The sequence below is a fragment of the Pseudomonas sp. UBA7530 genome, from assembly GCF_002479365.1.
Lineage (GTDB): Bacteria > Pseudomonadota > Gammaproteobacteria > Pseudomonadales > Pseudomonadaceae > Aquipseudomonas.
Genome location: NZ_DLMS01000003.1, coordinates 96113 through 150929, shown reverse-complemented (window position 1 = coordinate 150929; position 54817 = coordinate 96113). Strand labels below are relative to the sequence as shown.

Sequence of the window (54817 nt, the reverse complement as noted above, 5' to 3'; positions counted from 1 at the left end):
GCCTGGGGCATGCTCTATGGCGCGCTGATGCTGGTGGGCATCTGCCTGGTCAGCGGCACGCCGTTCGCCTTCGAATGGAACGCGCGCTATGTCGGCTCGCTGCTGTATCTGGCGATTCCCGGCTCGGTGATTGGCTTTACTGCTTACCTGACTCTGGTCGGGCGCATGGGCCCGGAGCGCGCAGCCTACTGCACGGTGCTATTCCCGGTGGTGGCGCTGAACATCTCGGTGTTCGCTGAGGGCTACCAATGGACGGCCCCGGCACTGCTCGGCCTGGGGCTGGTGATGCTGGGTAACGTGCTGGTGTTTCGCAAGCCCAAGCCAGTGCTTACCGAGGCTAGGGCCTAAGCGCGGTAGACCCGGAAGAGTGCGCCGCGCGCACCGTCGATCAGCTCCCGCGAATCAGCTTGCGCAGCATAAAGCGATTGGGGTGGCTGGCCTCGGCAACGTCGCGTGGCACCGGCAGCGGCTCGTCCTCCAGCCAGGCGGCGATCAGCTCGCCCGACAGCGGCGCGGTGATCAAACCGCGCGAGCCATGGCCGCTGTTGATGTACAGGCCATCCAGCCAGGGGCAGGGCGTTTCCGGCACTTGGCGGGCGTCCTTGGTCAGCACGGCGTAGGCCTCATTGAAGGCCTGCTGCTCGGCCAGCGGGCCTACCAGCGGCAGGTAGTCCGGACTGGTGCAGCGAAACGCCGCGCGGCCATGCAGCATTGCTGGGTCGAGCGATTGCGTATCGAGCCGCTCGGCCAGATCGAGAGAAATCTCCCGCAGCAGCTCGAGGTTGCCGGCGTGCTCGGCCACGCTGGGCTCCAGATCATCGCTATGGAAGTCGAAGCTGGCGCCCAGGGTGTGTTCGCCGCCGCGCGGTGGTGCAACGTAACCTTCGGCGCAGACCACCGTGCGTAGCGTACTGCTGGCCGTGCTGGCCGGGAGACGGCTGATCTGCCCGCGAATACGCTTCAGCGGCAGGTTCGCCTCCGGCAGCAGGCGGCCAATCTCGGCGGCGCAGGCCAAGACCAGCACGGGCGCCTCGGCCAGTACGCCGTTCTGCCCCTCGACGCACCAGCGATCATCCTGCCGACTCAGGCTCAGTGCCTCCTGATAGGGACGCAGCTCGATCAACGGATGTTGCACCAGTTGCCGGCACAGCGCGGGCGGGTGCACCCAGCCGGCATCCGGGTAGAACAGGCCGCCGGCTGGCAGGCCGATGCCGGCACGATCTTCGGCTTCGGTCTGGGGCAACGCGTGCAGCAGGTCATTCGGGAAGGCCGCGGCCAGTTTGGCTTGACGCTCGGCTTCCTTGGCGTCGAAGGCCAGTTGCAGCACACCGCAGGCATCCCAGTCGACGCCGCGCTGCAGGCGTTCGAGCAGGCGGCGGGTATGGCCGAAACCGGCGACGATCAGTCGCGACAGCGCGGTGCCATGGGCTGACAGTTTCAGGTAGAGCACGCCCTGGGGGTTGCCTGAAGCCTCGCGGGCGACATCGTCATGGCGCTCCAGCAGGGTGACGCGCCAGCCGCGTGCGGCCAGGCTGGCGGCAGTGGCGCAACCGGCCAGGCCGGCGCCGATTACCACGGCCTGGCGTTCGCCCGTCGTCAATCTCGGTCTGGCGAACCAGGGCACCGTGCGCTGCATCTGCTGCGCCTGGAACGGGCCGGCCAGCATTTCGCGCTTGTGGCCGAAGCCCTTGATCCGCAGTACGGCAAAACCTGCAGCGATCAGCCCGCGTCGGACGAAACCGGCACTGGTGAAGGTGGCCAACGTGGCGCCGGGCGCCGACAGCCGCGCCAGTTCGGCGAACAGCGCATCCGTCCACATCTCCGGGTTCTTCGCCGGGGCGAAACCGTCGAGGAACCAGGCATCGACCTTGGCGTCCAGCTGCGGCAGGCATTCCAGCACGTCGCCGATCATCAGCGTCAGCACCACGCGGCCGCCATCGAGCAGCAGGCGCTGGAAGCCGGGATGGATGGCGCGGTACTGCGCCAGCAGCTGCTCGGCGTAGTGTGCCAGCTCCGGCCACAGGGCCAGGGCGCGCTGCAGGTCCGTCTGGGTCAGGGGGAATTTCTCCACGCTGACGAAGTGCAGCCGCGCATCGCACGGAGCATGCTCGGCGAAGGCTTGCCAGGCGCAGAGAAAATTGAGTCCGGTACCGAAGCCGGTTTCGCCGATCACCAGGCGCCCGCCGGCCGGCAGGGCCTGGCAGCGTTCGACGATCTGGTTGTGAGCGAGGAAGACGTGACGGGTTTCCTCCAGGCCGTTGGCGCGGGAGAAGTACACGTCGCCATAGCTGCGCGACAGTGGCTGGCCGTGTTCGTCCCAGTCGAGCTGGGCGTTGTGGACGTCGGACATGATTGCATCCCGATAAAACAGGCGGCGATTCTAACCGCTGTGCACGCGGTTTACCCGGCGCAGGTCAATCCGTGGCGAGCTGCCGCCAGGCAAAGTCGCGGCCGATCCATTACGCTTTAACGATCATTCCAGGGAGGTTTTCTGCATGTTCGAATCCGCCGAAATCGGCCGCAGTATCGACAAGGCCACGTTCGACGCCGAAGAGCCGGCGCTGCGCGAGGCGTTGCTGGAGGCGCAGTACGAGCTCAAGCAACAGGCGCGCTTCCCGGTGATCGTACTGATCAACGGGGTCGAGGGTGCCGGCAAGGGCGAGACGGTGAAGCTGCTCAACGAGTGGATGGACCCGCGGCTGATCCAGGTCAGCACCTTCGATCTTCAGACCGACGAGGAACTGGCGCGGCCGCCGGCCTGGCGCTACTGGCGACAGCTGCCGCCGAAAGGGCGCATGGGCGTGTTCTTCGGCAATTGGTACAGCCAGATGCTGCAGGGGCGGGTACACGGCAAGTTCAAGGACGCCGTGCTGGATCAGGCCATCGATGGCGCCGAGCGCCTGGAACGCATGCTTTGCGACGAGGGCGCGCTGATCTTCAAGTTCTGGTTCCACCTGTCCAAGCAGCAGATGAAGGCGCGCCTCGAAGCGCTCAAGGACGACCCGCTGCACAGCTGGCGCATCAGCCCGCTGGACTGGCAGCAATCGAAGACCTATGACAAGTTCGTGCGCCACGGCGAGCGCGTGCTGCGCCGTACCAGCCGCGACTACGCGCCCTGGTACGTGGTCGAGGGCGTCGATCACTACTACCGCAGCCTGACCGTTGGGCGCATTCTGCTCGAAGGCCTGCAAGCGGCCCTGGCCAATCCGCAGCGCTCGAAGCTGCAGCCGCATGCGGCGCCGCTGGCCTCCAGCCTGGACAACCGCGGCCTGCTGACCAGCCTGGACATGACCCAGGCCCTGAGCAAGGAGGAGTACAAGGAGCAGTTGGCCACCGAGCAGGCGCGACTATCCGGCCTGATGCGCGACAAGCGCATGCGCAAGCACGCGCTGATCGCCGTGTTCGAAGGCAACGATGCCGCCGGCAAGGGCGGCGCCATCCGCCGCGTGACCGGCGCGCTCGACCCGCGCCAGTACCGCATCGTGCCGGTGGCGGCGCCGACCGAAGAAGAGCGTGCCCAGCCCTACCTCTGGCGCTTCTGGCGGCACATTCCGGCGCGCGGGCATTTCACCATCTTCGACCGCAGCTGGTACGGCCGCGTGCTGGTGGAGCGGATCGAGAGCTTCTGCAGCCAGGCCGACTGGCTGCGCGCCTATGGCGAGATCAACGATTTCGAGGAGCAGTTGACCAACGCCGGGGTGATTCTGGTGAAGTTCTGGCTGGCCATCGACCAGCAGACGCAGCTGGAGCGCTTCAAGGAGCGCGAGCAGATCCCGTTCAAGCGCTTCAAGATCACCGAAGAAGACTGGCGCAACCGCGACAAGTGGGACGACTACGCCGATGCAGTGGGCGACATGGTTGACCGCACCAGCACCGAGATCGCGCCCTGGACGATGATCGAAGCCAATGACAAGCGCTTCGCCCGGGTCAAGGTGTTGCGCACCATCAATGAGGCCATCGAGGCGGCGTTCGCCAGGGATTGAGGCGTTAATCGCGGCTTCAGCCGCGACCCCGATCTGTAGGAGCGGGATCGGGATAGCGCACCGGATCGCTCCGTATACGCCAGATCAATGATGGTCGCGCCCAGCTATGGACTGGATTTATCTTCACGCCATTCGCCATCCAATAACAACGAGGTGCGTCATGCGTGAAGTGGTGATCGTCGATAGCGTGCGGACTGGCCTGGCCAAGTCCTTCCGCGGCAAGTTCAATATGACCCGGCCGGACGACATGGCCGCTCACTGCGTCGATGCGCTGCTGGCGCGCAACGGCATCGACCCGAAGCTGGTCGATGACTGCATCGTCGGCGCCGGCTCCAACGAGGGCGCGCAGGGCATGAACATCGGCCGCAACGTCGCCGTGCTCTCGCGCCTGGGCAATCCGGTGGCGGGCATGACGCTGAACCGCTTCTGCTCCTCGGGCCTGCAGGCCATCGCCATCGCTGCCAACCAGGTGGCATCCGGCTGCAGCGACATCATCGTCGCCGGCGGCGTCGAGTCCATCACCATGACCCTGAAAAGCATGAACATGGACAACCTGTTCAACCCGCTGCTGCAGCAGGACAACCCCGGCATCTACTATCCCATGGGCAAGACCGCCGAGATCGTCGCCAACCGCTACGGCATCAGCCGCGAGGCCCAGGACGCCTACGCCCTACAGAGCCAGCAGCGCACCGCTCGCGCTCAGGCCGAGGGCCTGTTCGCCGACGAAATCGTACCGATGTCGGTGAAGTATCAGGTCGAAGACAAGGCCACCGGCGAGAAGAAGATCGTCGACGGCGTGGTCGAGGCGGATGACTGCAACCGCCCGGACACCACCCTGGAATCCCTGGCCAAGCTGCAGCCGGCGTTCGACCCGGCTGGCAGCGTGACGGCCGGCAACGCCTCGCAGCTGTCCGACGGCGCCTCCATGACCCTGGTGATGAGCCTGGATAAGGCGCTGGAGCTGGGCCTCAAGCCCAAGGCCTATTTCCGCGGCTTCACCGTGGCCGGTTGCGAGCCTGACGAAATGGGCATCGGCCCGGTGTTCTCGGTGCCCAAGCTGCTCAAGGCCAAGGGCCTGTCGGTTGACGATATCGACCTGTGGGAGCTCAACGAAGCCTTTGCCTCGCAGTGCCTGTACTGCCGCGACAAGCTCGAGATCGACAACGAGAAATACAACGTCAACGGCGGCTCCATCTCTATCGGCCATCCCTTCGGCATGACCGGCTCGCGTCAGGTCGGCCACCTGGTGCGCGAGCTGCAACGCCGCGAGCTGCGCTACGGCATCGTCACCATGTGCGTCGGTGGCGGCATGGGCGCCACGGGGCTGTTCGAGGCCTATCGCGGCTAAACCTGGGCTACGCCGCGCGTACCACCGGCAACACGCATCGCACGAACGCACCGCGGTGCGCATGGCTCACCCTACGGGATCGCTGGCCCCACGACGGCCAGCGATGCGCTGTTTATACTCGCGCTCTGACCTTCGACTGGAGCGCCTGCCCATGCCCTTTGCCGAAAACCTGATCGCCTTCACCCTGGCGGCCACACTGCTGACCCTGACCCCGGGGATCGACACTGCGCTGGTGTTGCGTACCGCAGCGGTCGAGGGCCGGCAGCAGGCGTTTCGCGCGGCGCTGGGCATCAATGCCGGCTGCCTGATCTGGGGCGCGGCGGTAGCCTTCGGCCTGGGCGCGCTGCTGGCAGTTTCCGAGTTCGGTTACAACCTGCTCAAGTACTGCGGCGCGGCCTATCTGGCCTGGCTCGGGCTGAACATGCTGCTGCGCCCGCGTACCTCGCTGGCGCCGCAACAGGCCAGCGGCAAACCTGGCGCCAACTGGTTCGTGCGTGGCCTGCTGGGCAATGTGCTCAACCCCAAGGTGGGGATCTTCTACGTTTCATTCCTGCCGCAGTTCATTCCGCAGGGGCAGCCCCTGATCGCCTGGACCTTCGGTTTGGTGGGCATTCACGTGGTGCTCAGCCTGGCCTGGGCGATGTTGCTGATCGGTGCTACCCAGCCACTCGGTCACTGGCTGCGGCGCGAAGCTGTGATCAAGTGGATGGATCGCAGCACCGGTCTGATCTTCATGCTGTTTGCCGCGCGCCTGGCATTGAGCCGGCGCTGAGTGTGCTTCGGCGTTATCGGCTTCTCGCGTTCAGGCGGTGACGATGGATCGGTTTCAGGAAATGAAGGTGCTGCTGGCGGTCACCGAAGCCGAGAGCTTCGCCGGCGGCGCCAAGCTGTTGGGTATTTCACCGCCCAGCGTGACCCGCGCCGTTGCTGCGCTGGAGGCGCGCCTGGGCACGCTGTTGCTGGCGCGCAGCACGCGTAGCCTGCGTCTGACCGAGGCCGGCCAGCGCTATGTCGAGGATTGCCGGCGCATCCTGCTGGAGCTGGAGGAGGCCGAGGAACTGGCCGCCGGTGGCAGCGTGCGGCCGCGTGGACGGCTCACCGTGACGGCGCCTGTGATGTTCGGCGAACTGTTCCTGATCCCGCGTATCGCCCAGTACCTCGACACCTACCCGGATGTGGAAATCAATGCGCTGCTGGTCGATCGCGTGGTGAACATGATGGAGGAGGGCATCGACGTTGCCGTGCGCATCGGCTCGCTGCCCGAGGGCGATCACCCGGCATTGCAGGTCGGGCAGATCCGCCCGGTGGTGTGTGCATCGCCCGCCTTTCTCGACCGGGTAGGTCGGCCGCAGCATCCGGATGAGTTGCGCGATGCGCCCATCGTCATGTCCAGTGCCAGCGGTCTGCTGACGCACTGGAACTTCGTTGGCGCCGATGGCGGGTTCGGTTTCACGCCTGCGCCACGTTTCACCGTCAGCTCCAACCAGGCGGCAATCGGCGCCGCGCGCCTGGGCTGGGGCTATACACGCGTGCTGTCCTACCAGGTCGCCGATGCGGTAGCACGCGGTGAGATCGAACTGGTGCTGGAAACCTTCGAACCGCCGGCCTTGCCGGTGCACATCATTCATCAGGGCGGCCGGCAGGTGTCGGCCAAGGTGCGGACCTTCGTCGACCATTGCGCCGCGAGTTTTCGTGCCGACCCGGCTCTGCGCGCGGCCGGTGCTCCACCGGCAGCATGAATCATCATCGCGAGATGCAGGTGTTCCTCGCCGTGGCGCAGGCGGGCAGCCTGGCGGCAGCCGCCAGGGGGCTGCAGCTGTCGCAGGCGACGGTGATGCGCACCGTGACGGCGCTGGAAAACCGCCTGGACGCCAGCCTGCTGCTGCGAGGGCCTCGCGGCGTGAGCCTGAGTCCGGCCGGCGTGCGTTTCGCCGACAGCTGTCAGCGCATCCTGCAGCGGCTGGACGAGGCCGAGCAGTCGGTGACGGGCCTGCATGCCAGCCCGGCCGGGCAACTGACCCTGGCCCTGCCGCTATTGATGACGCACCAGGTGCTGATGCCCATCGCCGTCGAGTACCTGGCGGCCTTTCCCGAGGTGAGCCTGGCTACCCTGGCGCGCGAGGAGCTGCCGAGGCTGCTGGAGGAGGGCATCGACCTGGCGCTGGTGGTCGGGCACTTGCCCAGTTCGTCCGGTTTCGCCGTACCGCTGGGACAGGTGCGCCCGCTGATCTGCGCGGCACCGGCCTATCTGCAGCGCTGGGGCCGGCCGGCCAGCCCGGACGATCTCGCGGCGCACCGCATCATCGCCACCTCCTCGACCGGCCACGTGGGTGAGTGGCGCTTTGCGCAGGAAACGGTGAAGGTCGCGCCACGGCTGACCTGCAGCACGCCGCAGGCCGCCATTCGTGCGGCGCTCGCCGGCTTCGGGCTGACTCGCTGCCTGAGTTACGAAGCCCATCATGAGTTACAGGCGGGGCAACTGCTGGCTGTGCTCGAGGATTTTGCCGCGCCGCCCTTGCCGGTGCAGCTGTATTACCGCGAGGGGCGCCGTGCTGCCGCGCGGGTGCGCAGTTTACTCGACTTCGCTGTGCCGCGTCTGCGCGCTCATCCGGCATTTGCGATGAGGTAATTGCAGAAAATGAAATAGTGGATTGCCGTTTTTGGTGATTCTTCTGTGAGGTGGATGGGGTGAGCATGGCTCCATCGTCGCGAAAGCAAGTGGTCTCGCGATGACCAACCCTCACTTTCAAGGAGTCATCGCCATGTCCCGTCCCGCCATCAAACTGTACAACTTTCCTCGCTCCGGCCATGCCCACCGCGCCGAGCTGATGCTGTCGCTGCTGCAGCTGCCCACCGAGCTGATCTTCGTCGATCTGGCCAAGGGCGAGCACAAGACCCTGGAGTTCCTCGCCCTCAACCCCTTCGGCCAGGTGCCGGTGATCGATGACGGCGGCACCGTCATCGCCGACTCCAACGCCATCCTCCTCTACCTGGCCAAGCGCTACGGCAATGATGATTGGCTGCCGCAGGAGCCGGCCGCTGCTGCCCGTGTGCAGCGCTGGCTGTCCGTCGCCGCCGGTCCGGTGGCCTTCGGCCCCGCCGCAGCGCGCCTGGTCACCGTGTTCGGCTACTCGTTCAACGCCGGAGAAGTGATCAACCGCGCTCATGCGCTGTTCACCGTGATGGAAGGCGAGCTGAGCGAAACCCCATTCCTGACCGGCGACAAGCCGAGCATTGCCGACGTCGCCAACTACTCCTATATCGCCCATGCGCCGGAGGGCAATGTGTCGCTGGAGCCCTACCCGAACATTCGCGCCTGGCTGGCACGCATCGAGGCACTGCCGGGTTTCGTGCCGATGCCGCGTACAGCCGCCGGCCTGCAAGCCTGAGTCGCTGACCGCCGCCGGGATCGCCCGGCGGCCGCTTTCGTGGAGGGCAGAACATGCAACAGCTTCCCAGCCATCGGCAGTCGCCCTGGCACGCCGGTGAAAGACAACTGCAGGAAAAGGTCGGCGTTGCCGAGCGCATGGAGGTGCTCGGGCAGAAGGTGATCCGCGACCATATGCCGGATCAGCATCGCGAGTTCTTCCACCAGTTGCCGTTCATGATTGCTGGTGCTTTGGATGGGGCAGGCCAGCCCTGGGCCACCCTGATCGAAGGCGAGGAGGGCTTCGTCACTTCGCCCGACTCGCGTCAGCTGTCGTTCGATCTGGCCGCCATGGCGCTCGATCCGCTCGACCCGGCCAGCAGTGGCCTGCATGCGGGCGAGGCCATCGGCCTGCTGGGCATCGAGTTGCATACGCGGCGGCGCAATCGCGTCAACGGGCATATTCGCCTGGCTTCGGCACAACGCCTGGAGATCGCCGTGGAGCATTCCTACGGCAATTGCCCGCAGTACATTCAACTGCGCCAGTACCGCCGCGTGCCCGAGCGGGGCGGCGAGCGCGTGGATTCAACGGAGCTGGATGCACGCACCCGCGCGCTGATCGAAGGCGCCGACACCTTCTTCGTCGCCAGTTACGTCGAGCACGACGATGGTCGTCGTTCGGTGGATGTCTCCCACCGGGGCGGCCGAGCGGGTTTCGTACGAGTGGAGGGCAATCGCCTGACCATTCCCGATTACGCCGGCAACCTGTTCTTCAATACCCTGGGCAACCTCAGCGTCAATCCGCGCGCCGGCCTGTTGTTCGTCGACTTCACCACGGGCGATGTGCTGCAGTTGGGTGGCCGCGCCGAGATCATCCTCGACAGCCCGTTGATCAAAGCCTTCGAGGGCGCCGAGCGGCTGTGGACGTTCGACGTCGAGCAGGTGGTGCTACGCCCGGCGGCGACCTCGTTGCGCTGGGTCTTCGAGGAATATGCACCGACCAGCCTGATGACCGGCACCTGGGCGGAAACCGCCGCGCGCCTGCGCGAGCGTGAGCAGCGCAATCAGTGGCAGCGCTGGCGTGTGCAGAGTGTGCAGCAGGAAAGCAGCGATATCCGCTCCTTCGTGCTGGCGCCGGAGCAGGGCGCCGCACCCGGTTTCGCCGCCGGTCAGCACCTGCCGATTCGCATCACCACCGCCAGCGGTGAGACCCTGCTGCGCACCTACAGCCTCTCCAGCGCGCCGTCGGACGGTCAGCTGCGCATCAGCGTCAAGGCGCAGGGTGTGGTGTCGCGGCATCTGCACGAACAGGTTCAGGTGGGTGATGTGCTGGACGTGCGCCCGCCATTGGGGAGCTTCATCCTGAACAGCGAAAGCCGCCGGCCGCTGGTGCTGATCGGCGCCGGTGTCGGTATCACGCCGCTATTGTCGATGCTGCGTGAACAGGTGGCGCTGGGGCAGGGCAGGCGCATTCATTTCTTTCAGGGTGCGCGCACGCTGCGTGATCTGCCCTTCCAGGCCGAGCTGCACGAGCTGGTGCAGCGCGCGGGCGGCCTGTTGCAGGTGCACCGCGCCCTCAGCACGCCGGAAGCGGACGCTGTAGTGGGCCGCGACTACGAGCAGCAGGGGCGTATCGACCTGGCGCAGATCAAGGCTGCGCTGATGTTCGATGACTACGACTTCTACCTGTGCGGCCCCGCCGCCTTTACCCAGGCGATTTACGATGGCCTGCGCGATCTCAATGTCGCCGATGAGCGCATCCATGCCGAGGCGTTCGGCCCCTCGACGCTCACGCGCCGTACCGATGGCCAGGTGACGGCCCTCGAGCAGCCGCCCGCCGCGAGCGAACCGGTGCCGGTGCATTTCAGCGCATCGAGTAAGGAGGCGCGCTGGTCACCGGACAGCGGCAGTCTGCTGGAACTGGCGGAAAGTCGCGGCCTCACGCCCGAGTTCAGTTGCCGGGGTGGTTCCTGCGGCACCTGCAAGACGCGCCTAGTCAGCGGTCAGGTGCACTATCCGAACCCTCCGGCCGAATTGCCGCAGGACGGCGGCGTGTTGATCTGCTGCGCGGTGCCGGCACAGGGCGAGGATGGTGTCCAAACTCTGGTGCTTGATCTGTAAGAGGGCTGGGAAATGAGCATTCGTCCCTACACCCGTTACGCCTGGCCTGATGCCGAATCGAGTGATTCGCGCATCGCCCTCGGGGCGCATGACTACGTGGAAATCGAGCCGGGCTATCTGACGTCGAAGCTGTTGCACGGATGTGAGGCGCCGATGGGCAGTTCAGGCGGCGCCGGGCTCTGGCGGAGGCTTAGCGTTATTGCGGGGGAGGTTGGCGCGCTGGCGATATCGGTGTTCGGGCGCAGTGAGCAATGCGGTGAAGCTGTTGCCGTTTCGCGCGAAACGGCAACAGCCTCTGCTTACCCTTGCGCTTGCGCGTCTTCCAGCGCTTTGCGGTAGGCGTTGGCTTCGTCCTGCGACGGGAAGATGCCTACCAGCTCTCCATTCTGAAGCACATCCCAGACCACCGTCCCCATGGCGCGGGCCTCACGGGAAAGATGTTCGCTGTCACGTTCATGCACGATCACGTTCATGCTGTCTCCTCGATATGCGGATGCGGCGTTATGTCGCACTTCGTTTATACGCCTCGTTAGCAAGCTAATTAAACCGCTGGTTCGGCAAAGGACTGTTCCTTTTATGCAACGAACAACGTGATTTTTGTTGTGTCGTTTCCTGTTCGGGACGTTTTGAATTATCTTGAAATATTTGGCGGTGATTAGGCACCGAAAACACCGTTTCCGGTCCCCCCGGATTACTGACGCCCATACTGCTGGCGATATTGCGCAGGTGTCAGCCCGGTCAGTGCCTTGAACATGCGCCGCAGATTGGCCGGGCTGCTGAAACCCAGATCAGCGCTCAGGGTACCGAGAGGCGTCGAGGTCATGGCCAGGCGTTCACTGAGCTGATAGAGCTTGATGCGCCTGGCGTAGCTCGCCACGGCCTCGCCGGTTTCCGCCCGCACCTTGCGCGCCAGGGTGCGCTCGGACATCGCCAGCCTGTCGGCCAGGCTCTCCACGGTCAGCTGTTCGGCAGGCGTCTGCTCGATCAAGGTATGCAGGCGCCGCAACAGCCCCGCCGGTTGCTGCATCAGGCTGGCGCCCTGAAATGCACTGTGGGGCACAGCCGGGCGGGGTAGCACCATCAACTGGCTGAGGTCCTTGAACACGTCCTCGCTGACATGACGCTCGATGACTCCCTGAGCGATGGGCAGGTAACCGTTCACCCCGGAGGCGGTGGCCACGCGCTGGGCGAACACGCAACTGCTCTCGCTTTGCCAGCGAACCCGGGTGAAGCGCTCACGCATCACGTCCGCCAGCCACCAGGTTACCGTCGCTGCCTGACCGTTGAGGCGACCGCTGGCCGCGAGCAGGCCGACACCCGTGCAATAACTCCAAAGCTGAATGCGCTTGCCTGCGGCCGAAAGCGCCTTGATCAGCGTGGCATTGCGCGTCAGCAGCGTATCGACCTGCTCTGCCGACTCAGCCCAGAAACCGGGGATCAGCAAGGCATCTAGCGTGCGTGGGTCGAGGTTGGCGTGCGCTTGCAGCACGAGGCCATGGGCGCATTGCACCGGTCCGGCCTGCTCGGCGATATAACGAACCTCGAACAGTGCTGTTGCGTTCCGGCGATTGGCGGCATGCAGCAAATCGGCAAAAGCCAGCAGCCCGGCAGGCATACACTCGGGAAACAGCAGCAAACCAATGCGCATTGGATGGCCTGAAATGAATCTAAGATGTCCAATACTGCCATTATTGTTCATGGGGCGGATAGGCAGCATGGAGCTCTCAGAACTCGAGGGCTTTTCATGAAAATCCAGCAACTGCGCAACGCCACCATCATCGTCGAATTCGGTCAGCATCGAGTGCTGGTCGACCCTATGCTGGCCCGGCGGGACGCGTTGCCGCCGCTGCGTCTGTTCGGCGCCCGCCAGCGCAACCCGCTGGTGGAGCTGCCAAGCGGCGCCTGGACCGAGCTTGAGTCGGTCACCCATTGTCTGATCACGCATTGCCAGAAAGGGCATTTCGACCATCTGGATCGTGCCGGTACCCGCTGGCTACGCGAGCGACAGATTCCGGTGATCTGCACCCCGCATGATGCCGACCATCTGCGCCAGCGTGGCCTGAATGTCCAGCCATTGTTGCCGGAGCATGATCTTCCCGGTCCCTTTCTTGGCGGACGCATACGCACTGTCCGCTGCACTCACGGTCGGGGAGTAGTGGGGCGCCTGATGGAGCACGGTGTCGGTTTTCTGATCGAGATGCCGGGTGAGCCGAGCCTGTACCTGGCCGGCGATACCCTGCTTACCGACGAGGTGCGCGCCTGTGTGCGCGAGCACCGGCCAGCCGTGTCTGTGGTGCCGGCAGGTGGCGCGCGTTTCGACCTGGGCGGCGACATCATCATGGGCATCGACGAGGTGATCGAGTTCACCCGGTTGAGCGGCGCGGCTGTGGTGGCCAATCATCTGGAAGCCATCAGTCACTGTCCGGTCAGCCGCGTGGCGCTGGCCGAAGCCGCTGCCCGCGCACAGGTCGAGCTGCTGATTCCGCAGGATGGTGAGGTGCTGGCTTTCTGAGTATCAGCGGCGTCGCTGCATCCAGCGCCGATATCGGCGAGCGCTGAATATGTCCTGCACTTGCTGGGTCAACAGTGCCCATGAGGGGGCTACGCCGGGCTGGGTGCCTTGGCCCTGGCTCAACTTGCGCAACTGATATTTGACCAGTGCCATGTTGGCCAGAGAGGCCAGCACCTTGTTGTTCCAGGTGATCGGCGGCAGCTGGGGAGCGCTGCCGAGGCCGAGCTGCCAGTCACGCGGCAGGTTCGGGTCGATGGCCAGGGCCGTGCCGATGCCGACCATCTCGATGCCGCTGGCCAGCACTTCCTGCGCCACCGCTGCGCGGCGGATGCCACCGGTGACCATGATCGGCATGCTCGCCACGGCGCGAATCTCGCGGGCGAACTCCAGGAAGTAGGCTTCGCGCGCCAGGGTACGGCCGTCGCGGGCCTGACCCTGCATGGCCGGCGCTTCGTAGCTGCCACCGGACAACTCGACCAGGTCCACGCCCAGGCCGTCGAGCAGGCGCACCACCTGCTGTGCGTCGTCGGCGCTGAAGCCGCCACGCTGGAAGTCTGCCGAGTTGAGCTTGACCGCCACGGCGAAACCAGGTGCCACCGCAGCACGCACCGCCTTGACGATTTCCAGCAGCAGGCGCGCGCGGTTCTCCAGCGTGCCGCCCCACTGGTCGCTGCGCTGGTTGCTCAAGGGGGAGAGGAACTGGCTGAGCAGGTAGCCATGCGCGGCGTGGATTTGCACACCGTTGAAACCTGCTCGTTCGGCGAGTTGTGCCGTGTGGGCGAAGCGCTGGATCACTTCAGCGATCATTGTTTCGGTCATCGCCAGCGGCGTGGCGAAACGCTTGGACAGGTTGCCCAGCTCCAACGGCACCGCAGAGGGTGCCCAGGTCGGCTGGCCCAGATTGGCTTGCATCTGCCGGCCGGGATGGTTGATCTGCAGCCAGAACTGCGCGCCTTTGGCACGGCCGACCGAAGCCCAGCGCTCGAACCTGGCCAGCTGCGCGTCGTCTTCCAGTACCACGCCACCGGGGCCGGTCATGGCGCGGCTGTCGACCATCACGTTGCCGGAAATCAGCAGGCCGGCGCCGCCCTCGGCCCAGCCTTGGTAAAGGCGCATCAGGTGCTCGGATGGCGCGTGCTCGCTATCCGCCATGTTCTCTTCCATCGCCGCCTTGGCGAGGCGGTTGGGGATGATCGAGCCATTGGGCAGGACAAGGGGATCGAACAGGGTCATGGGTGCTTCCTCGGCTGAAGACGCGCTGACCTTAACTTTAAAGTTCACTTTAATGTCAACGGGCGTTTGTTCTCGCTTCGGCATGTTACCGCTTTGAAACAATCTACTTGATTCGACTGCTTGACCTTAAAGTTCTATTTAACCTTAGGGTTGCCGCGTCTGCCCTTCGGAGACCTTCCGAGGAGCAGGGAGCCTATGAATTCCTCAACGCGGATAAGAACGATGAAGCAGATTGCCGAGCTTACTAAACGTCTAAGACGCCAGCGCACTGCGGTGCTGGCCGGGATGATCTTCAACCTCGTGGCCATGCCCGCTTGGGCACAGGAGGCCGATGCGCACGCTGCCACGGTCGATATCGCCGGCCATTCGGTGCCGGTGGAAGCGGGCGGGCTTTACCACCGTTTCCACTCCAATCCCCCGCTGTCTGTGATCGCGGACGAGGCGCCGGATATCGATCTCAGCTGGTTCCGCGGCCTGAAGAAAACCAAGGTGGACATGGGCTTTGAGTCTTACTCGCCGAACTTCTATTACCGCAACACACGCGTCACCGCGGTATTCACCGCCGACCTCGACAGGCTTCGCGAGCTGATGCCGGCGCAGGTGCTGGAGCAGGTGCAGCCGCTGCAGATCTGGCCTGGCCGCGGGCTGGTCGCCTTTACCGCCTACGCCTATCACTACTGCGACAATGACAGCTACAACGAAATTGCCCTGTCCATCGTGACCAACAGGCCCGGCAATGCCAACCTGGGCCCCATCAGTCTGGTCGGGCAGTCGCTGTCCAAGGACTTCTGGGGGTACGTGCTCAAGCTGCCGGTCAACACCGAGCTGGCGCGCGTGCGTGGTGTGGTCGGTTACAACCTGCCGAAGTGGCTGACGCCCATCGATTATCGCGAGACCGACAAGAGTCTCGTCTTCGAGATCGCCGACGGCGACACCGGCAAGCTTGACGTTACCTTCGAGGTGGAGAAACTCGCTGATGCATCTACCGAACCTGAGTTGGTGACCAACAGCTTCACCAATATCGGACACGATGGTGAGCTTGCTTTCGGCTACGCCGTTTCCCGGCAGATGCGCCATGCAGCGAGCTCGGACGGGCAGAAGGTGAGCCTGGCGCTCGGCGCGGGCAGCCTGTCGACCTACATCGAGTCGCTGAAGCTGGGCAAGATGATCAGGTATGAATACGTGCCGGACTTTCAGAGCGCGCTCTACGCGCCCAAGCCGTTGGCACAGATGTCGCGCTGAACCGGTGAGCAGCGGCCATTCGCTGGCTGAACAGGCCGCTCCTGCAAACGGCGGCCTTATCTGCGCTTGCTGCCCGTGCGCCTGGTTGGCTTGTTCGGCTCGCCCAGGTTCATCTTGGCCAGCACTCGCCTGGCGTTGGCCGCGCAATCGAGGTCGTCCGGTTTGCTCTCGATCTCGTCGATCAGCGCCAGCAGGTGGCCCTTGCTCTGCGCCAAGCGCTCCTCCAGCGCCTCGATGTCGTTCACCTTGGCGTGCAGGGTGTCGAGCAGCTTGCCATGCTGCCACTGCGCCAGATCCTGCGGCAGCAGTGTGCGCAGCTCGTCCAGGCTAAAGCCGGCCTGCTGCGCGGTAGTGATCAGGTTGAGCACCAGCACTGCCTGTTCTGGATAGCTGCGGTAACCGTTGGCCTGGCGCTCCGCCAGCCTGAGCAGGCCGATGCTTTCGTAGAAACGAATACGTGAGGCTGCCAGCCCGGTACGCTTTGCCAATTCACCAATTTTCATCGCTGTTGTCTTCGCCAAAGGCCGTAAACCTGTAGCTTAACTTTAAGCTTTGGGCCCGAGCCAGGCACTGTCGGCGCCGACGACAATTTATGGCGAATGCCTCCGGCAAACCGGGCTTGTTGGCGTCTATGCTTGTCTGACTCATGGCCAGGCTCCACCGGCCAGCAATGACCCGTTCATCAGGCAGACCCTTTGAAGCGTTCGAGATTTACCGCGGCCCTGTTTTGCCTGCTACTCAGCCCTCTGGCTAGCGCTGAACGCTATCGAGTGATCACCGAAGAGTGGGCGCCTTACAACTATGCGGAAGGCGGCCAGCTCACCGGCATGTCCACGGAAATCGTGCGGGCGATCATGGCCTTGACCGGCGACGAGTTCGAAATCGTCTTGCAGCCAAGCATGCGCACTACCCGCACGCTGCGGACCCAACCTCGGACCATCATGTATTCGCTGTTTCGCACGCAGGAGCGCGAGCCGTTGTACAAGTGGGTGGGACCGATCGTGGAGGAGTCCATTCATCCCTATCAGTTGGCCAATGCGCCGCGGCCGATAACGTCTCTGGAACAGCTGCTGCGTGCTCCGCGCATCACCACGCGGCACGCAGGCCTGGTGCCGAGCATGCTGGAGTCGATGGGCTTCAACAACCTCGACAAGAGCGCAGTGGAAAGCCAGCAGCTCTACAGCATGCTGCTGGCCGGTCGTACCGAGGTGATAGTGGGCGATACCGATGCAGGCGTGGCCTACTACAGCCGCCAGCTCGGCATCGCGCCCGGTACGCTGCGACCAATCCCCATCGAGCTGTATCGGTCCTCGCTGTACATCGCCTTCAGCCGTGACAGTGACGATGCGCTGGTTGCCGCCTGGAGCGAGGCGCTCGAGCAACTGCGGCGCTCCGGCGAGTTGGCACGTATCCATCGGCATTACCAGAGGCGATAGGCCCTGAGCGGCTCATATGGCTCTGCTCGCAAGGGCGATAAGAGCGTTAGGCCAGAGCCACACCGCTTCGCATCAGCGCGCGATCGTCGCTCGGGCCATGCGCGTACAGACTCTTGCCGACAGTTACTGCGTGACTGCATACAATGTACGCCTGATCATTTCCAGCCATGCACATGGCGAACCCAACGAGGAACCGCCCCATGGCCTCCGCAGACAAACAGAAGAAGCGCGCCCAGCGGGCCAAGACCAAGGCCAGGCAGAACCGCATGGGCAAGCTCAGGCCGCAGGCCAACGTTGTCCATCCGATCCTGGCCAACCCGCTGATCGACGAGCCGTTCGATGATGTCGAGATCGACCTGAGTAGCTTCGACTTCAAGGACATCGAAGAGAACGGCTTCGACCCGGCGCATTTCGATGATCTGTTCCAGACGATGAAGACCGCGGAGGGCATCAGTCTGCTCGCCCTGTGCCTGGTGTTCTTGCAATATCCAGTGCTGGAACTGGTGGTCGCCGAGGAATCCGAGGACGCTGCGACCGACTTCATGATGGGCCTGCTGATCGTCTATCGCGCCATCTTCCACGAGGACGACGAAGACGCGGCAGTGGCCTGGATCAGCAGCGAAGCCTTCCAGAGCGCCTACAACGAGGCCTCGGCGATCCTGCAGAAGAAGAACGCCCGCGCCTGAACGGTCGATCAGCCCTTCAGCGCAGCCTCGATCCTGGCGATGTCGATCTTACCCATCGTCATCATTGCCTCGAAGGCGCGCCTGGCCGCTGCACGGTCCGGGCTGGCGATGGCAGCGCTGAGAATACGCGGCGTGATCTGCCATGAGATGCCCCATTTGTCCCTGCACCAGCCGCATTCACTGGCCTGGCCGCCGTTGTCGATGATCGCGTGCCACAGGCGGTCCGTCTCGGCCTGATCGTCGGTGGCGACCTGGAACGAGAACGCCTCGCTGTGCCGGAACGCCGGGCCGCCGTTGAGGCCGAGGCAGGGGATGCCCATCACCTTGAACTCGACCGTCAGCACATCGCCGCGCTGGCCGGATGGGTAGTCGCCGGGCGCATGATGCACGGCCAGCACGGCACTGTCGGGGAAGGTTTCGGCGTAGAAGGTTGCAGCCTCCAGCGCGTCGCGGTCGTACCAGAGGCATATGGTGTTCTTGCTGGTCATCCTCAATCTCCTCGCCGGGGTGATTCAGCAGTCTAGACCGGAGTCGCGGGGCAGGCCGCGTCAGCGACAGGTTCAGGCCCTGTCGCCGACTGGGCCTGGCATCTCAGCGAGAAGGGCGCTCGCCGATCACTGTGGTACGGAACATTTCACGTCGCATGCCGTGATAGTCCGATACGGGCATGTGCCATGTGCTGCGGTTGTCCCAGATCGCCAATGTGCCCTGGCGCCATTGCATGCGGCAGGTGAAGGCAGGGGACACCGCCAGGTTGAACAGATACTCGAGCAACGGTTGCGCCTCCGCTGCCCGCAGTCCTTCGATGCCGCAGGTATAGGCCGGGTTGATGAACAGGATCTTCTTGCCGGTTTCCGGATGGCGGATCACCAGCGGATGGTTGCGGGCCTCGCCGGAGGTGTCCTGGCCATAACGTATCTGCATGTTCTCCAGCAGTGCGTTGTGATTGGCGTTGGCACCATAGGCGCGTTCCGGGCTGTGCTGTGCGTCGAGCCTTTCGAGCAAGGCCTGCATGCCGGGGGAGAGCCACTCGTAGGCGAGTGCCATGTTCGCAAAGCAGGTATCGCCGCCATACTTTGGAACATCGTGTCCATAGAGCAGGGTGAAGGCCGGCGGCCGTTCCTGAAAGGTCCAGTCGGTATGCCAGGCCCCACCGAACACGAAGGGTGCCTTCTCACTCGCTTCCTTGACGACGTGTACCACATGCGGATGTTCCTGCATGCAGGTGACGTAAGGCTCGCGGCCAAACTCGCCGAACTGCGTGGTCACTCGCTCCAGATCGCTTACGCCCAGAGATTGCCCCTGAATGAACAGCACCTTGTGTCGCAGCAAGGCCTGGCGCAACTCGGCGTAGCCTTCCGCGCTCAGGGCGCGCAGATCGATGCCTTCGACATATGCGCCCAATGCGCCAGTGGCAGGTATGGCGCAAAAATGCTGGTAGTGAGTGTGCGGGTTGGCGCTGGGCAACGTGTAGATAAATTCGCTCATTTTGTTGTTGTCTCCGCGATCGAGGTGATAACAGCATGGGTTGAGCGATTGGCAGGCTCCATGATAATTACTGCCATTTCATGATCTCTGCTGCCACGATTCGCGCGGCGCCAGCGAGCTGAGGGCCTGCAAAATGGACTGGCGACAGAAACGTTCGGTGACTGGCGTTCGCTACTTGCTGGAGACGGCACAGGCAGAAGGCGTGGCGAAGGACGTCTGCTTGAAAGGCAGCGCCATCGCCTCGCTCGATCTGCAGGCCAGCGCCGCGCAGATCGAGGCCTGGCAGGAGCTTGCAGTCATTCGCAGCCTGCTCGAGCACAGTCGCCGCCCTGGCTTGGGCTTCATCACCGGCAGCCGTTACCACCTGACGTCCCTTGGCGTGCTCGGTTTCACCATGCTGGCGAGCCGTACGCTGATCGAGGCGTTCAACTCGTTCAGCCGATTCCAGTTGATGGCGTTGACCCTTTGCCCCACCCGCCTGGAACACGAACGGCGTGGTACCTGGCTGCTGTTCGACGCCAGCGTACTGCCCAGAGACGCCTGCGCTTTCGTCGTCGAACGTGGCATTGCCGCTTGCCTGAGCATCAGTTCGGAGTTGCTGAAACGCCAGGTGATCCCGCTGGCCGTGGAAATGACCGCGCCTGAGGCACTTGGCGCTTGGCACCCATCGTTCCCCTGCGTGCCGACTCGTTCAGCCAGACGTGATGGCGTCCTGTTTTCCAGCGAGGACTTGCACAGCCCATTGCCGCAGGCGCATATCGATGCGCGGCTCGAAGGCGAGCAGTTGTGTGAATTGCAATGTCAGGAAATATCCCACCAGTTACATAAGTCGCCCACCGCGCGGCAGGTGCAACGGGTGTTGATCGGGCAGTCCGGTCAGTTGCTTTCATGCCGCATCGTGGCCGAACGCCTGGGCATTTCCGAGCGCACCCTGCACCGTCGGCTGGCAATTGAGGGACATGCGTTCCAGCAGTTGAACGAACAGATCAAGAAACAGCTCGCCAAGCGTTTGCTGGCTGATTCGCGCCTTGATCTGCACACCATCGCGCAGCGCCTGGGCTATGCCGAGGCGGCCAGCTTTTCCCGGGCGTTCAGCCGCTGGACCGGCTATCCGCCGAGTCGCTGGCAGCGCCACAGCGAGGAGCCATGAGCGCTTCACGAGCGATCAGCCGGGCCCTCCACGTCCAGGCGATTGGCATGATCCAACAGGCTTTTCAGATCACGCAGCTCGATGGTTCTGTAGCCCTGCACCACTAGCCCCAGGCCCTCCAGCCTGGCCAGCGCGGCATTGATGCTCTGGCGGGTAGTGCCCATCATCTGCGCGAGATGCTCCTGGGAAACATTGAGCTGCAAGGACGGGGTTTGCGTGCGCGATCCGAAACCCTGCGCCATCAGCCACAGCCGCCTGGCGAGCCGATGATGCAGTGCCCCGGGCTCGCCGATCACCTGATAGGCCACCCGAAGCTTGTTGATGCTCAGGCGGGCGATGTCTCGCCAATGCCTGGGATTGTGGTCCAGCCATTGGGTGAAGGCCTGCATGGGAACACAAAGAATCCGCGTATCCACGTCAGCGATTGCATCTCGAATGTAGGGCCGGCCATCGATCAGGGAAATGTCGCCGAACCAGTGGCAGGGCTCCAGATAGACCAACAGCGAAGGGGTGCCGTCATGCAGCGAGCTACTGAGTCGCACGGCCCCTTCGATCACGCAGAAAAGGGCGTGTCGAGCGAATTCGCCTTCCCGGTAAAGGGCTTCTCCAGCGGCATAATCGTGCATCTTCGCATCGCGAATCAGTGCGCGCTTGAGCTCGATCGCGCAGGTCGAAAACCACTCATCCTTCTCCAGTACAGCCAGCAGTGAATCGGTATCTGATGGTGTGTCCATGCTCGGATTCAAAATTCAAGTTTTTGACAGACTGCCATCTTCGCTGCTCCTAGCCTAGTGCTCGCCAATAACAAAAAGCGCCTCGCAGACGGGAGTGGCAACTATGTTGAATCACAGCGAGTTCACTGGAAAAACCGTATTCGTCGCCGGCGGTACCAGCGGTATCAACCTGGGAATAGCCAAGGCCTTCGCCGCGTCGGGTGCGCGTGTGGCGGTCTTCAGCCGCTCGCCCGAGCGAGTCGACAGCGCGCTTGCCAGCTTGCGTGCCCTGGGCGCCGAGGCGCTGGGCTTTACCGGTGATGTCCGCGATAGCGGCAGCGTTCAGGAAGCGCTATCCGGAACCTGCGAAACCTGGGGCAGCATCGATGTGCTTTGCTCCGGCGCAGCCGGCAACTTCGTGGCGCCAGCGGCGGCCATGTCGGTGAACGGCTTCAAGAGCGTGATGGATATCGACCTGCTCGGCAGCTTTCACGTACTGCGCGCGGCTTATCCGTTCCTGACCCGTCCCGGCGCCTCGGTCATCAATATCTCTGCCCCTCAGGCCTCCATCGCCACGCCTTTGCAAGCGCACGTCTGTGCAGCGAAAGCCGGCGTCGACATGCTCACGCGCGTGCTGGCCATGGAGTGGGGGCCTGAGGGTATCCGCGTCAATTCCATCGTCCCCGGTCCTATCGACGGCACGGAAGGGATGGCGCGACTGACGCCGACGTCCGAGGCGCGGGATGCAGTCATTCGCAACCTTCCGCTGCGCCGCTACGGCGACATCGAGTCGGTGGCCAAGGTCGCGGTCATGCTCAGTTCTTCGGTGTGCGACTACGTGACAGGCGTCGTGTTGCCTGTCGATGGCGGCGCATCGCTCGCTGGCCCTGGGTTGTTTGGCTCTCCCGCCTGAGCCTGCAGTCCGACTTCTGCTCCACCCAACCAGGAAAACAATAATGAAAACTGCAGCCGATTCCAGCTACAAACGCGCGCTCGCGCGCGGCGATCTCGCAGCGAAAATGGATGCCATCGTCATGGGTTCCGGCGCCGGAGGCCTGACGGCTGCCGCGCTGCTGGCTCTCGAGGGCAAGAAGGTGCTGGTGCTGGAGCGCCATGCGGTCATCGGCGGTTGCCTGCAGGTCTTCAGGCGCCCCGGATTCGAGTGGGATGTGGGGTTGCACTACGTCGGCGAAGTTCATCGCGCCGGCACCCTGCGCAACCTGTTCGACAAGGTCACCCGCGGTGAGCTCAAGTGGCAGAAGATGCCCGACCTCTATAACAAGATCGCGATAGGCGACGAAATATTCGAGTACTACGCAGGCAGCGCTGCCTTCAAGGAGCGGCTCAAGGAATACTTCCCCGAAGAAGCGCACGCCATCGATCGTTACATCGAGCTGGTCAACGAGGCCAGTCGCCCCGCAGGTGAGTTCCTGGCCGTACGGGCGATGCCAGGCTCCTTTGCGGACAAGGCGTTCGAGCAGGTCGCCCCGCGCTTCATGCCGCTGGCCGAGCAAACCACGCTGGAGGTCCTGCGTTCGATCACCCGCAACGAAAAGCTGATCGCCGTGCTTTGCGGCCATTTCGGTGACTACGCCAGTTTGCCGAGTGTCGCCTCGTTCTCGGTACATGCCGCCGTCATTCGCCACTACCTCGATGGAGCGAGTTATCCCATCGGCGGCTCGCAAGTCATCGCCGACCTGATATCGGAAACCATCCGCAGTGCCGGCGGCATGGTGCTGGCTGGGGCCGATGTGGTCGGTGTCGTCGAGCATGATGGCAAGGTGGTCGGCGTGCGCATGGCGGGCGGTGAAATACTCGAGGCACCGCAGGTCATCAGCGGCATCGGTATCCGCCAGACGCTGAACATGCTCACCAGCGCGAACCCGGAAATCGAACAGCTCAATGCCAGGGCTCAGGCCATGCCCAGCACGCTGCCAGCGGTCGTGCTCAACGTGGGCCTCGATGCCAGCAATGCCGACCTGGATGTCGGCCCGGCCAACATCTGGATTCACCAGAGCGCGAGGCAGAGCGAGGACTGGCAGCACTACATTCAGGACCCGGCGCGGCGTCCGATGCCGCTGCATTTCATCTCGCAGCCGTCAGCTAAGGATCCAAGCTGGCCGCTGCGCTATCCCGGCCGCAGCACGATGGATATCTGCAGCTTTACCGACTGGAACCTGTGGCAGCCGTTTACCGGTACGCAATGGAAGCACCGGGGTGACGAGTACGAGGACCTCAAGGCCCGCCTCTCCGAGGAAATGCTCCAGCAGGTCTATCGTTTCTACCCGAAGGCGCAGGGGCACGTCGTCCATGCGGAGCTGGCCACGCCGGTGAGTTTCAATGACTTTCTGGGCCGCACGCGTGGCGATTTCATGTCCTTCGCGCCGACGCCCGAGCGCTATCAACAGCGTTGGACCCGTGCCTTCAGCCCGGTCAAAGGTTTGCTTTTTACCGGTCAGGATGTCGCCATGGGCGGCGTCAGCGGTGCCATGGTCGGCGGCTTGCTGGCCGCATCGGCGGCACTTGGCCGTGACCTGTTCCGTGAGCTGCGAGAGCTCGCCTGATTCCTTCAACCGACTATCGCCATTTGGAGAATAACCGTGATCAGAATGACCGTTTCCTACCCGCCCCACGAAGGCTTCCAGTTCGATCATCAGTACTACCAGTCAACGCACGCGCAGTTGATCAGGGACCGGCTCGGCGCTCACGGCCTGGTAAAGCTGGAGATCGATCAGACCTTGCCCGAACCTGGCGGCAAGCTGCCTGCGAGCGTTGCGGCAGCGCACATGTTCTTCGCCGACGTCGACAGCTTCAAGGCGGCAATGGCCGCTGAAGGCAAGGTGCTCGGTGCCGACCGCACGAACTACACCGATATCGTCCCGGTTGTGGTCATCAGCCAAGTCATCCAGTGATTCGGGAGGCCGTGCCTTGAACGGATTGATGCAGGACAAGCCGCTGCTCATTTCATCTCTGCTGGAGCATGCGGAGCGTTACAGTGCAGGGGTCGAAGTGGTATCGCGCCGTGTCGAGGGCGACATTCATCGATACACCTGGGCGGATGTCGCCCAGCGTTCTCGGCAAGTGGCCATGGTGCTCGATGACTGGGATCTGCCTGCGGGCAGCCGGGTCGCGAGCATCGCCTGGAATGGCTATCGCCATCTGGAGCTGTACTACGGCATCAGCGGCTCGCAGCGTGTGCTGCATACCATCAATCCACGTCTGCATGCCTCGCAGGTGGCCTGGATGCTGGAGCATGCCGAAGACGAAGTGGTGTTCTTCGATGCCAGCTTCATTGACCTGGTCCGTACTCTGCAGCCGCTGGTCCGCCGTGTTCGTCACTGGGTGCTGTTGGGTGATCAGGCTGCGCTCGAACGCCTCGAAGACATGCCGGAGGTCGTCAGTTACGAGTCGTTGCTGGCGAAGCACAGTGGTCAATACGCTTGGCCGCAGTTCGATGAGTTGGCGGCTTCGAGCCTGTGTTACACCAGCGGCACCACGGGCAACCCGAAAGGCGCGCTCTATTCTCATCGCTCGACCGTGCTGCACAGCATGATTCTCAGCACGCCCAGTGCATTGGGTATCGGTCCTCAGGATGTGGTGATGCCGGTAGTGCCGATGTTCCATGTCAATGGCTGGGGCACGCCCTACTGTACGGCGATGGCCGGTTGCAAACTGGTGTTGCCCGGCCCGGCGCTGGACGGGCAATCGGTGTACGAGCTGATCGAGCAGGAGTCGGTGACGGCTGGCGCTGGGCGTGCCAACGGTCTGGCAGATGCTGCTCGATCACGTCGATGCCCGGCAGGGGAGCTTTTCCTCATTGAGAAAAACCACCATCGGTGGAGCGGCCTGTTCTCCGAGCATGCAGAAGCACTTCGAGGACCGCTACGGCGTCGAAGTGATTCACGCCTGGGGCATGACCGAAATGTCGCCTCTGGGCACGGCCTCCGCGCTGATGGCGGAGCACTCGAGTCTGAGCCGTGAGGAGCAGCAACGGCTTCGTCTGAAGCAAGGTCGTCCGGTGTTCGGGATCGACTTGCGCATCGTCGATGACCAGGGCGTCGTACAGCCGTGGAACGGAACGAATTGCGGCCACCTGCAAGTCAAGGGGCACTGGGTCATCAGCGCCTATTTCAAGGACGACTGCGAGCAGCGTCTGGACGATGGCTGGTTCGCCACCGGCGACGTTGCCACGCTCGACGCCAACGCCTACCTGCAGCTCACCGACCGCAGCAAGGATGTGGTCAAGTCAGGCGGAGAATGGCTCTCGACCATCGATATCGAAAATATCGCCATGAACCACCCGGCGGTCGCGATGGCTGCGGCGTTGGGCGTGCCGCACCCGAAATGGGGAGAGCGCCCCATCGTGCTCGTCGTCAGGCGCAAGGACGCAGTCGTCAGCAGAGAGGAGGTGCTTGGTCTTTATGAAGGAAAACTGGCGAAGTGGCAGACCCCGGATGACGTCGTGTTCGTCGATAACATCCCGCTTGGCGCGACCGGGAAAATGCTGAAAACCGAGCTGCGCAAGGTGCTGGAGGACTACGCGCTTCCCGACACCGCCAGTGACAACCGCTAGGCGCTCGCCTGGCTCCCCCTCAGTGGCGCTTCAGTGCGCCAGCATTACTGGGCATTCCGAGAATAATTCATGCTTGATTTTTCGTACTCCAACCCAACGCGCATCCACTTCGGCAAGAGCAAGCTGTCGAAGCTGAATCAGGAAATACCCGCCGACGCCAGAGTCATGCTGCTCTACGGCGGCGGCAGCGTGATCAGGAATGGCACGCTGGCAGAGGTGCGGCATACGTTGGGAGAGCGCTACCTCAGCGATTTTGGCGGTATCGAACCCAACCCGAGCTATGAGCGACTCAGCCTGGCCGTTGAGCAGGCCAAGGCCGAGGACATTTCCTATGTCCTGGCCGTGGGCGGCGGGTCGGTGATCGACGCTGCCAAGTACATTGCGGCAGCCGCCTGCATGGCGGCGGACGGCTGGGCCATCCTCGAAAGCGGCGGCCGCTGCATCATCCGCACGCTCCCCGTAGGCGTGGTGCTGACCCTGGCGGCAACGGGCTCGGAAATGAACAACAGCGCCGTTGTCACGCGCTTGTCGACTCACGACAAGATTCCCTTTGCCAGTCGCCACTGTTTCCCGGTGTTCGCGATTCTCGACCCGACCCGGACGATGAGCGTACCTGCTCGTCAGGTCGGCAACGGCGTGGTCGATGCGTTCGTCCATGTCATCGAGCAGTACCTGACATATCCCGTCAATGCCCATGTCCAGGATCGTTTCGCCGAAGGCTTGCTGCTGACTCTGGTCGAGCTGGGACCGCTGGCCCTGAGCGAGCCGGAGAACTACGAGGTACGGGCCAATCTCATGTGGGCCGCCAGCCTCGCGCTGAACGGCCTGATCGGTGCAGGTGTACCGCAGGACTGGTCAACGCACATGATCGGCCATGAGCTCACCGCTGTGCATGGCCTCGACTATGCGCAGACCCTGGCCGTGGTCTTGCCCGCCATGCTCAGTGTGCGCCGCCAGGAAAAGTCGCAGAAACTGCTGCAGTACGCCGAGCGAGTTTGGGACCTTCGCGGAGGCTCGCGGGAGCAGCGAATCGAGCAGGCCATCGCCCTCACGCGCGATTTCTTCGAGCAGATGGGCGTTGCGACACGCCTGAGCAGTTATGGTATTGATGCCGGCGGTATACCCAAGCTGCTCGAACAGCTGGAACGCCACGGCATGGTCGCGTTGGGTGAGCGTCGGGAAATAACCTTGCCGATAAGTGCCAAAGTGCTGGAACAGTGCTTGTAGCACCTGGTGAGATCACCGCTCCTGGGGCGATCGACTGGTTGCAGCAACAGCCCCTGAGTCGACTTTCGGAGAGACAGACGCGTGCATACTGAATCAATCGTCTCCGGCATTCCGGTGTACATCGACGGCGAAAGCCCCGACATCATCGTGATGCTGCACGGCTGGCCGGATAGCCATGAAATATGGGCACGACAGGTTCAGCATTTCAAGCGCACGCATCGATGCGTGAGATTTACCTTGCCCGGCTTCGATGACCCGAAGACGCGGGGTTTTTCTATAAGCGAGATAACCGAGCTGATCCTGCGTGTCGTGAATCAGGTCACTCCCAACGGCACGGTCACGCTCATGCTGCATGACTGGGGGTGCCTGTTCGGGTTTCACTTCGCTGCCACTCAGCCGCACAAAGTGGCGCGAATCGTTGCCGTCGATGTCGGAGATGCCAGCTCACCGGCATTCAAACGCGGGCTGAGCCTGCGAGCCAAATGGATGATTTTTGCCTATCAGATGCCCCTGGCGCTGACGTGGTACCTGAAGGGTCCGGTAGGCGATTACCTGGCACGTGCGACCGCGAAATATCTGCGTTGCAAGACCGACCCGGCCAGCATCCATGCGGGTATGAGCTATCCCTATGCCATGCGCTGGATGGGCGCGCGCGGAGGATTGAAAAACCTTATCGGTCCGACCCAATTGGCGTGTCCCATCTTTTACGCGTACGGAAGCTACAAGCCATTTCAGTTTCAATCCGAACAATGGCTGCAGACATTGAGCACGAGCCCGGGCTGCAAGGTCGTGCTCTTCAAATCCTCCCACTGGGTGATGGTGGATTGTGCGGAGGGCTTCAATCGGGCCGTATCCGATTGGCTTGCACCGCAGGAGTGCGAGGGGCCTAGCTGACCCAGCGCTGCCTGGCCCAGCCACTGAAAGCATCGACCGCCAGCACCAGCAGCAACATGGCCAGGATCACCGTAGCGGCCTGGGCTTCCTGGAACAGGCTGAGGCTCATGTAGAGCATCTGCCCGAGGCCGCCGGCACCGACGAAGCCGAGCACGCTGGCCATGCGGATGTTGTTCTCCCAGCGATACAGCGTGTACGCCACCAGCTGTGGCCAGACGCCGTGCAGGGTGCCATAGCAGAAAGCGAGCATGCGCCCGCCGCCGCTTTCGCGGATTGCGTCGGCCGGTTCGCGTGGGGTGTTTTCCAGCGCTTCGGCGAACAGGCGACCGAGCACGCCGGCGGTGTGCAGAGCCAGGGCCAGGGTGCCGGCGTTGGGGCCGAGGCCGGCGGCCAGCACCATCAGCGCCGCCCAGACCAGTTCGGGAATGGCGCGCAGGGCATTGAGCAGCAGGCGTGTGGCGTGCAGTGCGATTGCGCCGAAGCGCCCGGCGGCCGGTAGCGCGAGGGCCAGGCCGAGGAGGGCGGCGAGCAATGTGCCGATGGCGGACATGGCCAGGGTTTCCAGCGCGCCGTGGCCGATGGCCTGCAAGTGCGCGGCGGAGAAGTCCGGTTGCAGGAAGCCGCTGGCGTACTGGCCCATCTGCGCCAGGCTGTCGCCGGCCACCAATGCGCTGAGGTCGATGCCCAGATAGAGGAACGAGGCAATCACCGCACCGAGAATGCCGGCAAGCAGGATCAGGTTGCCGGCTCTCATGTCAGCCTCGCACGCAGCAGGCGGCTGAACTGGTCGGCCAACAGTACCAGCAGCAGGAAGGTGAGCAGCATGCTGGCCACTTCGCCGCCGGCGAACATGCGCAGCGACAGGTCGATCTGCTGGCCCAGCCCGCCAGCGCCGACGAAGCCCATTACCACCGAGGCGCGGATGGCACATTCCCAGCGGTATACGGTGTAGGAGAGCATTTCCCCGGCGGCATTGGGCAGCACGCCGTAGGTGAAGGCCGTCAACCGGCTGCTACCGGCGCCCAGTAGCGCGCGGGTGGGGCGGGCGTCGACCGATTCGAAGATTTCCGCATACACCTTACCGAGCATGCCGGCGTAGGTGATGGCGATGGCCAGTACCCCGGCGGTGGGGCCGAGGCCGACGGCGCGGACGAACAGCAGCGCCCAGACGATTTCCGGCACGCTGCGCAGGAAGATCAGCAGCCCGCGTACCGGCCAGCGCGCCAGGTTCGCCCACCAGGCCGGGCGGCCACCGCGATGCACGGCCGACAGCGACAGCGCACGGCTTGCCAGCAGTGCGGCGGGAATGGCGATCAGCAGCGCCAGGCTCATGCCGGCGGTGGCGATGGCCAGGGTTTCCAGGGTGGCGCGGCCGAGCAGGGCGAGGAATTCGCCATCATGCGCAGGCGGCCAGAAACCGGCGAGGAAGTTGCCCATGGCGCGGGTGTTGTCGCCATCGACCAGTACGGCCAGGTCCAGCTCGCTCAGGCTCAGGCCCGGCCACAACAGCAGCAGCGCCAGAACGGTAATCAGCAGGCGCGGCAGGGCGGCGGGGTCGCGCGGGGCGGTGTTCAGCATCGCGGGATATGCGTCGGTTGCGGCTGTACGGGCGAGCTGGGGGCGGCCTGCAACTGCTCGTTCATATAGAGCGCTTCCAGCTGGGCAGGCTGCACCTCACCGGCCGGCAGGTCGAAGGCGATGCGCCCGTCGCGAATACCGATCACCCGCGGGAAGTGCGCCAGCGCCAGGTCGACGGCATGCAGGCTGGCCAGCAGGGTCATGCCGCGCTCGGCGGCCTCGCGGTTGAGCACGGCCAGGGTGTGGCCAGCCAGCACCGGGTCCATGGCCGAGACCGGTTCGTCGGCGAGGATCAGTTCCGGCGACTGGTACAGCACGCGGGCGATGCCGACGCGCTGCAACTGACCACCGGAGAGCTGGTCGCAGCGCTGGTAGAGCTTGTCGGCGATATCCAGACGCGCCAGGGCGGCCTGGGCACCGCCTGCATCCAGCGGATGCAGCAGGTTGATCAGGCCCTTGGCCAATGACCACTGGCCAAGCTTGCCGGCCAGCACGGCGGTGACCACGCGTTGACGCGGTGGCAGCGGCGGCGCCTGGTGGATCAGGCCGATGCGTGCGCGCAGACGCTGGCGCTGGCGGGTAGCCAGGCGCCAGGGGTTGTGTTGCAGCAGGTCGATCTCACCGTGCGTGGGTTGCAGGCTGGTGGCCAGCAGGCGCAGCAGAGTGGTCTTGCCGGCACCTGAGGGCCCGATGATGGCCACCCGTTCGCCGGGGCTGACCTCGAGATCGATGTTTTTCAGCGCAACCTTGCCGTTGGCGTGGGCCAGGCCCACGCCACGCAGGGCGATGCTCACTTGAGCAGGCCGGCGGCGCGAGCGGCTTCTTCGATGCCTTCGTAGTTTTCAGGCTTGGTCTCGATGAAGCGGCTGGCGGCCTGCAGGTCGAGAATTGCCTTCTGCTCGGGCTTGGCCGGGTCGAGGGCGAGGAAGGCGGCCTTGATCTTCGCCTGCAGGTCGGCATCGAGGTTGCCGCGCACGGTCCAGTTGTAGTCGTAGTAGGTCGGGGTGGTGGCGAAGACCTTGACCTTGTCGGTATCGACCTTGCCTCCATCGACCAGCTTCTGCCAGACCGAGGCGTTGAGCACGCCAGCGTCGGCCTTGCCGGCTTGCACCCAGGCTGCGGTGGCGTCGTGAGCACCGGAATAGGCCACGCGGCTGAAGAAGTCTTCCGGCTTGATGCCGTCCTGCAGCATGAAATAGCGCGGCATCAGGCTACCGGAGGTGGAGGACACCGAGCCGAAGGCGAAGGTCTTGCCTTTCAGATCCTGCAGCGATTTGACGGCCGGGTCGGAGGTGATGAACTTGCTGGTGAACTCGGCGTCCTGTTCACGCTGTACCAGCGGCACGGCGTTACCGGTCTTCAGGTGCGCCTGGACGAAGGTGAAGCCGCCCAGCCAGGCCATGTCGATACGGTCGGCCGCCAGCGCCTCGACCACGGCGGCGTAGTCGGCCACCGGCACGAACTCCACCTTCATGCCCAGTTCCTGCTCCAGGTAGGCACCCAGCGGCTTGAACTTGCGCAGCAGTTCGGTGGGGGCTTCGTCGGGGATGGCCGAGACCTTGAGGACGTCGGCGGCTTGCGCAAATACAGCGGATACGGACAGGGCGATGCCGGCGGCGAGCGCCAGGGTGTTCTTGAACATGTCGGATTCTCCGGTTCAATAGCGGGGAAGGCGCGCGGAGTATAGTGGCCGGACGCTGCGCTTGCAGCACGTACGCGCAGATGCCGGAGTTAATATGCGCGCTGGATACCAACTGCCTGGAGTTGATCGATGACTGCAACGCTGCCCGCCCTGGCCTTCGCCGGGATCGGCCTGATGGGTCTGCCGATGACCCGCCGCCTGCTGGCCGCAGGCTATCCACTGACCCTCTGGAACCGCACGCCGGACAAGTGCGCGACGCTGTTGGAGCAGGGCGCGCGTCGCGTGGAGAGCCCCGCCGAGCTGTGTCGCGATGCCGACTTGGTGATGCTGTGCCTGGCCAATACCGATGTGGTGCGTGAGGTAGTGTTCGGCCCTGGCGGGATCGTCGAAGGTGCGCGGCCCGGGCAGTTGCTGGTGGATTTTTCAAGCCTGGAACCGGCCGCCACGCGTGAGATGGCCGCGGAGCTGGAAGCTCGCACCGGCATGCGCTGGATCGATGCACCGGTTTCCGGTGGCACGCCGGGCGCCGAGGCCGGCACGCTGGCGATCATGGCGGGTGGCCGCGAAGAGGACGTGGAGCGCGTGCGCGCGGTACTGGCGCACCTGGGCCAGCGCCTGACGCGCATGGGTGAGGTGGGAGCCGGGCAGGTGACCAAGGTGTGTAACCAGATGATCGTTGCCTGCAACGCGCTGGTGATTGCCGAGGTGGTGGCGTTGGCCGAGCGCTCCGGCGTCGATGCCAGCCTGATCGCGCAGGCTTTGGCCGGTGGTTTCGCCGATTCCAAACCGCTGCAGATCCTCGCGCCGCAAATGGCCGCCAGCCAGTTCGAGCCGGTCAAGTGGCACGTGCGCACCCTGCTCAAGGACCTCGATACGGCGGTCAAACTGTCGCGTGAGCAGGGCAGCGCCACGCCCATGAGCGGCCTCGCTGCACAGCTGATGCGCCTGCACGGCAGCCAGGGCAATCTGGAACGTGACCCCGCCACGCTGGTGGAAATGCTGCGGGAGCCGTGCCGATGAAGATCGCTGCCAACCTGTCCATGCTGTTCACCGAGCTGCCGCTACGCGAGCGTGTGCTGGCCGCGATGCGTGCGGGGTTCGATGGCGTGGAGATCCAGTTTCCCTACGAGCTGCCGGCCATCGCCCTGAAGGAGGTGCTGGAGCTCAGCGGCATGTCACTGGTGCTGATCAACGTGCCGGCGGGCGACCTGATGACGGGCGGCCCCGGTCTGGCCAGCGTGCCGGCGCGCCAGGCCGAGTTCGATGCCGCGCTGCAGGAGGCGCTGACCTATGCCGCCATGGTGCGCCCGACCTGCGTCAACGTGCTGCCGGGGCGCCTGGCCGAAGGCGTCAGCCGGGAGCAGGCGCTGGCGTGTCTGGTCGTCAACCTGCGCAAGAGCGCCGAGGCGTTCGCCACACTGGGCATTCGTGTGCTGGTCGAGGCGATCAATCCGATCGACATGCCGGGCTTTGTGATCAACACGCCGGAGCATCTCGATGAATTGCTGCGTGCGGTGGATCATCCCAATCTGGCCGCGCAGTACGACCTCTACCATATGGCGCGCCAGGAGCTGGATGTGGCGGCGGGCATACGCCTGTTGGCCGGGCGCATCGGCCACGTGCAGTTCGCCGATGTGCCGGGGCGCGGCGCGCCAGGCAGCGGTGAGCTGGATTTTGCGCCGATGCTCGAAACCCTGCATGAGACCGGATATCGCGGCTGGCTTGGGGCCGAATACAAGCCGGGTGAGGCAGGTACGCAGGCGAGTCTGGGTTGGTTGCCGGGGTTCAAGGCTGGAGTGTGAGTGTTTGATCGCGGCTGAAGCCGCTCCTACAGATACCCACCGATTTCGTAGGAGCGGCTTTAGCCGCGATGAGATATCAGACTCAGGCAACGGCCAAGCAACGACAAGGTGCGCGAGCTTTCCCCGGATTGCATCCGGGCTACGCCGCTGGTCGCGGCTAAAGCCCCTCCCACAGGGCGGCGCGATTGTTGTAGGAGGCGCTTTAGCGGCGAGCTTATGCTCAAAGAAAGCTCAGGACCTGGCCGCTACCCGTTCCAGCGGCCGGTAGTGAGGTGGGAACAACGTGACGATTTCCGCCAGCGGTACCGGTTTGCTGAACAGATAGCCCTGCACCTGATCGCAGCCGCGCTCCTGCAGAAACTCCAGCTGCGCGGTGGTTTCCACGCCTTCGGCGACGACCTTCAGGTGCAGGGCATGGGCCATGGCGATGATGGCGTGGACGATCTCGCGGTCCTGATTGGAGTTGGCCACGTCCTGAATGAAGGAACGGTCCACCTTCAGCGTATCCAGCGGCAAGCGGCGCAGATAGGCAAGGGATGAATAGCCGGTGCCGAAGTCGTCGATGGACAGGCTCACGCCCAGCGCGCGGATGTTTTCCAGCAGGCCGATGGCGCGATTGATGTTGCTCAGCAGCGCGCTTTCGGTCACTTCCAGCTCCAGGCAGTGGGCGGGGCAGTGGGTCGCGTTCAGCAATTGCTCGATGCGGCCCGGCAACTGGTCGTTGGCCAGATTGAGCGCCGAGCAGTTGACCGCGATCTTCAAGCCCGGATAGCCCATGTGCTCCAGGCTGTTGAGATCGAGACAGGCCCGGCGCAGCACCCAATTGTCGAGCTGATCGATAAAGCCGTTGGCCTCGGCGATGGCGATGAAGCGTTCCGGGGTGAGCAGACCGTGCTGTGGATGATTCCAGCGCACCAGGGCTTCCAGCTTGCTCAGGCCACCGCTGCGCAGATCGATGATCGGCTGGTAGTAGAGGACCAGGCCATTGTCCTGCAGCAGGGTCTGGCGCAGGTCCTCTTCCAGTTGCAGCTCGTACGAGGCCTTCTGTTTCAGGTGCGGGTTGAAGAAATGCACCACGTTGCGCCCGCTGCCCTTGGATTGATAGAGCGCCAGGTCGGCGTGCTTGAGCAGCTCGTCGGCGCTGCTGCCGTCCTGTGGAAACAGGCTGATGCCGACGCTGGTGGTCATCACGATCTTGCGCCCGGCCAGGCTGATCGGCTCCTTCATCTGTTCCAGCATGCGCGCGGCCAGCGCACGCGGGTCGGCATTGCTGTCGAGGCTGGCGACCACGCAGAACTCGTCGCCGCCGAAGCGCGCGATGATGTCGCGCTCGCGTAGTGCTGCACGGATGCGCTGCGCCACCACGCGCAGCAGTTCGTCGCCGGCGTCGTGGCCAAGGCTGTCGTTGATGCGCTTGAAGTGATCGACATCGAGAAACATCACCGCCAGGCTGCGGCCGGTCACAGCATGCTCTTCCAGAGTGGCAGTGAAGACCCGGTTGAAGCCGCGGCGATTGAGCAGTTCGGTCAGTGGGTCGAAATGCGCCACCTGTTCCAGCGAGGCCTTGGCCTGATCGAGCTGCACCAGCAGGGTATTGACCCGCTGCAGGTCGCGCTCCTTGTCGTCGAGCTTGCGTCCGATCCAGGCTGCGGCCAGGCCCAGGCCGAGAATCAGCAGGGTGATGGACGCGACGATCACCACCAGTTGCGCGCTGTTGTCGGCACTGCGCAACTCCAGCGGCGTGCCATCGGGCACCACCAGGTTGAGCGCGGCCATGCCGGTGTAATGCATCGAGGCGATGGCGGCGCCCATCACCAGCGCTGCCGAATACTTCATCCAGCGCTGGCGGCTGGGCGAGCCGTTGCGCACGTAGCGGTTGAGCAGCAGCGCAGCGAAGCTGGCGCTGATGGCAATGATGATGGACAGGGTGAACAGGCCGCCGTGGTAGTAAGCCTGGGCGTCCGAGCGGATCGCGGCCATGCCGCTGTAGTGCATGGCGCTGATGCCCAGGCCGATGATCACGGCCGCCAGTAACTGCCGGCTGAGGCCGGGGCGCGGCATGGCCATGCAGTAAAGAGCGAGAAGGGCGGCAGCCAGCGCCACCAACAAGGAAAGCGCGGTGGTGGCGAGGTCGTAGCGAATGGCGACAGGTGCGTGGAATGCCAGCATGCCGATGAAATGCATGGACCAGATCGCGCCGGCCAGGCACAGCCCGCCGAGCAGCCCCCAGACCAGGCGCATGCTGCGCATCGGCACCTGATCGAGATGCCTGGCGATGGTCAGTGTGCTGAGACTACCGATACTGGCGATAACGTAGGACAGCACCACCAGCTTCGGGTCGTGTAAGCAGTCGAGCAGAACTTGGCCCTGCTCGGGCAGGTCTGCGAGAAAATGAATCGACCATCCTTCCATAGGCATCCCCCTGGCAGGGCGGTGTGCATGTCCATTCAGTGAAGCACAGGCACGTTCGTACTTGCGTGCGAGTCGACGGGCTATAGGCCACAAAATGACCAGCCCTCAAGGTTTTTAGCACTAAAAATGGCACTTTGCCTTATATGTGCCAGAAATTGGGCAGATTGGTTTAACTTAGCGCGTTGGGCCTGTATCAGGCGCATCGTTATGACGAAGGTTGAGGCGAAGGGCGTGAGACGCCTATCGCCCCATATTCGGCCGGTGCCGGCAGGGATGGAGGCCCATGGCCGAGACTCCCGTGAGGCACGAGCGGCAAGGTGAAGCAGAATGTTGGCGCGCTCATAGGGCAGGGCGCGCTATCCATCGGGCGCGGTTTACGTTAAGGCACCAGCAGGATCTTGCCGTCACGCTCGCCGCTGGCAGCTGCCGCCACAGCGTCCTTGATGTGTGCCAGGTCGTAGGTGGCGGCGACGCGGGTCTTCAGCTTACCGCTAGCGATCAATTGCACCAGCTCGCCGAACACCTTCATCTGCTGCGCCGGGCTGGCCTGCTGGAACCACTTGGCCAGCCAGAAGCCGCGCAGGGTGACGTCGCGAAATACGAACGAGGCCGGCGAAACCTGGCAGGCCTCGCCGCTCATCATGCCGTAGTTCACCAGCACGCCGCCGTTGGCCAGCGCCGCGGCGATATGATCGGTGCTGGCGCCACCCACCGCGTCGATGCCCAGGCGTACGTCGGCGCCGCCGGTAGCAGCACGAACCCGCTTGGCCAGGTCAGGACCGTCCACCAGCACCAGATCACCGCCTTCGGCCTCGACAGCGGCGACAGCCGATTCCCGGCGCACCACGTTGATGGTCTTGAAGCCGCGCAGCTTGGCCAGCTGGATCAGGTAACTGCCGACGCCCGAGTTGGCGGCGTTCTGGATCACCCAGTCGCCCGGCTTGAGGTCGACGAACTCGCTGAGCAGCAACGAAGCCGTCGGCGGGTTGACGGTGAGCATGGCCAACTGCAGCGGATCGGCCTCCGGTAGCGGGATGAGCTTGTCTGCCGGCGCGTTCAAGGCGCTGACCCAGGTGCCGCAACCCACCGGCAGCAGCACGGTCTGGCCGACCTTGAAGTTGCCGACGCCTTCACCGAGCGCCTCGACCTTGCCGACGCCTTCATTGCCGCCGACCGCGGGCAGCGGCGGCAGCATGCCGTAGGCGCCGGTCAGGGTCAGCACGTCCGACGGATTGATCGGTGCAGCCAGTACCTTGACCCGCACTTGCCCGGCGGCGGGTTCCGACAGCTCCAGAGGCACAGCGCTGATCACGTCTTGCGGCACCGGGCCGCGTTGCTGGTATTCGGCTTTGAGCATGTCTGATCTCCTGAAGACTGGCGCAAAAATGCGTGCAGCCAGTCTAGCTGCGATAGGGCAAAGCGGAATGAATCGGCCGGCATCCACTCTGGTTATGAAGACGACCAGCCGTCTATGCTCTGGCTTATCCGATAGTGGGGTAGACGATGGGCAGATGGTGGCTGGGCTTGATCTTGGCATGTCTGAGTCCGACGGTTGCGGCAGAGGTGCTGCATGTCGGTTTCGGCACGCACAAGCCGCCTTACGTGTTCGAAGGGGAGCCGCGCGGCCTGGAGTACGAGATCGTCGACCGTGCCGCCCACAACGCCGGCTTCGAGCTGACCGCCTATTACGCACCGATGGAGCGCCTGCACCTGATGCTGCGGCGCGGCGAAATCGATGCCATTACCACTACCCACGAGCGCAGCGGGGTTGTGGCGTTCTATTCCGATATCTATATCCACTACCACAACGTTGCAGTGTCGCTGGCCAGTCGGGATTATCACATCGAGCGTATCGCCGACCTGAGCAACTATGCGGTCAGCGCCTTTCAGCGTGCGCGCCTGCTGCTCGGGCCGGAGTTCGAGCGTATGGCGATGAACAACCCGCGCTATCGCGAGGAGGCGCTGCAGATCAACCGCAACCGCCTACTTTACAGCGGCCGCACCGATGTAGTGGTGGGTGACAAGCGGATCATTCTCCATCTCGATCGCGAAGTGAACGATCAGGTCGACGTAACCCAGTCGCTCGACTGGTTCGAGATTTTCCCACCGACGCCGTACCGCGTGGGCTTTCGTCAGGACTCGCATCGGCTGCGTTTCGATGCGGGGTTGCGCATGCTGCGCGAATCCGGCGACTACCTGCGCATCGAACGACGCTACCTGACGGACTGAAATCTGAGGAAACTTTTGCAGGGCTGCCTCGGTTGGCAGGCTGTAGCACTATGCCGGCTTGTCTGACGACTGGAGACGCCTCGATGCCGCGCCTGAAACCCCTTGCAGCCCTCGGTCTGATCGCTCTTTTCGGTGCCCAGCACAGCCTTGCCGAAGACCGGCAGCTTGATTCGGAACTGGGCCCGCTGAAGGTTCATACCGTCGCCGAAGGTCTGGCCAATCCCTGGGCCGTGGCCTTTCTGCCGGACGGCCAGGGATATCTGGTCAGCGAGCGGCCGGGCGCGTTGCGCCGGGTAAGTGCCGAGGGGGCGGTGTCCGAGCCATTGCGTGGGCTGCCTGAAGTCTTCGCTGTCGGCCAGGGTGGTTTGCTCGACGTGGTGCTGTCGCCTGATTTCGCCCAGGACCGTATGGTTTACCTGTCCTACGCCGAAGAGGGTGATGGCGCTGCCGGTACGGCGGTGGGGCGCGGCAAGCTCTCGGCCGATGCTGCGGCGCTGGAGGGCTTCGAGGTGATCTTCCGTCAGCAGCCGAAGTTATCCAGCGGCACGCACTTCGGCTCGCGCCTGGTGTTCGACCGTGACGGTCACCTGTTCATCGCCCTGGGTGACAACAACAATCGCCCCACCGCACAGGATCTCGACAAGTTGCAGGGCAAGCTGGTGCGTATCTTTCCCGATGGCCGTATTCCCGAGGACAACCCCTTCGTTTCCCGTGATGGCGCGCGTAAGGAAATCTGGTCCTACGGTCATCGCAACCAGCAGGGCGCGGCACTCAACCCCTGGAGCGGCCGCCTGTGGACCCACGAGCACGGCCCGCGCGGCGGTGACGAAATCAACATTCCCGAAGCCGGCAAGAACTACGGCTGGCCGTTGGCGACGCACGGGGTGAATTACTCGATGCTGGCGATTCCCGAGGCCAAGGGCAAAACGGTCGAGGGCACCGAGGCGCCGCATCATGTCTGGGAAAAATCACCGGCCATCAGCGGCATGGCCTTCTACGACGCGGAGCGTTTCCCGGCCTGGCAGCAGAATCTGTTCATCGGAGCACTGGCCAGCCAGGCGCTGATTCGCCTGCAACTCGACGGCGACAGGGTCGTGCATGAAGAACGCTTGCTGGAGTCGCTGAAGGTACGGGTACGCGACGTGCGACAGGGGCCGGACGGTTATATCTACGTGCTGACGGATGCGCCGAAAGGGCAGTTGCTGCGCCTGGGGCTGGCGAGCGAGTAAGCTTGGTTGGAGGCTAAGGCGGGGAGGGAGGCTGGGTGCGCAATGCGCACCCGAGGCGATCACTTCTTGCTGATGGTGATCTGACGAGTGCCGCCGTAAGTCTGACCGCTGACGCCCTTGGCGATCTGCTGGATCTCGCCACCACCCTGCAGGAAGGCAGCGATCTGCGCCTCGATGGACTCGCGGGTTTCCACGGCAGGGGCGGGTTTGCTGACTTTGCTGGCGGACGACTTGACGCGAAGGGTGGCCATGACCTTGATCTCTTTCAGATGGGCGGCCGGCCATTATGCCTCAAGCCGCCTTTTTCTGCTTGGGTAATCGCCCCGTTACCGGCTACAACGCCGCGCATGAGCGGTTTTTCGCGACACTTTATGGCTTGTTTTCCAGTCACTTATACGGCCTTTTGACCGGCTGTCGATTCATCATGCAGCCAGCCCGGTTGTGCCTGATCTCGGGTAGAATGGCCGGCTGTTTTGGCGAGGTGTAACACGATGGCCGTTATCGGGCGGATGAATTCTTTACAGGTGGTCAAGCACACCGACTTCGGTCTGTATCTGGACGGTGGCGCGGACGGTGAAATTCTCCTGCCCAAGCGCTACATCCCCAAGGATACGCCGAGCGAGGTCGAGGACTGGCTCAACGTGTTCATCTACCTGGACAGCGAAGACAAGCTGATCGCCACCACGCTCAAGCCGAAGATCCAGCTTGGCGAGTTCGCCAGCCTCAAGGTGGTGGATATCAACCGCGTCGGCCTGTTCTTCGACTGGGGCCTGCCCAAGGACCTGTTGCTGCCACACTCCGAAGAGAAGCGTCCGCTGCAGATTGGCGACTACTGCGTGATCTACCTCTATCTGGACAAGCGCACCCGCCGCCTCACCGCCACCGCGCGCCTGGATCGTCATCTGGACCAGGTGCCGGCCAACTACCAGGTCGGTCAGGAAGTCGATCTGCTGGTGGTCGAGCGTACCGACCTCGGTTTCAAGGCCATCATCGACGGCAAGCATTGGGGTCTGATCCACAAGAACGAGCTGTTCAAGTTCATCCGCAGCGGCATGCGCGAGAAGGGCTACATCAAGGAGCTGCGTGCCGACGGCAAGATCAGCCTGAGCCTGCAGCCCATCGGTCACGAAGCCGCCAGCGGCCTGGCCGAGCAGATCATCGAGCGCCTGCGTGATCAGGGCGGTGTGCTGGCATTGGGTGACAAGAGCCCGCCAGAGCTGATCGCCGAACAGTTCCGGGTCAGCAAGGGCAACTTCAAGAAGGCCATCGGCGGGCTCTACAAGCAGGGCCTGATCCGCATCCACGACGACCGCATCGAACTGCTCGACAGCTGATACGACCGTGACTTGAGCGCCGGCGCGGCAACTCGCATAATGCCGGCGTTTCCCGCCGGTGTAGCTCAGTCGGTAGAGCAGCGCACTCGTAACGCGAAGGTCGTAGGTTCGATTCCTATCTCCGGCACCATTAAACAGATTCATGCAGTGCCAAGCAGTGTCATGAATCCCTCAAGAAGCCCGCCTAGTGCGGGCTTTTTGTTTCATGCGGTGCCATTCAGTCTCATCCAAGCGCTTGTCTTTTGAGTACCTCTGCGAGTACCTTTGGGTTGTTCAATAATCTATGGGTACTCAGCATGCCATTGACGGCTCTGCAGGTGAAGAATGCTGCACCACGCGAGAAGGACTATGGGCTTGCCGATGGCGGCGGTCTGTTCCTCTGGATTCGTGCGGCAGGTGGCAAATCCTGGCGCTTCCGATTCCGCCTGGATGGCAAGCAGTCGCACATTTCCCTTGGCACTCTCGACAAGGTGACGCTCGCACAGGCAAGGCAGCTTGCTTTTGATGCTCGCCAGCTTGTGGCGCAGGGACGGCATCCTGGGCTTGAGCGGAAGGTTGCGCGCGCCCAGGCGGCAACATCTCGCGCCAATACGTTCAAGAGCCTTGCGTTGGAGTGGCATCAGCATAAGTCGCCGCGCTGGTCAGCAGGTTATGCCGGTGACGTTATGGAGGCTTTCGAGCTGGACATCTTTCCCCAAGTAGGGAATTTGCCGCTAACCGACATCAAACCTATGCACTGGCTACAGGCTTTCCGTCGCATCGAGGCGCGCGGGGCTTTAGAGAAGTTGCGCAAGGTTCGGCAACGTTGCCAAGAGGTTTACCGTTTCGCGATTGCCACGGGGCGCGCTGAGTACAACCCAATCGCGGACGTGGGAGGGGCGCTGCAGACCCCTATGTCCCGACACTACCCCTTCTTGCCCATTGCTGAAGTTCCGGAGTTGATACGCAGCATTCAGGCGTGTCCGGGGCATGACGTCGTAAAGATCGCTACCCGTCTGCTAATTCTGACAGGGGTACGAACGGCCGAGCTGAGAGGGGCACCATGGGCTGAGTTTGACCTCGATAGAGGGCTCTGGCTGATCCCAGCTGCGCGTATGAAGATGCGCCGCGCTCATCTCGTCCCGCTCTCCAAGCAGGCGTTGGCAGCGCTGCGTAAGCTGCAAGAAATGACTGGTGGCTACACGCTCGCATTCCCTGGTCGTAACGATCCAGCAAAGCCCATGAGCGAGGCAGCAATCAACCAGCTACTGAAGCGCTCGGGCTACGATGGGCGTGCCACAGGGCATGGGTTCCGCCACACGATGTCTACCACTTTGCACGAGCAGGGTTATCCCAGTGAGTGGGTCGAAACTCAGTTGGCGCATGTGGATAAAAACAGCATTCGCGGCACCTACAACCATGCCCAGTATTTCGAGGGGCGACGAGAGATGCTTCAGTGGTATGCCGACTATATGGACTCATTCTCCTCCGGCTACTCCGAACCTAAAGTCATTGCTGTGCTGGAGAAAGTCGTATGAGCGCCGATCTGATTCGTCTATCTGACTTTGTGCCTGAGTACGCGCGTTACTATGAGGTGAGTCCTCAGGAGGCTGCGCATGATTTGTATGAAATAATTGAAGCCTTGTTCCAAGAGTATGCTGTTCGTCAAGGAAAGTTATTGCCTGAAAATGTGTTTTGGGTGGGTGGCGCAAGGACCTCTCAGCCCTCAAGTAAGGGCTATGAGCTTGATTTCGGTGGTCTACGAAAGTACTTCAAAGCATTGGCTGGTTCGAGTGGTGCTGAAGTCTCATTGTTGGATTGCTTTTGTCGTGCGGATAGTGACTACACAAGTATTCCGGCGAGGATTGTATATTCCTCTAGAGCCTCACTCTTTGAATGTATAGTGGGGGCGGGTATTGAGTCGCCAAATTTTATTTTAGGTATTGATGACCTGGAGGAGGGTGGGCGGCGTAACTCTGTTGAAGGGCTTCAAGCAAAGGAGCTGGGCTACATTAGCAAGATCATAAGTGGTCTGGTTAATTTGGTTTTTGAGGTAGATAAAGCTCACTCTGAGCAGCAGCTTGATAAGGCAGGCAGGGAGCGTGCCGATAAAATTAAGCGTGAAGCTTCTAAGCTCAGGAATGAGCGTAAGAACTTTGATCTGCCCAAGGCAATTCTCTCACTTGCGGAGGAGGCTGGAGTGGAAATGTGCAAGGACGCAAGGACATTCAGGAGATATATGGAGGGGCGGTCGCGCCCCGGTAAGCGCTAGCTCTCTTAGAGAACAAATACTTTTGGCATTTCCCTGAGAATTTGGCAATTGCCACGACTCCCCTCTTGCTGTGCCATTTAATCCCTAGCCATCCAATCCGGTTCCAAGGAGACCGACAAGATGGCTATTCAACCTATTTCGCCGATGCTGCTTCGCCTTCCAAGCGTCTGTGCCCTTGTGGGGCTCAGTAAGTCGCAGGTCTATCGGCTGATCAAGGCGGGCGAATTTCCCGCTGCCATCCAGCTTGGCGCGAACTCAGTGGCATGGCCTGCAGAGCGTGTGCATGCCTGGATTGAAGACAAAGTTAGTGCATCTGTTCGCTAACGATGTCTTCAAATTTGACAGTTCCCCGCAAGACCTTTGCCAAGCTAGAAGAGCACAACAAGCGCTCACGAGCTCAGCATCTAGGGCCTGATCTCGGGCTGATCCATAGCCTGATGCCGAATTGGTCAGATTCGGTGCGACGTGTGCCAAATGTTGCTTTGCGCTCAGCGCTTTTCGGTGCAATCAGCAAAGGCCGCCGTCCATACGTTGAACGAGCGGAAATTCATGCGCAGGGTGGATACAGCATTCTCTACACAGGCGCCCTCTTAGATCAGGGGGACTTGGACGTATGGGAAACCGTACTGCACATGGCCAGGGCTCAAGCGTTGGGTGCGGAGTGCAGGGTGACAGCCTACCGACTCCTGAAGGTGCTCGGCAGAACCGATACTGGAAAGAACCGTCAGATTCTGGACAGACATCTGAGCAGGCTGAAGGCCACTGCTTTGCAGCTACGATGTGGTGGACATTCGTATGAAGGCAGCCTACTTCAAGAGGTATACCGTGAGCACTGCGAGGCTGGATCTCGGAGCTATGTCATCCGACTGAACCCAAAGCTGCAGACGCTATTCGTTGGCGATCAGTTCACTGAAGTGGATTGGTCTGTTCGCCAAGCGCTGCAAGGGAAGCCGCTTGCACAATGGCTTCATGGTTTCTATGCCAGCCACGCTACACCCTTTCCGTTGAAGGTCGAGACGCTGCATCGGCTATGTGGAAGCCGAGCCAGTTCGCTGCTCGATTTTAAAAAGGATTTGCGTCGCGCCCTCTACTCTCTGGCAGAAGCAAGCACTACTAAGGGGAAGCCCTTCAGCTACGAGATTGAGGGGGCACTGGTACGGGTCAAAACTACCCCTAGTCCCTCTCAGCGCCGACACCTGGACAGGAAGTGCTGATACCGTTCCAGCACCCCTGGCTACCGTTCCAGCACCCCAGTTAATACCGTTCTGACGCCCCCGCAGGTGCCGTTCCAGCACTCCTGACAGGTGGGTGTGGATATCTGCCTTGAGGCCAGTAGATACGGGCTGTGTGAGGGGTGGGCATCCGACGCGCTAATCAGTCTTTAATCATTCTTAATCTTCAGCTGCGTTTGCTACTGGCGCGGCGCCCCTCTACGTGACCTCTAACAGTTCCTGCCAGCTTGTAGTGAATCTTTGGCTCATATGGTCGCGCCGCATTGACCAACCACGTTCTGGTACCGCCCGAGCCAGGCGGACAGTTCCTCGGCCCTGGCGGCTGTTGATGCTATCGATTACTGCCATTAAGCGGTCGCTATTGGGACGAGGTGAAGGTGCGAACATATCGTCTGTGTGCTGTCCGGTACCGACGAAATCCATGAGGATGACGCCAGCCTTTGCGTAGGCCGGGCCGGGGGTGAAGATCGAGCGCAAGCCGGCCTGCGCTGCCGCCACCAGGTCACGGGTGTCAGCCGTGGGATAGGGCAGCGGTACTGTCGCTGCACGACTGTAGCGCTCAGCTCCCTGCGCGAACGCGCTGGAGCGGATGAACACCTGGAGCAGCTGACAGTATTGCTGCTGCGCCCGCAGCTTCTCTGCGGCCCTGCTGGCGTAGGTGGCCACTGCTTCCTCCAGGCCGGCCAGGTCATAGATGCGCTGCCCGAAAGATCGCGTCGCGGCGATCATCTTCTTCGGCTCGGGGCCATCATCCAGGGCGAAACACTCTTCCCCTGTCAGCTCGCGTGCAGTCCGCTCGACGTTGATGTTGAACAGACGACGCAGCGTCTTGTGGTCGTAGTCAGCCAGCTGGAGCGCTGTGGTAATGCCCATCACGCCCAGCCGGGTACTCAGCCGCCGACCGATCCCCCAGACCTCCCCAACCTCGGCCAAGGCCATCAGGCGGCGCTGACGCGCGAGGGGGCGAAGATCAACGACCCCGCCCGTTGCCGGCCACTTCTTCGCCCCCCAATTGGCCAATTTCGATAGGGTCTTAGTGGGTGCGATCCCGACCCCTACCGGGATGCCGACCTCGCGCAGCACCCGAGCGCGTATGTCTCTGCCGAGCTGCTCCAGATCGATCTGCATGCCCCGAAGATCGAGGAAGGCCTCGTCGATGGAATAGACCTCGATACGCGGAGCCATGCCCCGCAGCATGCGCATCACGCGGGCCGATAGGTTGGCGTACAGCGCATAGTTCGAGCTGCACACCTCCAGCCCGTTTTCGTGGACGTGGTGGCGCACCTGGAAGAATGGTTCGCCCATCTTGATGCCCAGCGCCTTGGCTTCATTGCTGCGGCTCACCACACAGCCATCGTTGTTGCTGAGCACCACGACCGGCAGGCCGCGCAGCTCGGGCCGGAAGAGGCGTTCGCAGCTGACATAGAAGTTGTTGCAATCGACCAGGGCGTACATGGCCACCTCAGCGCCTGCGCAGCGCATGCAGGTTATGGGTCACGACGCCCCAGACCTCCAACTCCTCGCCGTCGCGCAAGCGGATCGGTTGATGGAGCGCGTTGGCCGGCATCAGTACCGGCTGGCCGGCTTCATAGGTCAGCTCCTTGACCGTGAAATCGCCGCGCACGCAGGCGATCACCACGTCCGCAGGCAACGGGTCGAGAGCGCGATCCACCACCAGCACGTCGCCGTCATAGATACCCCGCCCTATCATGCTGTCGCCCCTGGCTCTCACCAGGTAGGTGCTGGGCGCACGAATGCACACCAGCTCATCCAGGGAGAGCCAGGCCTCGGCATAATCGTCGGCGGGACTGGGGAAGCCTGCGCTGACGCAGCATCCAAAAAACGGAAGCGGAGCGCCTTGGGGCGCAACCCGTCCAAGTATTTCTGCGGACATGGCGCCACTCTGCTAATACTGTATATATATACAGATATCAAAACGCGTAGCAGCTGGCAATCTCGCGCATGAGTGCTATCGATGAATGGTGGTTCTTAGCTGCTCGCTGCCCCGTGGACGCCGCTGTCTAGTAGGGGGGAGACACAGAGGTCTAGCGGTTGCTTGCGATTTTTTGAGCAACTGCTTACTATTAACCCCGACTACGGCGACAGCAGAAAATTTGTCGGCGGAGCTGCGTAGGCCTTAGCAAGCTGGGGTCATATGAAGGGAAATTGTAGGCATATGGGTTGTTCCGCTTCAGTGTGGGAGACTTGCTTACAAGGCCGTCCTTCCGCGTAGTCAACTAATATTCCGAATCTTGGCCTCGGTTGCGTGATACGCAGTTACCGGGGCCAAGTACTTTTTACGCCCCTCAACACACACCTTCACGACCGCCACCGCGTAATACTTGTTCTGTGCGACCTGCACTTGGCGGCCCGTGTTGAAGACGATGGCCTGGGCGTGCTTCGGCTTGTTCAGACCGACTTGGCTATAGGCAGAATACGCGGCGACCAAGATCGCAAGAGCCTCTTCGACGGTACAGTTGTCCTTCGATTCGCGTGCATCCAACGGATGAGCCACGGCCACTAGATCAATCAGGATGCCGCGCTGGTTCGGGACTTCCCAGCCCTTCTGCATGCAAATCTTTCTGATCCGGTCAAACTGCTTGGGTGTCATCAGGTAGGTAAAAAATGGCGCATGCTGTACCTGCGAGAGTGGTACCCCAGCATTCCTCATGCTCACCACAACATCCATCAGCTCTCTGAAGGCATCTGCGAGAGCTAGATCGCTCTGTTTGTCATAGTTCGCTGCCATGTTCGTCGTACTTCCTTGCGCTCCTGCTCACTCGACGAACCAGGTCGCCCCGAAAGCCTTCACTTCTTTACCAGCTCCAGCTTCGCCGGGCGTTTGCGTGTTGCCCGCTCTACGGACTCTTTCTTGCGTGCTTCCCGTGCTGCTACATGCTCTTCAGCAAATGGCTTGGCTGCCTCAATAAGTCCTTTCAAGGAGTACTGATTGGTGAGGTTTCCGCCTCGTGCCGTCTTCCGCTCAATCCGCTCGATGAAGCCCGATTTCTCCAGCGCTGCGATACGGCGCTGGATGGTCCTCGGTGTCACGCCAATGGCGGCAGCAAGACTCGCCTTGCTGGGATATGGATCATTGCCAGCCTTCCACCAGTAGCCTGCGAGGTTCAGGATGATCACGATATCTAGTGGCTCAAGCGGAAATGCTTGGGCTCGCTCGAAGATGACATTCGGGATCGCCGTCCAACCAGCTGCCGTAAGGGGCTTACCCCATTTCTTTTCGATAGCCCGATTGGCTTCTTGATCAGGTTGCTTCAGCGGTGCCTTTGCCATCTCCCACCCCCATGATTCGCGGTCTGTAGGCTCAGTATGGGGGCTTGCAGCGGGGCACACAATGATAGGGGGGGAGACAGCTGTGTCAGCCCCCCATATAGGTATTCTGTGTATCGATTCGCTTCGTATGAATCGTATCGGTATGCTTTGGGAGACGCTGCTGTCCCCTCCCCTAGAGACTGGCTGGTCTCCCCAGGGAGGCTCACCTGTCTCCCTGGTATGGGTGAGGGATGAGGTATGTCCAAAGGCCGCATACCATTATACAAATGGCAGCTACCCCATGAAACGTCACGGCCTCGATTCACTTGTGTGTCTGTAAGGGCGGCGCGTTGCGCCGATTGGGCTGCTGCCCAGAGATAAGCAACGCTAACCTTCGAGCGAGTCGTAATTCATAATTGATAATTGATAATCTACCTCATATAGTGCGTTCGTAGACTCGGCACTTGTCAGTGCCAGGCTTCAATCAGTAATTATGATTTACGAATTGCGAAAACGTAATTCTCAACGAGGGGGGCATGATGGGCACTGCTGCTGTAGCAAAGAAGGCGAAGCCGATTTCCATCAGCCTACCGCCCGAGGTGATTCAAGACCTTGAGGATCGGGTGAGGGCGAACAAGCTCAGTGGAGAAGGCCCAAGGACAGTCAGCGGCCTGATCAAAGAGGCGCTTAAGCAAAGCGGCTACAAGATTTAATAATTAGTAATTAATAAATCATGTCGATTTTCGGTGGTCTGAGAGCTTGCCGGCCTGGAGGCTAGAGGTAGGGAAATGGGGAGAGCAGGCCATGCCTTTCTTGCGATATTCGCGCTCTTCTTCATGCAGCTTTTTGAAGCTCTAGCAGCCAGGTCGAATGTTTCATTATCGGTCATCGAGCTGGGATTATTTGGGGCAGGCCTAGGCCTACTTTTTCTATGCGCAGCAGCTCGACCAAGTGAAGGTATCTGGGGCCGGTTTAGTTTTGCAGGGTTCACTGCCTTCATGCTTGCGATCATGGCCACCAGCGAGATTTATCGCCTTGCAGTGGCAGGCCTAGAGCTGGAGTCTCCTAGCACTCCGATAAATCACGCTGAGCTCGTTGCCCAGCTGTTCGGAGTTGCCATCGTCACCCCTCTGAAGGAGGAGGTGATTTATCGGCAATTGCTGTTCAGATCGCTGAGCGTATCGGGTAGCGCTCGTGCGCAGCTGGTTCCGATACTGGGTACAAGTGTGATCTTCGCGTTGAGCCACCTGGCCTATTGGGGGACAGCTGCTCTACTGCACGTGGCTGTGATTGGAGTTCTCCTTGGCTGGGCTAGGGCGCACACGGGAGGGATTGCGCTCCCTCTGATGATGCACATTGCTGTGAACACGCATGCAATCGTGATTTGGGCGCTGTAGCGACTCAAGTCAGTCTGGTCTGATTCTGTAAGCCCCCCCCCAACTTCCATGAGAGCACCTGATTCCCGGGTGCTCCAACCTTCCTTTGCACACGCTTGTCAGGCTTCCGCCCGATTGCATCCGCTGCCCTCAAGACGATGTCGCTGGGAGGTGAATCGGTTGGCTTGCCTGGTAATTCATAATTAGTAATTGTTAATTATGAATTAATGCCCTACAATGACCTCGTTGGCTGATTTATTGACCGGCACTCGCCGGGCCTTGGGAGAGGGAGTCGATCATGGTTGTTGCTGAGTGCAAACTGGATGCCGGAATCGTCGTGTCTAGCGAGCTGCCTGTTTTGGATGAAGGTGAGTCGATCAACATCAGTCGCTGCTCCTACCGGGGGCAGGCCTCGCTGCTGATCGAGGTTCTGAGTAATGGTCGCGTTGCTGATGCGGTGGTTTTTCCTGGCCTGGTAACTGGTCAGGTTCCAGTCGAACTGATTCAGGCGTAGTGGGGGAGGGGGTATGGAACGTACAGGGCTGGCGATGAATGTTACGAAGCGTGGGGGCTATGTGCTGCTCGCTCTCGCGGCAATGGTTGTTGCCTATGCCATGGTCTGGGCGCAGCTGGGCCTCGGCCTACCAGGTGTGATTGCAGCAAGCGCGTTGGCCTTGGCCAGCGTTGGCTTGATCCAGGTTTGCCACATCCTTCGCCCTGATCAGCGTATGTGGGGGCGGCTGCAAATTCGCCACTTCCTGGTGTTCATGCTGGCAATAGTGGCTGTCCAGGTCGTGTGCCTTCAGGTGCGGATGGCCTTCGGTGATCACGATGCCGGCGCGCAGATAACTCGCGAGATGCTGAAGGCGAATGCGCTCGGTGTGCTGGTAGCTGCGCCGCTGTTTGAGGAAGTGATTTTTCGCGGGCTGCTCTGGAGAGCGGTGGAGTTCGGTAAAGGACGGCTTGCGACAGTGCTGACGGTCATCGTGACCGCAGCTGTGTTTGCGCTCTTTCACAGCCAGTCCAACATTGTCCAGCTGGCTCTGCTTGGGTCGGTAGGCATCATCCTGGGTGTTGCGCGGGTTGTCTCCGGTGGCCTTGCTCTGCCGATCACACTCCATATAGCGATGAACATCTACGTCGCTGTGGTATCGCTCTGATGGCCCTCAACTCGGCAATGCACGACATCTACCTGTCGATGCCAGTTGACGCAAACCTGATGCCGGAGCTCCAGGGCATGCCGTTCTGGGCCAGGACAGCACACGAGCTGCTGTCGGCATTGAACCCGGCCAGGCTCGCTGAAATGGCCAACAACAACCAGCTGGAAGCGTACCTGATGCAGCAGCAGGCAGAGCTCTCGGAGCAGGCTCGCAAGCTGGAAAGGCATTGGAAGCAGCTGAACCAATTAAGCATGAAGGATGGCCTCATCGAGCGAGCCGTGTGGCAGAACCACAGCAAGCAGTACGCCCGAGAGGTTCTGATTGATTCGATGACCAGGCGCATGGTGGACGAGCTAGGCGCGATCACCCAGGCCAACGATTACGCAAAGGAGTGGAAATAATGTCGGCAGTCAGAGGTTTCCTAGGTTCGGTTTGGCATGGCATGCAGCTTCCGCTGTACATCGTCTGGGCCGTAGTAGTCCGCGTTGCGAGTTCGGTGCGTGATTTCTTCTGGCCGCGTGGCTACCAACCGTGCAATGAGCTGGCGGATGCGTTTGTCGAAGCATGTGCAAATAGCCCAGCTGGCCAGGCTGTGAGCCTGCCGTGGGTCGATAGCTCAGCAGCGAGCTCGGTGGTGATGAATAACACTGGCCGTTTGCTTTCCTTCGTAGCCATCGCCAGCGGCTGGTTCGGTGTGGCCGTGAAGGAGACTGGCAAAGGCAAGGCGGTGAAGCGCTCGTATCGCTATTACTACCGCCGCAGCCTGACTGGCAACTGGTTCGCTGAAATCTGGTCGGTGCCGAAATCAGGCTTCATTGCTGCAGCGTTGGCCATTCCATTCGTAGACATGGCGCGGGCCGTGATGAAGGGGTTTGTCATGGTTCGTGGTACGGATGGATTCCCGGTGAAGTCAGCTCTGCTAGGGCATGAAGGGCTGATGCTGCTCGTCAGCGGCTTGCTGCTAGTACTGTGTTTCCTTCCTCGTGCGATCCTGGGGCGCGGCACTCACCTTGCAGCGATTGCGCCGATCAACAGCACCGTTCGCGGTGGCTACGGCTGTGCCCAAGTGATCAACTGGGGCGCTGCTCTTGGTGGTCTTTCCTACCTGTGGTTGGCGATTGGCACGGAGTGGAATGTGGGTGCAGCAGTGAGCTTTATCACCACGGAGTTCACAGGTGCTATTGAGAACATCGTTGATCGCGTCAACCTGGTCGGCCCGCACATACTGCTGCTGCTTCCGGTATCTGCGATTGTTGGTGCCATCTTCGGTATGGCCTGGACGGTACTCCCTGCGGCAGCGTTTTGGTATGTATCGCTGCGCTTCCTGGAAGCTCGAAAAGTGAAGGCGCAGTTTGAAGCTCTACCCTTCAACTCTAACCAGGCCGCAATGTATGGCGGCAGTGAGTTTGAAGTGGTTGCTGGGCTTCGTGCACCGCAGGTAGCGCTTGGTTTCTTGGTCTACGTGGGAGTGATGCTGGGGGTGATTCTCTACCCGATCACGAGCATGATTATGAACCTGTTCTGATCTGCGCCCACTGAGCAAAAGCCCCGCTTCAGCGGGGCTTTTTGCATTTACGACAAGGTGTTCCCTCCAGGTTTTGGAGTACCGCTTGGCATCTTGTTCAGCCCTGGTTTGACGTGCATCGGAGCATTTTCCCCTTTCGCTGCGAATGCCGCGATATTGGTACGAGCATCCTTTTCGCCTGCGCTGTCGCCGGTTACTTCCTGGCCACCGTTGACCCAACGAAGACCGCGCTCAAACAGCTCAGAAGGCAGACCGAAGATGCGCACCATGGCGGAATAGGCAAAGATCGAGGCAATGATCACTGCGCCGAAGAAGATGAAAAGGCCACCGAACCCCGATACCACTACACCCTGCACGTAGTCGAAGAACCAAGAGACCATCCAGCCAATCGGCTTGAGTGCGACGAAAATTGCAAAGAAACCAGCCACCCTCAGGATAGGGTTGAGGTACAGGCCGATCATCAGCATGTAGCCCTGACGAGTATGCTCGGAACCCCAGCCTTCCTTTTCCGCTGTGCCATGGGCTGCCATCCACATCGGTGAAACAAGTAAGCACTCGATGAAGAACAGCATCCAGCTGATAGCGCCCATGAGCCATTGGGTAAGAGGGATCGTCGGAAGAACTACTCCGAGCGTGAAGCCAATGACGATCATGGCCACGATGAGATAGTTGATCATCTGGCTGATGTCGCCAAGAGTGAGCGAAAACCCCTTTGCAGCGCCCTCACTAGCTGCCCCGCCTGCCCGAGCAAGCCAACCCGCACCAGGGATAAACGAAACCTTGTTGCTCAAATCGCTAACGGCTTTGCCAAAGGCTTCCGCCATTCCACGTGGCACGTTGATAGTGATGGTTTTTGCCCACCAGGCTGTCTCAGCCAAGGTGCTCATTGCTGAGCCGAAATACTGCATGTTGAGTATCAGGTCATCAGGGCCATTCTTGAACATGAAATAGCGTAGGCTGCCTGCGAAGAATTCGTAGACCTTCGACTTAAGCGTGTCCACCCAACCGTCGCCCTCAGCACCTGCGTCTGCAATGGCTGAAAGGGAGGGTATAGAGTCGGGTTGGGCAAAGCCTTGGTCTGTATTGACCTGTTTCGTTTTATCTAGACTCGCAAACTGCTTCTTCATGCCGCGAATGCGCATAGAAATCTTCACAAAGCGGTCGTCGGTTAGCCATTCTTGGTCGAGGTTTGGAGGGGTTAAAGCAGCCTCAAAGGTTGCTGCCAGCTTGTTGATTTCGGACTGAGAGATATTGACCTGCCAGAAGATAGTGCCGAGGCCTAGCCAGCCCATGGCTTTGGTTTGTGCAACCCAGCCGTCGCTACCGTCATTATTGGCGTTCTTTTGATCGTTGAGCCTGCTCACCACCTGCGCGATGATTTTCTGGCTCTCACTGTTGTACGTGCGGATAGCTCCGTGCGCGAGCCCTGCCGCATCTCCGATTTGGCCGTTCAGCTCGGCCACGGCACGCTCATATGTGTTTTGCTTGCTTTCCCCATAGGCTTGGAGTTGGCGTAGCGCACTTTCGTCCGCCAAGATTCTGGATGCGGTCTGAGCGGCAAGAGGCTGCATCTTCTTCAGCAGCGCCATCTGTGCTTCAGCGATATAGGGTGGGCCGCCGTAGTGTGCTGAGAGCTCGTCGGCATCGGTAAACCACCCGTCATCTTCATCATCGGCATCATGCTCAATGGAAAAGGCTACTGCTCCGCAGTAGTCGAGGCGGGGGTCATTGGCCGTTGGTGATTCTGAGGTTTCGTTGTAGCGGTATGAGACCTTGGATACCAGAGCTGTATCACTCTTACGGACAGGCCCAGTGAAGACCGGGCTAATGGTTTCCCGCTTGGTGTAGGAGTTGATGTACTGACGGCACACTTCACTCTCTACCAGGGCGAAGAAAATGGACTGGCCATTGGGAATGCCTGGGGCTCGATAGGCACCGAAGTCGTATAGGTAATCGAGCCCTATGCCCATAACGTAAGAGCCGTGAGCATTCCCTTTCTCGGCAACAGTGATAACGCCGTACTGGATCGTCGAATACCCACTGGCAAGTGGGATCAGCATGATTGTCGCGGTGCTGACTCTGATAGGTGCCCAGAAAGACGAGATGAGTTGTCCTCCAGGTACGCCCTTGTTGGCTGTCTGGAAGACATAGGTTGCACCACCGATCACAGCCAGCCATGCCATCATGGCAAGCGCAATGGCATTCAGCGGTAGCGAAATCGCAGATAGCAGCGACTTATCACCCCATGTCGCATTGTCTGTGCCGTAGGCAATCCAGCTGATGACCTTTTGGCCGAAGTCATAGGCGAAGTCGATCCCGGCCAACGGAGAGAGCGCACCAGAAGTGGCTTCTGGAATGGGGACTGGATCGTCGGCCAATGCAACGCTTGCACAGATGAGCAGTAGCGCAGTGACGAGAGAGCTGATCAGTAGGCGCATTCTCATCACCCCTTGGTGGTTTCTTGATGTCGAATGAATAGCTCGGACAGGATCAGCTTCCGCGTCTTGTTGCTGGTGAGCGCTTTCATCACGCAGAAGATCAGGAGTGGGATGCCCTGGATGAGCCAGGCGTTGAACCACAAGTCAAATCGGATGCCGGCAGACAGCCCTTTCAGAGTGATGTATGCGGCCCAGAGAGAGGCCGGCACCGTGAACATCAGGATGAAGTAGTGGGCGAGTAAAGAGCGTTCCAGCAAGGTGGTCGGTACATCTGCCAGAGGAACCAGGGTGCTGGCTTGCCTACGCTCAGTGGCGATCACGCGGCGCAGCAGCGGAAAGCGGCCTCGGTAAATAAGGTGCTTGGCCTGGCGCTTCCAGGCATCGGTAGCCAGTATCCACCTGATTGTGGCGGAGGCTTTCGATTTCTCTTTATGAGCGCTGACATCCTCCTGCGCGGCACTGTCAGAGCCTACGTTGGATTGGGTAGTGGGGACTTCTGAATTGGATTTGCGGAGAATCATGTCGAGCGCTCCATTAAATATCACGGTGCAATGATATTTATGGGATTACAGCGCAACAATGTTTAACCGCATTTATCCGGCGAATAATTTAAATAAGCACGTTATAATAATAATGTATCGTGCATTCATTGCCGGATAATTTGGCATGCACGATGGGTTAATACTTTATCGTGCATGTTATGGAGAGTTTCTTAGTTTGCGGATCAACTCAGACATCACAGCCGTATCCGACAGGCCGGCGTTCGGGTCAGTCTGGATCAGTTGGTCACGATCTGCGCTTGCCCAACCCCGCGCATCGTCATCGATGGCAAGCCAGCGTACAGGCTCATGGAGACGCGATAGATATGCTGCGATCTGCTCCCAGCGAGTCTGAACGTCCCAGGGAATGTAGTCCGGCCAGCCTCTTCCCATTGCTGAGTGCCAGGTCGCACCGATTACCTGGTGGCGCAATGCTGTAGGCAGTGCCTGCCTCGCTCGATTAAATCCGAGGTTTCGAGCCCAGGAAGTGGAGAGCACGATCCGTAGGTCTGGGTGGTCAGCCAAGGCCTCGATCAGCTGCGGTGCCCACATAAACAGAGAGCCCGCTGCGCGCAGCTCGATTCCGCGCCTCGACAGGTAGACAGCATCCGGGTGTAGCACCCCGTCATAGTCGAGAAATAGCAGCCGTCGCTTCATATTCAGATGCGCCTTTCGTCGGGATTTTATTCGGGCATTGCAAGATAGCACGTGGCATTCCCTGCCATTCATTGGCAATGAATGCCATTAATTACCATTAAATGCCACGTTATCTAGAGATGGCCTCTAGTTTCTGCCTCTGGCTCGCTAATTAAGTGGCAATGAATGCC

At 61.7% G+C, this 54817-nt stretch carries 56 protein-coding genes, 1 tRNA gene and 1 pseudogene (1 of these 58 only partly in view); 36 read left to right on the top strand and 22 right to left on the bottom strand.

Translation table 11 applies throughout. The features are described from left to right. Nucleotides 1-348, top strand: the 3' end of a protein-coding gene (locus B2U07_RS06640) for a DMT family transporter (protein ID WP_275545822.1). Its footprint begins 546 nt before the window's first position; 348 of the gene's 894 nt are visible here — the last part of the coding sequence; its start codon lies beyond the left edge, outside the window; the stop codon is at nt 346-348. A 40-nt stretch (nt 349-388) separates the two neighbouring features. Here the strand turns inward: B2U07_RS06640 and mnmC are convergent, their stop codons facing one another. Beyond that, nucleotides 389-2350 carry a bifunctional tRNA (5-methylaminomethyl-2-thiouridine)(34)-methyltransferase MnmD/FAD-dependent 5-carboxymethylaminomethyl-2-thiouridine(34) oxidoreductase MnmC gene (gene mnmC, locus B2U07_RS06635; RefSeq protein WP_275545821.1) on the bottom strand — a complete coding sequence of 654 codons (1962 nt, stop codon included), beginning with the start codon at nt 2348-2350 and terminating at the stop codon, nt 389-391. Between the two features lie 145 nt (nt 2351-2495). Here mnmC and pap point away from each other — a divergent pair, with 145 nt between their 5' ends. The 7 genes from pap to B2U07_RS06600 all read left to right on the top strand — a co-directional run bounded on the left by pap (nt 2496) and on the right by B2U07_RS06600 (nt 10819). Further along, on the top strand, nt 2496-3983 hold the full coding sequence (gene pap, locus B2U07_RS06630) for a polyphosphate:AMP phosphotransferase (protein ID WP_197856152.1): 1488 nt from the start codon (nt 2496-2498) through the stop codon (nt 3981-3983). A gap of 160 nt (nt 3984-4143) precedes the next feature. Then, nucleotides 4144-5331: a thiolase family protein gene (locus tag B2U07_RS06625; RefSeq protein WP_197856151.1), complete on the top strand. Its 1188-nt coding sequence runs from the start codon at nt 4144-4146 to the stop codon at nt 5329-5331. Nucleotides 5332-5482: 151 nt separating this feature from the next. Beyond that, complete coding sequence (locus tag B2U07_RS06620) at nt 5483-6103, top strand: LysE family translocator (RefSeq protein WP_275545820.1); 621 nt, start codon at nt 5483-5485, stop codon at nt 6101-6103. A 43-nt stretch (nt 6104-6146) separates the two neighbouring features. After that, on the top strand, nt 6147-7070 hold the full coding sequence (locus tag B2U07_RS06615) for a LysR family transcriptional regulator (protein ID WP_275545819.1): 924 nt from the start codon (nt 6147-6149) through the stop codon (nt 7068-7070). Beyond that, nucleotides 7067-7960, top strand: a complete 894-nt coding sequence (locus B2U07_RS06610) for a LysR family transcriptional regulator (protein WP_275545818.1) — start codon at nt 7067-7069, stop codon at nt 7958-7960. Before B2U07_RS06615 ends, B2U07_RS06610 begins: the two co-directional genes overlap by 4 nt. A 133-nt stretch (nt 7961-8093) precedes the next feature. After that, nucleotides 8094-8720, top strand: coding sequence for a glutathione S-transferase family protein (locus B2U07_RS06605; RefSeq protein WP_197856147.1), 627 nt, complete (start codon nt 8094-8096; stop codon nt 8718-8720). A gap of 53 nt (nt 8721-8773) precedes the next feature. Further along, complete coding sequence (locus B2U07_RS06600) at nt 8774-10819, top strand: pyridoxamine 5'-phosphate oxidase family protein (protein ID WP_275545817.1); 2046 nt, start codon at nt 8774-8776, stop codon at nt 10817-10819. A gap of 299 nt (nt 10820-11118) precedes the next feature. Here B2U07_RS06600 and B2U07_RS06595 read toward each other — a convergent pair whose 3' ends face one another. After that, nucleotides 11119-11292, bottom strand: a complete 174-nt coding sequence (locus tag B2U07_RS06595) for a hypothetical protein (protein WP_197856145.1) — start codon at nt 11290-11292, stop codon at nt 11119-11121. A gap of 218 nt (nt 11293-11510) precedes the next feature. Beyond that, entirely contained in the window at nt 11511-12467 is a 957-nt protein-coding gene (locus B2U07_RS06590) for a GlxA family transcriptional regulator (protein ID WP_275545816.1), read from the bottom strand. 96 nt (nt 12468-12563) lie between these two features. Here B2U07_RS06590 and B2U07_RS06585 point away from each other — a divergent pair, with 96 nt between their 5' ends. Next, the gene (locus tag B2U07_RS06585; RefSeq protein ID WP_275545815.1) at nt 12564-13331 is read left to right on the top strand and encodes an MBL fold metallo-hydrolase; all 768 of its coding nucleotides are present in this window, start codon (nt 12564-12566) and stop codon (nt 13329-13331) included. 3 nt (nt 13332-13334) lie between these two features. On the opposite strand, the gene B2U07_RS06580 is transcribed toward B2U07_RS06585, so the two are convergent. Continuing rightward, a complete protein-coding gene (locus B2U07_RS06580; protein WP_275545814.1) occupies nt 13335-14564 on the bottom strand; it encodes an NADH:flavin oxidoreductase/NADH oxidase family protein in 1230 nt (409 codons plus the stop codon). A gap of 222 nt (nt 14565-14786) precedes the next feature. Between B2U07_RS06580 and B2U07_RS06575 the strand changes: the two genes are divergently transcribed. Next, nucleotides 14787-15806: an acetoacetate decarboxylase (ADC) gene (locus tag B2U07_RS06575; RefSeq protein ID WP_275545813.1), complete on the top strand. Its 1020-nt coding sequence runs from the start codon at nt 14787-14789 to the stop codon at nt 15804-15806. Between the two features lie 56 nt (nt 15807-15862). On the opposite strand, the gene B2U07_RS06570 is transcribed toward B2U07_RS06575, so the two are convergent. Next, entirely contained in the window at nt 15863-16309 is a 447-nt protein-coding gene (locus B2U07_RS06570) for a MerR family transcriptional regulator (RefSeq protein WP_275545812.1), read from the bottom strand. Between the two features lie 192 nt (nt 16310-16501). On the opposite strand from B2U07_RS06570, the gene B2U07_RS06565 reads away from it, so the two are divergent. Both B2U07_RS06565 and B2U07_RS06560 read left to right on the top strand, forming a co-directional pair. After that, nucleotides 16502-17242 carry a substrate-binding periplasmic protein gene (locus B2U07_RS06565; protein ID WP_275545811.1) on the top strand — a complete coding sequence of 247 codons (741 nt, stop codon included), beginning with the start codon at nt 16502-16504 and terminating at the stop codon, nt 17240-17242. 200 nt (nt 17243-17442) lie between these two features. Further along, a complete protein-coding gene (locus tag B2U07_RS06560) occupies nt 17443-17928 on the top strand; it encodes a hypothetical protein (RefSeq protein ID WP_275545810.1) in 486 nt (161 codons plus the stop codon). An 8-nt stretch (nt 17929-17936) separates the two neighbouring features. Here B2U07_RS06560 and B2U07_RS06555 read toward each other — a convergent pair whose 3' ends face one another. Both B2U07_RS06555 and B2U07_RS06550 read right to left on the bottom strand, forming a co-directional pair. Beyond that, nucleotides 17937-18416: a VOC family protein gene (locus tag B2U07_RS06555; RefSeq protein WP_197856139.1), complete on the bottom strand. Its 480-nt coding sequence runs from the start codon at nt 18414-18416 to the stop codon at nt 17937-17939. 103 nt (nt 18417-18519) lie between these two features. Beyond that, nucleotides 18520-19416: a TauD/TfdA dioxygenase family protein gene (locus B2U07_RS06550; protein WP_275545809.1), complete on the bottom strand. Its 897-nt coding sequence runs from the start codon at nt 19414-19416 to the stop codon at nt 18520-18522. Nucleotides 19417-19573: 157 nt separating this feature from the next. Between B2U07_RS06550 and B2U07_RS06545 the strand changes: the two genes are divergently transcribed. Next, entirely contained in the window at nt 19574-20566 is a 993-nt protein-coding gene (locus tag B2U07_RS06545; RefSeq protein ID WP_275545808.1) for an AraC family transcriptional regulator, read from the top strand. Nucleotides 20567-20571: 5 nt separating this feature from the next. On the opposite strand, the gene B2U07_RS06540 is transcribed toward B2U07_RS06545, so the two are convergent. Beyond that, nucleotides 20572-21300 carry a Crp/Fnr family transcriptional regulator gene (locus B2U07_RS06540; RefSeq protein WP_275545807.1) on the bottom strand — a complete coding sequence of 243 codons (729 nt, stop codon included), beginning with the start codon at nt 21298-21300 and terminating at the stop codon, nt 20572-20574. A 103-nt stretch (nt 21301-21403) separates the two neighbouring features. Here B2U07_RS06540 and B2U07_RS06535 point away from each other — a divergent pair, with 103 nt between their 5' ends. The 7 genes and pseudogenes from B2U07_RS06535 to B2U07_RS06505 all read left to right on the top strand — a co-directional run bounded on the left by B2U07_RS06535 (nt 21404) and on the right by B2U07_RS06505 (nt 27973). Next, nucleotides 21404-22192 carry an SDR family oxidoreductase gene (locus B2U07_RS06535; RefSeq protein WP_275545806.1) on the top strand — a complete coding sequence of 263 codons (789 nt, stop codon included), beginning with the start codon at nt 21404-21406 and terminating at the stop codon, nt 22190-22192. A gap of 43 nt (nt 22193-22235) precedes the next feature. Beyond that, the gene (locus B2U07_RS06530; RefSeq protein ID WP_275545805.1) at nt 22236-23843 is read left to right on the top strand and encodes a phytoene desaturase family protein; all 1608 of its coding nucleotides are present in this window, start codon (nt 22236-22238) and stop codon (nt 23841-23843) included. 45 nt (nt 23844-23888) lie between these two features. Continuing rightward, entirely contained in the window at nt 23889-24191 is a 303-nt protein-coding gene (locus B2U07_RS06525; RefSeq protein ID WP_275545804.1) for an EthD family reductase, read from the top strand. Nucleotides 24192-24219: 28 nt separating this feature from the next. Then, a pseudogene (locus B2U07_RS06520) lies at nt 24220-24966 on the top strand (AMP-binding protein); the annotation flags it as partial. A gap of 85 nt (nt 24967-25051) precedes the next feature. After that, nucleotides 25052-25852: an AMP-binding protein gene (locus tag B2U07_RS06515; protein WP_275545803.1), complete on the top strand. Its 801-nt coding sequence runs from the start codon at nt 25052-25054 to the stop codon at nt 25850-25852. 69 nt (nt 25853-25921) lie between these two features. After that, entirely contained in the window at nt 25922-27079 is a 1158-nt protein-coding gene (locus tag B2U07_RS06510; RefSeq protein ID WP_296276435.1) for an iron-containing alcohol dehydrogenase, read from the top strand. Nucleotides 27080-27160: 81 nt separating this feature from the next. Continuing rightward, the gene (locus tag B2U07_RS06505; RefSeq protein WP_275545801.1) at nt 27161-27973 is read left to right on the top strand and encodes an alpha/beta fold hydrolase; all 813 of its coding nucleotides are present in this window, start codon (nt 27161-27163) and stop codon (nt 27971-27973) included. On the opposite strand, the gene phnE is transcribed toward B2U07_RS06505, so the two are convergent. The 4 genes from phnE to B2U07_RS06485 are packed head-to-tail and all read right to left on the bottom strand — an operon-like array spanning nt 27966 to nt 31193. Beyond that, nucleotides 27966-28727, bottom strand: coding sequence for a phosphonate ABC transporter, permease protein PhnE (gene phnE / locus B2U07_RS06500; protein ID WP_296276433.1), 762 nt, complete (start codon nt 28725-28727; stop codon nt 27966-27968). The two genes, B2U07_RS06505 and phnE, sit on opposite strands and share 8 nt — an antisense overlap. Continuing rightward, on the bottom strand, nt 28724-29551 hold the full coding sequence (locus B2U07_RS06495; RefSeq protein WP_275545799.1) for a PhnE/PtxC family ABC transporter permease: 828 nt from the start codon (nt 29549-29551) through the stop codon (nt 28724-28726). Before B2U07_RS06495 ends, phnE begins: the two co-directional genes overlap by 4 nt. After that, nucleotides 29545-30345, bottom strand: coding sequence for a phosphonate ABC transporter ATP-binding protein (locus B2U07_RS06490; RefSeq protein ID WP_275545798.1), 801 nt, complete (start codon nt 30343-30345; stop codon nt 29545-29547). The genes B2U07_RS06495 and B2U07_RS06490 overlap by 7 nt, the downstream gene beginning before the upstream one ends. Continuing rightward, nucleotides 30342-31193 (bottom strand): putative selenate ABC transporter substrate-binding protein, encoded by an 852-nt coding sequence (locus B2U07_RS06485; RefSeq protein WP_197856127.1) that lies wholly within the window; start codon nt 31191-31193, stop codon nt 30342-30344. Before B2U07_RS06485 ends, B2U07_RS06490 begins: the two co-directional genes overlap by 4 nt. Nucleotides 31194-31322: 129 nt before the next feature. Between B2U07_RS06485 and B2U07_RS06480 the strand changes: the two genes are divergently transcribed. Together B2U07_RS06480 and B2U07_RS06475 are read left to right on the top strand one after the other, a co-directional pair. Continuing rightward, on the top strand, nt 31323-32213 hold the full coding sequence (locus B2U07_RS06480; RefSeq protein ID WP_275545797.1) for an NAD(P)-dependent oxidoreductase: 891 nt from the start codon (nt 31323-31325) through the stop codon (nt 32211-32213). Continuing rightward, complete coding sequence (locus tag B2U07_RS06475) at nt 32210-32995, top strand: hydroxypyruvate isomerase family protein (protein ID WP_275545796.1); 786 nt, start codon at nt 32210-32212, stop codon at nt 32993-32995. Before B2U07_RS06480 ends, B2U07_RS06475 begins: the two co-directional genes overlap by 4 nt. Nucleotides 32996-33226: 231 nt before the next feature. On the opposite strand, the gene B2U07_RS06470 is transcribed toward B2U07_RS06475, so the two are convergent. Continuing rightward, nucleotides 33227-35407, bottom strand: a complete 2181-nt coding sequence (locus tag B2U07_RS06470; RefSeq protein ID WP_275545795.1) for a putative bifunctional diguanylate cyclase/phosphodiesterase — start codon at nt 35405-35407, stop codon at nt 33227-33229. 379 nt (nt 35408-35786) lie between these two features. Beyond that, the gene (locus tag B2U07_RS06465; protein WP_197856123.1) at nt 35787-36764 is read right to left on the bottom strand and encodes a zinc-dependent alcohol dehydrogenase family protein; all 978 of its coding nucleotides are present in this window, start codon (nt 36762-36764) and stop codon (nt 35787-35789) included. 170 nt (nt 36765-36934) lie between these two features. Here B2U07_RS06465 and B2U07_RS06460 point away from each other — a divergent pair, with 170 nt between their 5' ends. After that, on the top strand, nt 36935-37636 hold the full coding sequence (locus B2U07_RS06460; protein WP_343252197.1) for a transporter substrate-binding domain-containing protein: 702 nt from the start codon (nt 36935-36937) through the stop codon (nt 37634-37636). An 83-nt stretch (nt 37637-37719) separates the two neighbouring features. Further along, entirely contained in the window at nt 37720-38865 is a 1146-nt protein-coding gene (locus B2U07_RS06455) for a PQQ-dependent sugar dehydrogenase (RefSeq protein ID WP_275545793.1), read from the top strand. A gap of 59 nt (nt 38866-38924) precedes the next feature. Here the strand turns inward: B2U07_RS06455 and B2U07_RS06450 are convergent, their stop codons facing one another. Then, nucleotides 38925-39116 (bottom strand): hypothetical protein, encoded by a 192-nt coding sequence (locus B2U07_RS06450; protein WP_013716575.1) that lies wholly within the window; start codon nt 39114-39116, stop codon nt 38925-38927. 240 nt (nt 39117-39356) lie between these two features. Between B2U07_RS06450 and B2U07_RS06445 the strand changes: the two genes are divergently transcribed. The 6 genes from B2U07_RS06445 (at nt 39357) to trfA (ending at nt 43664) form a co-directional block, all read left to right on the top strand. Continuing rightward, the gene (locus B2U07_RS06445) at nt 39357-40199 is read left to right on the top strand and encodes a CvfB family protein (protein ID WP_275545792.1); all 843 of its coding nucleotides are present in this window, start codon (nt 39357-39359) and stop codon (nt 40197-40199) included. Between the two features lie 54 nt (nt 40200-40253). After that, nucleotides 40254-40329, top strand: a tRNA-Thr gene (locus B2U07_RS06440). A gap of 166 nt (nt 40330-40495) precedes the next feature. Beyond that, nucleotides 40496-41716, top strand: a complete 1221-nt coding sequence (locus B2U07_RS06435) for a phage integrase central domain-containing protein (RefSeq protein WP_296276422.1) — start codon at nt 40496-40498, stop codon at nt 41714-41716. Continuing rightward, nucleotides 41713-42450: a hypothetical protein gene (locus B2U07_RS06430; RefSeq protein ID WP_296276420.1), complete on the top strand. Its 738-nt coding sequence runs from the start codon at nt 41713-41715 to the stop codon at nt 42448-42450. Before B2U07_RS06435 ends, B2U07_RS06430 begins: the two co-directional genes overlap by 4 nt. A gap of 120 nt (nt 42451-42570) precedes the next feature. Next, nucleotides 42571-42774: a helix-turn-helix transcriptional regulator gene (locus tag B2U07_RS06425; protein ID WP_296276418.1), complete on the top strand. Its 204-nt coding sequence runs from the start codon at nt 42571-42573 to the stop codon at nt 42772-42774. Between the two features lie 2 nt (nt 42775-42776). Further along, complete coding sequence (gene trfA, locus B2U07_RS06420; protein WP_349681757.1) at nt 42777-43664, top strand: plasmid replication initiator TrfA; 888 nt, start codon at nt 42777-42779, stop codon at nt 43662-43664. A gap of 216 nt (nt 43665-43880) precedes the next feature. Here trfA and umuC read toward each other — a convergent pair whose 3' ends face one another. From umuC to B2U07_RS06400, 4 genes are all read right to left on the bottom strand, one after another. Further along, nucleotides 43881-45137 (bottom strand): translesion error-prone DNA polymerase V subunit UmuC, encoded by a 1257-nt coding sequence (gene umuC, locus B2U07_RS06415; protein WP_296276416.1) that lies wholly within the window; start codon nt 45135-45137, stop codon nt 43881-43883. Nucleotides 45138-45144: 7 nt separating this feature from the next. Then, entirely contained in the window at nt 45145-45576 is a 432-nt protein-coding gene (locus B2U07_RS06410; RefSeq protein WP_296276414.1) for a LexA family protein, read from the bottom strand. Nucleotides 45577-45915: 339 nt separating this feature from the next. Continuing rightward, nucleotides 45916-46431 (bottom strand): hypothetical protein, encoded by a 516-nt coding sequence (locus B2U07_RS06405; RefSeq protein ID WP_077144129.1) that lies wholly within the window; start codon nt 46429-46431, stop codon nt 45916-45918. Nucleotides 46432-46490: 59 nt separating this feature from the next. Further along, complete coding sequence (locus B2U07_RS06400) at nt 46491-46973, bottom strand: helix-turn-helix domain-containing protein (RefSeq protein ID WP_077144130.1); 483 nt, start codon at nt 46971-46973, stop codon at nt 46491-46493. 515 nt (nt 46974-47488) lie between these two features. On the opposite strand from B2U07_RS06400, the gene B2U07_RS06395 reads away from it, so the two are divergent. The 6 genes from B2U07_RS06395 to B2U07_RS06370 all read left to right on the top strand — a co-directional run bounded on the left by B2U07_RS06395 (nt 47489) and on the right by B2U07_RS06370 (nt 51013). After that, the gene (locus B2U07_RS06395; protein WP_296276410.1) at nt 47489-47665 is read left to right on the top strand and encodes a hypothetical protein; all 177 of its coding nucleotides are present in this window, start codon (nt 47489-47491) and stop codon (nt 47663-47665) included. Nucleotides 47666-47740: 75 nt separating this feature from the next. Further along, entirely contained in the window at nt 47741-48349 is a 609-nt protein-coding gene (locus B2U07_RS06390) for a CPBP family intramembrane glutamic endopeptidase (protein ID WP_296276408.1), read from the top strand. 277 nt (nt 48350-48626) lie between these two features. Further along, nucleotides 48627-48842, top strand: a complete 216-nt coding sequence (locus B2U07_RS06385; RefSeq protein WP_296276406.1) for a hypothetical protein — start codon at nt 48627-48629, stop codon at nt 48840-48842. 13 nt (nt 48843-48855) lie between these two features. Further along, nucleotides 48856-49488: a CPBP family intramembrane glutamic endopeptidase gene (locus B2U07_RS06380; protein WP_296276404.1), complete on the top strand. Its 633-nt coding sequence runs from the start codon at nt 48856-48858 to the stop codon at nt 49486-49488. Further along, entirely contained in the window at nt 49488-49889 is a 402-nt protein-coding gene (locus tag B2U07_RS06375; RefSeq protein WP_296276402.1) for a hypothetical protein, read from the top strand. The genes B2U07_RS06380 and B2U07_RS06375 overlap by 1 nt, the downstream gene beginning before the upstream one ends. Beyond that, nucleotides 49889-51013 (top strand): hypothetical protein, encoded by a 1125-nt coding sequence (locus B2U07_RS06370; protein ID WP_296276400.1) that lies wholly within the window; start codon nt 49889-49891, stop codon nt 51011-51013. The genes B2U07_RS06375 and B2U07_RS06370 overlap by 1 nt, the downstream gene beginning before the upstream one ends. A 47-nt stretch (nt 51014-51060) precedes the next feature. On the opposite strand, the gene B2U07_RS06365 is transcribed toward B2U07_RS06370, so the two are convergent. The 3 genes from B2U07_RS06365 to B2U07_RS06355 form a co-directional block, all read right to left on the bottom strand. Next, entirely contained in the window at nt 51061-53451 is a 2391-nt protein-coding gene (locus tag B2U07_RS06365) for a DotA/TraY family protein (protein WP_296276399.1), read from the bottom strand. A gap of 5 nt (nt 53452-53456) precedes the next feature. After that, entirely contained in the window at nt 53457-53972 is a 516-nt protein-coding gene (locus tag B2U07_RS06360; RefSeq protein ID WP_296276397.1) for a hypothetical protein, read from the bottom strand. A 177-nt stretch (nt 53973-54149) separates the two neighbouring features. Then, entirely contained in the window at nt 54150-54647 is a 498-nt protein-coding gene (locus B2U07_RS06355) for an HAD domain-containing protein (RefSeq protein WP_296276396.1), read from the bottom strand. Nucleotides 54648-54817: the final 170 nt, after the last annotated feature.

What these genes read in the sequence shown, in the direction of transcription:
- B2U07_RS06405 (WP_077144129.1), bottom strand. Translation starts at nt 46,431, where the DNA reads ATGGCAGCGAACTATGACAAACAGAGCGATCTAGCTCTCGCAGATGCC.
- B2U07_RS06575 (WP_275545813.1), top strand. Translation starts at nt 14,787, where the DNA reads ATGAAGCAGATTGCCGAGCTTACTAAACGTCTAAGACGCCAGCGCACT.
- B2U07_RS06580 (WP_275545814.1), bottom strand. Translation starts at nt 14,564, where the DNA reads ATGACCCTGTTCGATCCCCTTGTCCTGCCCAATGGCTCGATCATCCCC.
- B2U07_RS06585 (WP_275545815.1), top strand. Translation starts at nt 12,564, where the DNA reads ATGAAAATCCAGCAACTGCGCAACGCCACCATCATCGTCGAATTCGGT.
- B2U07_RS06510 (WP_296276435.1), top strand. Translation starts at nt 25,922, where the DNA reads ATGCTTGATTTTTCGTACTCCAACCCAACGCGCATCCACTTCGGCAAG.
- pap (WP_197856152.1), top strand. Translation starts at nt 2,496, where the DNA reads ATGTTCGAATCCGCCGAAATCGGCCGCAGTATCGACAAGGCCACGTTC.
- B2U07_RS06590 (WP_275545816.1), bottom strand. Translation starts at nt 12,467, where the DNA reads ATGCGCATTGGTTTGCTGCTGTTTCCCGAGTGTATGCCTGCCGGGCTG.
- B2U07_RS06360 (WP_296276397.1), bottom strand. Translation starts at nt 53,972, where the DNA reads ATGATTCTCCGCAAATCCAATTCAGAAGTCCCCACTACCCAATCCAAC.
- B2U07_RS06570 (WP_275545812.1), bottom strand. Translation starts at nt 16,309, where the DNA reads ATGAAAATTGGTGAATTGGCAAAGCGTACCGGGCTGGCAGCCTCACGT.
- B2U07_RS06620 (WP_275545820.1), top strand. Translation starts at nt 5,483, where the DNA reads ATGCCCTTTGCCGAAAACCTGATCGCCTTCACCCTGGCGGCCACACTG.
- trfA (WP_349681757.1), top strand. Translation starts at nt 42,777, where the DNA reads ATGTCTTCAAATTTGACAGTTCCCCGCAAGACCTTTGCCAAGCTAGAA.
- B2U07_RS06495 (WP_275545799.1), bottom strand. Translation starts at nt 29,551, where the DNA reads ATGCTGAACACCGCCCCGCGCGACCCCGCCGCCCTGCCGCGCCTGCTG.
- B2U07_RS06355 (WP_296276396.1), bottom strand. Translation starts at nt 54,647, where the DNA reads ATGAAGCGACGGCTGCTATTTCTCGACTATGACGGGGTGCTACACCCG.
- B2U07_RS06385 (WP_296276406.1), top strand. Translation starts at nt 48,627, where the DNA reads ATGGTTGTTGCTGAGTGCAAACTGGATGCCGGAATCGTCGTGTCTAGC.
- B2U07_RS06515 (WP_275545803.1), top strand. Translation starts at nt 25,052, where the DNA reads ATGCTGCTCGATCACGTCGATGCCCGGCAGGGGAGCTTTTCCTCATTG.
- B2U07_RS06465 (WP_197856123.1), bottom strand. Translation starts at nt 36,764, where the DNA reads ATGCTCAAAGCCGAATACCAGCAACGCGGCCCGGTGCCGCAAGACGTG.
- B2U07_RS06560 (WP_275545810.1), top strand. Translation starts at nt 17,443, where the DNA reads ATGGCCTCCGCAGACAAACAGAAGAAGCGCGCCCAGCGGGCCAAGACC.
- B2U07_RS06370 (WP_296276400.1), top strand. Translation starts at nt 49,889, where the DNA reads ATGTCGGCAGTCAGAGGTTTCCTAGGTTCGGTTTGGCATGGCATGCAG.
- B2U07_RS06450 (WP_013716575.1), bottom strand. Translation starts at nt 39,116, where the DNA reads ATGGCCACCCTTCGCGTCAAGTCGTCCGCCAGCAAAGTCAGCAAACCC.
- B2U07_RS06430 (WP_296276420.1), top strand. Translation starts at nt 41,713, where the DNA reads ATGAGCGCCGATCTGATTCGTCTATCTGACTTTGTGCCTGAGTACGCG.
- B2U07_RS06550 (WP_275545809.1), bottom strand. Translation starts at nt 19,416, where the DNA reads ATGAGCGAATTTATCTACACGTTGCCCAGCGCCAACCCGCACACTCAC.
- B2U07_RS06435 (WP_296276422.1), top strand. Translation starts at nt 40,496, where the DNA reads ATGCCATTGACGGCTCTGCAGGTGAAGAATGCTGCACCACGCGAGAAG.
- B2U07_RS06375 (WP_296276402.1), top strand. Translation starts at nt 49,488, where the DNA reads ATGGCCCTCAACTCGGCAATGCACGACATCTACCTGTCGATGCCAGTT.
- B2U07_RS06380 (WP_296276404.1), top strand. Translation starts at nt 48,856, where the DNA reads ATGGAACGTACAGGGCTGGCGATGAATGTTACGAAGCGTGGGGGCTAT.
- B2U07_RS06600 (WP_275545817.1), top strand. Translation starts at nt 8,774, where the DNA reads ATGCAACAGCTTCCCAGCCATCGGCAGTCGCCCTGGCACGCCGGTGAA.
- B2U07_RS06615 (WP_275545819.1), top strand. Translation starts at nt 6,147, where the DNA reads ATGGATCGGTTTCAGGAAATGAAGGTGCTGCTGGCGGTCACCGAAGCC.
- B2U07_RS06540 (WP_275545807.1), bottom strand. Translation starts at nt 21,300, where the DNA reads ATGGACACACCATCAGATACCGATTCACTGCTGGCTGTACTGGAGAAG.
- B2U07_RS06425 (WP_296276418.1), top strand. Translation starts at nt 42,571, where the DNA reads ATGGCTATTCAACCTATTTCGCCGATGCTGCTTCGCCTTCCAAGCGTC.
- B2U07_RS06485 (WP_197856127.1), bottom strand. Translation starts at nt 31,193, where the DNA reads ATGTTCAAGAACACCCTGGCGCTCGCCGCCGGCATCGCCCTGTCCGTA.
- B2U07_RS06525 (WP_275545804.1), top strand. Translation starts at nt 23,889, where the DNA reads ATGACCGTTTCCTACCCGCCCCACGAAGGCTTCCAGTTCGATCATCAG.
- B2U07_RS06400 (WP_077144130.1), bottom strand. Translation starts at nt 46,973, where the DNA reads ATGGCAAAGGCACCGCTGAAGCAACCTGATCAAGAAGCCAATCGGGCT.
- B2U07_RS06555 (WP_197856139.1), bottom strand. Translation starts at nt 18,416, where the DNA reads ATGACCAGCAAGAACACCATATGCCTCTGGTACGACCGCGACGCGCTG.
- B2U07_RS06445 (WP_275545792.1), top strand. Translation starts at nt 39,357, where the DNA reads ATGGCCGTTATCGGGCGGATGAATTCTTTACAGGTGGTCAAGCACACC.
- B2U07_RS06365 (WP_296276399.1), bottom strand. Translation starts at nt 53,451, where the DNA reads ATGCGCCTACTGATCAGCTCTCTCGTCACTGCGCTACTGCTCATCTGT.
- B2U07_RS06480 (WP_275545797.1), top strand. Translation starts at nt 31,323, where the DNA reads ATGACTGCAACGCTGCCCGCCCTGGCCTTCGCCGGGATCGGCCTGATG.
- B2U07_RS06470 (WP_275545795.1), bottom strand. Translation starts at nt 35,407, where the DNA reads ATGGAAGGATGGTCGATTCATTTTCTCGCAGACCTGCCCGAGCAGGGC.
- B2U07_RS06605 (WP_197856147.1), top strand. Translation starts at nt 8,094, where the DNA reads ATGTCCCGTCCCGCCATCAAACTGTACAACTTTCCTCGCTCCGGCCAT.
- B2U07_RS06410 (WP_296276414.1), bottom strand. Translation starts at nt 45,576, where the DNA reads ATGTCCGCAGAAATACTTGGACGGGTTGCGCCCCAAGGCGCTCCGCTT.
- B2U07_RS06455 (WP_275545793.1), top strand. Translation starts at nt 37,720, where the DNA reads ATGCCGCGCCTGAAACCCCTTGCAGCCCTCGGTCTGATCGCTCTTTTC.
- B2U07_RS06610 (WP_275545818.1), top strand. Translation starts at nt 7,067, where the DNA reads ATGAATCATCATCGCGAGATGCAGGTGTTCCTCGCCGTGGCGCAGGCG.
- B2U07_RS06390 (WP_296276408.1), top strand. Translation starts at nt 47,741, where the DNA reads ATGGGGAGAGCAGGCCATGCCTTTCTTGCGATATTCGCGCTCTTCTTC.
- mnmC (WP_275545821.1), bottom strand. Translation starts at nt 2,350, where the DNA reads ATGTCCGACGTCCACAACGCCCAGCTCGACTGGGACGAACACGGCCAG.
- B2U07_RS06530 (WP_275545805.1), top strand. Translation starts at nt 22,236, where the DNA reads ATGAAAACTGCAGCCGATTCCAGCTACAAACGCGCGCTCGCGCGCGGC.
- B2U07_RS06625 (WP_197856151.1), top strand. Translation starts at nt 4,144, where the DNA reads ATGCGTGAAGTGGTGATCGTCGATAGCGTGCGGACTGGCCTGGCCAAG.
- B2U07_RS06535 (WP_275545806.1), top strand. Translation starts at nt 21,404, where the DNA reads ATGTTGAATCACAGCGAGTTCACTGGAAAAACCGTATTCGTCGCCGGC.
- B2U07_RS06595 (WP_197856145.1), bottom strand. Translation starts at nt 11,292, where the DNA reads ATGAACGTGATCGTGCATGAACGTGACAGCGAACATCTTTCCCGTGAG.
- B2U07_RS06475 (WP_275545796.1), top strand. Translation starts at nt 32,210, where the DNA reads ATGAAGATCGCTGCCAACCTGTCCATGCTGTTCACCGAGCTGCCGCTA.
- umuC (WP_296276416.1), bottom strand. Translation starts at nt 45,137, where the DNA reads ATGTACGCCCTGGTCGATTGCAACAACTTCTATGTCAGCTGCGAACGC.
- phnE (WP_296276433.1), bottom strand. Translation starts at nt 28,727, where the DNA reads ATGAGAGCCGGCAACCTGATCCTGCTTGCCGGCATTCTCGGTGCGGTG.
- B2U07_RS06395 (WP_296276410.1), top strand. Translation starts at nt 47,489, where the DNA reads ATGATGGGCACTGCTGCTGTAGCAAAGAAGGCGAAGCCGATTTCCATC.